This is a genomic window from Pseudomonas sp. KCJK9058 (assembly GCF_046230975.1).
Classification (GTDB): domain Bacteria; phylum Pseudomonadota; class Gammaproteobacteria; order Pseudomonadales; family Pseudomonadaceae; genus Aquipseudomonas; species Aquipseudomonas alloputida.
In genome coordinates this window covers 165,391-218,405 of record NZ_JBJJLR010000002.1, presented here as the reverse complement: position 1 = coordinate 218,405, position 53,015 = coordinate 165,391, and the positions used below count along the sequence as shown (strand labels likewise).

Genomic DNA, 53,015 nt, shown 5'->3' with positions numbered 1-53,015 from the left:
TGGCGGGGGCGTTGTTGCTGCATCTGGCTCTGGGCTGACCCGTTGCAAGGTGCGCATGTCGACCAAGGTGAAATGGCCGCTGGCCCAGCCCCCCGTGTCCAGGTGCCACACATTGCCTAGCAGCTTGGCCTCCAGCACCGGGGTGTGGCCGACCAGCAGGGCTCGCAGGCCCTGCACCGGTTGGGTGTCACCCTCTTTCAGGCGCCGACGTGACCACTGGCACACTTGGCGCACGTCAGGGTCGTCATCCAGCTCCAGCCAGGAGCGTAAGACTGCCCAGTCGGCAAACGGGCTGTCGGCATGCAGCAGGCCTACCAGACCGTCCGCACTCTCCACTTCCATGGCAATCGGCAACTGCTCGAAACGCTCCACGAAACGCAGTTGCTCGTGCCGCGGCAAGTCGAGGAACCAACCACCCCCGGCGGCGCGGTACATGCCCAGGTCGAGCCGCCCACCGCGCACGCGGGTGATTGCCAAGGCCTCATGATTGCCCTGGACGGCATGGAACCAAGGCTGGGCCAGCCAGTCCAGCGCTGCCTCGCTGTGCGGCCCACGGTCGACTAGGTCACCCACGCTGAACAGGCGGTCCACCGCCGGATCGAACCCTACCGCATCCAGGCATTGCTGCAGGCGCTGGAAGTGGCCATGGATATCGCCTACGGCCAGATCCCGTCCCCGGATATTGGCGATCATCCGCCGAAACCGTGCCATTACAGTGTTCCTCCGCTGGTAGCACCCTGCCCACCTTGGCGCGGGCCGTGCGCATGGCGCTGTCACTGGACAGCATGGCACAAGGTACCGTGGCTGCGCAGGTCGGGGGGCGTTTTGCTGCGCACCCCAGGCTTCCTGAAAAACCCTTCACTGGAACAGGCGTTGGTGCCGATAGTATGCTCGGCACGTCAATCTTCACCAGGGAATGGTTCTGATGAAACTGTGCGCCGTACAACTGGCGTCGCTCAAGGGCGATTTGCCAGGCAACCTCCAGCGCCATCTGGTTTGCATCGAGCAGGCTGCGGCCCTGGGTGCCGAGCTGGTGGTGTTCCCCGAGCTGTCGCTGACCGGCTATGAGCCGAGTGTGGCGCGCCAGGCCGCCCTGCCTGTCACCTCCGCGCGCCTGGACCCGCTGCAGGCAGCCTGCGACCGCTTGGGTATTACCGTTGCCGTGGGCCTGCCATTGCCAACGCCCGACGGCATACGCATCGGCATGCCCATCTTCTGCCCTGAGGCGCCGCGCCAGGCCTATGCCAAGCAGCGCTTGCATGATGATGAGCTGCCTTACTTCACCCCAGGTGATCAGGCATTGCTGCTGGAGGTGGGTGAGCACCGGGTGGCGCCGGCGATCTGCTACGAATCGATGTTCATGGCGCATGCCGCCGTGGCCCGCGAGCGCGGTGCCGACCTGTACCTGGTCAGCGTTGCGAAAACCGCCAAGGGTATCCGCGAGGGATACGCGCACTACCCAGAGGTGGCACGTGAGCTGGGCATGCCGGTGTTGATGGCCAACTGTGTGGGGCCGGCCGACACCTTCATCGGTGCTGGCGGTTCTGCAGCATGGGACAGCCAGGGGCACTTGCTGGCCAGCCTGGATGACCACAGTGAAGGGCTGATCGTACTCGACACCCGCAGTGCCAGCGCGATCACCCTGCCCTTGGCCCCGTACCTTGCATGATCTATCTGTTTCTAGCGTTGCTGAGTTACGCCTGCACCTACTGCCTGGTCGGCTTGCTGATTCAGGGTCAACTTGCCGATGTGGCCGAGGGCTTGCGCCATCGGCCCGATGCGCCTACGCCCGGCGAGTACCTGCGTGAGGTCGAGCCCCGCGCACGTCAGGCCCGGCGGCAATACACCCTGATCGCCGGCTCGGTGCTGGCCGTGCTGGCCTGCCTGATCGCCAGCGGGTTCGGTTGACGCCTTACAGGTCCAGCGGCAGGCTTTGCCGCCCTTCCAGCGCCAACAGATACTGCTTGGCCACCAGGCCACCGGCAAAGCCGGTCAGGCTGCCCGACGCGCCGATCACCCGGTGACAGGGGGCGATGATCGAAATCGGGTTGCGGCCATTGGCAGCGCCAACCGCGCGTACCGCCCTGGGGTTGCCCAGCTGCCGGGCAATGTCGCTGTAGCTGCGGGTTTCGCCGAACGGTATCGCCAGCAATGCGGCCCATACCTGGCGCTGGAACTCAGTACCGGCAAAGTCCAGCGCCAGCTCGAAACGCTGGCGCTTGCCGTCAAAGTACCCGCCCAGCTGGCGAGCGGTTTCCCGCAGTACCGGGCACTGGTCGTCCCGGTGCAGTGCGCCCAGGCGTACGCGGTTTTCCCGCTCCTCTTCCCACACTACGGCTGCCAGGCAATTGCCACGGGCCACAAGGGTCAGCATGCCGACGGGCGATGGCATGATCGTGAATGCGCTGGACATAGCGGGCTCCTGCAAGTTGCGATCGGCCCACTGTACGCATCCACAGTCCTTGATGCACCCGCTTTCTTGCTCAGTTCACTGCGCAGCCGGCAATGTGCCGCGCCTGGCTGAGCGTGACCTTGGGGATCAGCTCAGCGGGAATGCGTGATGTTGCCGACAGGTTGTAGACATGGAAATGCTCGCTGACCACTTCCCTGGCCATCAGCTTCAACGACGGCAGGATGCGGCTGTCCCAATGCTGGTCGAGCCCGCACGGCGAAGAAGGGCCTTGGCCGTCCTCGTAAAAGCGCCCGACGCTCTGGTCGAGGTCAACCCCCACCAGCAACACTTCCTCGAAGCCCAGGTGATAGGCCAACTGCAAGGCCACATAAGCCACCGTACGGGCATCGAAAAAGCCATGGCCCATGTCTTTACTGAAGGCGATCGAGCGGCTGCGTTTGCTCCACAGTGCCCGGTTGCACACGCAACTGTCACCCTGGCCGCGCAAACCGTCCAGCAGGCTCGGCGTGTCGGCTTTGTGCAAGGCATAACACTGGGTGTGAGCTGGCACATCGGCACGCGCATACTGCTCTGGCCACAGGGCCAGGCGTTCGCTGTCGCGCATGGCAGTGGCGAACAAGGCCGGCTGTTGCTGGCAAAAGCTTTTGTCGGTGCACACGTAGAAGAAGGGTTTGATGCCGTGTTCGGCGGTCATGGCGACCGACCCATTCATGGCGATGATGGGCAAGTGCGCAAACTCGCCCAGCGGAAAATGTTTGGCAGAAGCGCCGGAGGCGAGGATCACCACGGGGCCCTGCTGGGAATTGCGACACGCCTCGAAACCGGAGAACGCCCCGCGTTCAGCGCTTGGCTGCGACGGAAGTATGTTCATCAATGGCATCTTTAACCGGACAGTACAAACCACAATACTGATCCGTGTATATGCCGTGGCCGCTTTTACCTAACTTTACCTGGGTGAACTTAAGTCAACCGCCATTCCCTTGTTTGGCGGGGTTTCAGCCTGGCTAATACCGGCTGGTCCAACTGCTATAACAGACCACCCCGGTGAAAAAGTGTTCCCCTGGTGCGATTCAGGAATAGCGATGACCAATACCGAGGCGACCGATGGGTGCCAAGTGCCTTTCGTCATGAGCCTGCTTGATGCTTGCGATCGGTGAGACTAATACTTAAATGTCTGCCTGGGGAGGCACGAAAAATGCAACCAAGATTCGTTATCGTTCCCGCTGTGCCGATCGAAAAGGAATCGTTCCGCGTGGGCAGCCGCTACTACGCCGCTACCGTGTGTGGAGGGTTCGACATTTATGACAATCAGGCAAAGGAACGGCTCAAGCCGAGCTATCCGAGCCGCACGGAGGCGCAGGTGAAATGCGAGCATTTGAACAAGCGGGATGAGTTGGGGTAACTGCAGGAGATCGGGGCGGCTCAACCCGCTCGGGGCACGGGTTCAATCCAGGCATTGCTTGGCAGCCTGGCGTAATTTGTCGCCAGACAGAAAGCTGCCCTTGTAGAAGGTCGCGCGGCTGCCCTCGTGAGCGTCAACCACATCAAGCACATCGTCGCTTGCCACGGCGCTTGGCGCCGTGAGCCGGTAGCCGTGGGCAATTGACTTCTGCGTGGCCTGTGGGGCCAGCGCCTGCCATTTTGGCAGGACACAGGCGGCATACTGCTGCGGCGATTTTTTGGTCAGTTTGCTGGCAGTGGGTTTGCCGGGGCTTGCGCAACCGGCGAGGCTGGCAACCAACACAGTGGCGATAAAAATACGAAAGTCTGGCATTTGCAATCGACCGTTATGGATACGCTGCATTCTAACGGGCGTGACGCCGCGTTACTAATCAACCAAAGTCTTGCTGCAGGACGACGCCCAAGCGGGATCAGTGTAGCGCACCTGATATTTCTGCCAGTAGCCGGGGCACGCCGCAACAGTGAAACTCCCGAGGGACATCACACCACGACTCGGCAGGGCTTCATACCATGCAAACGAACGCCAACCACACTCAGTTCTTCTATCAGAACGGCAAACTCGTCACCCTTAAAACCGGTGAACAGGGCCATAGTATCTTTCGCTCGCCGGACGTCCCCCTTGCCGAGCGACAATCAGACGACACCGACGCCATCGGATTACTGGCAACTGACGACAAGGGTTCGGTGCTGCAGGTACAGGAGAAAAGCTGAAGCCCTGAGGATACTCCGGCGCCATTGCGAGCCAAACCCGGGGTCAGGGCTTGGCTCCCCTGTACAATACGATGGCTGCTATATCCAGGGCCAACACACTGCCGACAACCAGGAACATGATGTACAGATCTTCAGAGAGCATTGCCGTGTCCCCCAGATGCGCCGGTTTCAAAGGGGTATGCAATTACTGATCCCGTCAGCGCATCCGCTAGCGAACTGCGACTCAGCTGAACTTTAACTTGACCACTTTGCTTAGCGCCCAGCCACTGAAGACATAGAACGCATCCAGGTAGAAGCGCCCTGCATAGTTGGGCAACGGCGTTTGATTCAACAGCACATCTGGCTCGGGCGCAGGAGGAAACAGTGCATAAAAGCCGTTCGGCAGCACTGCCAGTGCCAGCAGTAACAGGTAAGTCGAGGCTTGTAGCAGGGTGGCACGATTACTGGATCTGGCGGACCACTTCAGCCCGTAGTAGGCAACCAGGCCGGCAACAGGCAAAACCCAGAAATGCGTCGGCATCCCAATGAACATTTCGGCGACTACGCTTCTTGCTTCCACCCGCGACTCTCCATCCAAATACATCGATTATTACGGGCGGGGCCAGCAAATGCAAAATCAACGCTGCTCAAACCAGCGTCGGCTCCACCCGCCATTTCTTGAACGTTGCCGGGCAGGCGATCGACACCGCCCGCCGTTTCCTGGGCACCCAAGTTACTTGGCCCTCAGGCAAAAAGCCCGCTCTCGACGGCGGGCTTTTTGTGTTGGGTTGGATGATTACGCTTTTGAACACATCAGTGCAGCATCCAGCAACCTGCCATGGTCGTACCAGGCATCACGTTGATAGGCCGTGAAGTGGCGCTCGGTTCCCGTGCCCCGCAACTCTACAAGGCCCTCTGCCTTGTCGGGGTCAGTGCTGTCGACGAAAAGCCTGATCGCGTTATCACCCTCGACTTCATAGGTTTTCACATTCCCTTGCAGCTCGCCTTTGACGCAGCCCAGGTAGGCGGGTGGGCTTTTCACGGTAGTGCCAGCGGTATAATCGTGGCTGTCACGCACATCAGGGTTTTGCGCACAGCCTGCGACGAACAACGAGGCTGCCCCGAATAACAGTATTACACCTGCTCGCGAACTTGAGTTTTTCACGCGACACGCTCCTGCAGCCCCCTCGAAAACTGGGAAATGTTGCCAAGCAGCCTGCCCTTTTTTTTGGTTTTCTCATGCCCATGTTACTGCGCAACGACAACAGGGCATCAGGTTTGTTTGCTATATAGGGTTCGGGGCGTTTGCCTCACGCCCTGCGTTAGCCCCGATTACGCGTAAGGCCTGACCCATAACCGGGGTCAGGGGATGGCATTGAGAAACACATAAGTCGCCGCCAGGTCCAGTACCAGCACAGCAACCACGCTGAAAATCATGTAATAGCGGTCATCCTGAGTCATTTCTGCGTTCTCCGCATGATCAATGTCTCGAGGTCACAGCAATTCCCGTTCCAGCGCCCTGATGCAGCCCGCTGACACCGCGCCCGCCAAACAGCGCAATCGCGCAGTCAGTCCTTGATCTGGCATACGCCATTGGCTTTGTTCTTACCGGTATACGAGACGTCAGGCGAGCCGTCCGGGTTGATCGACAACGATACCGTTACCCCGCCACCTTTGGCCTCGAAATAGTTGTCATTGAATTTTTTCAGCGTGGCTTCCTTGCCATTGATATAGACAGGCCCACCTTTATCGGCATGGACCTCGATATTGCCGGGGCATGTTGCGTTCAACAGCGGAATACCGGCATGGGCAGCGCCCGATGCGGCAAGCAACAGGCTCAGTAACAAACGCTTCATTTGCAGTGTCCTCATGGGGTTGTCGGGGGTGCGCGCGTTAAAGCAGTCCTGCGATAGCAAAGAGACTCATCGCGCGTTCGAGATGGTAGGCAAGCACATGCAGGCTCATCTCGCTACGCATTTTTTTTCATTCAGTGCATCCAGTCCGCCCGTTGGCGGGTATTGACAGTGGGCGGCCTTTGACTGCCCAGCCCAATGACTTTCAGGAGCACTGCCCATGAACTTCAAATACTCCGCCTGCCTGTTTGCCTGCAGCCTCGCCCTTGCGCTGCCGCCCGCCCACGCCCAGACCACGCTGCCAGAAGCGGTCAAAGTCCCTGATGGCCATCGCGTCCTGCTCGAAACCGTCGGCGTCGGCGAGATCACCTACGAGTGCCGCGACAAGGCCAACACCCCCGGTCAGACCGAATGGACTTTCGTCGGCCCCAAGGCAGTGCTCAATGACCGTGGCGGTAAACAGGTGGGCGACTACTTTGGCCCACCCGCTACCTGGCAGGCCAAGGATGGCTCGAAAGTCACCGGCACCCAGTTGGCAGTGGCACCGGCGGACAAAGGCGCCATCCCCTATCAACTGGTCAAGGCCAACCCCGCCGAAGGCAAAGGCGCCATGCAGGGGGTCAGCTACATCCAGCGCCTGGCCACCCGCGGCGGTGTGGCGCCGTCAGTCGACTGCACGGCGCAGAACAAAGGTGCCAGGCAGGTCGTCCAGTACCAGGCTGACTATGTGTTCTGGACAGCCAAGTGACACGCACCTGACCCAACGCCCTGCGAGTGATGATCTACGCTCGATGGCAAGCCCCCCGGCTGGATGGCCGGGGTACTTGCCTTACACAAGGAAGCCACACACGTTGAACTCGCCGGCCACTCCCTTCGACTTCCACCGCTGCCTGTTAGCCTGTGCACAGGGTGACCGGCGGGCCCTGCAGGCGCTCTACGATCACGAAGGCGCGCGCCTGCTGGGTGTTGCCCGGCGTATCGCACGTGACGACGCCACCGCAGAAGACATCGTCCACGATGCGATCATCCGCATCTGGACCCGCGCTGCCAGCTACGACCCGGCGCGCGGCTCGGCTCGAGGCTGGATCTACAGCATTACCCGCCACCTGGCGCTGAATTCGATACGTGATACCCGCCGTGAAACTGTACTGACCGATGCCGACACCGAAACTGCGTCAACATTGCACGGGAGGATTGATGACCTTGACCTCTGGTCCGGCTCAGCAAAGATTTACCGCTGTCTTGAACAACTGCAGCCCGCACCGCAACGCTGCATCCTGCACGCCTACGTGGACGGCTGCAGCCACGCCGAGATAGCCGGTTTATTGGGCGCGCCACTGGGCACTGTCAAGGCCTGGATCAAACGCAGCCTCAAAGCGCTACGGGAGTGCCTGGAATGAAGCCCGATTCTGCCGAAGAACTGGACAGCCTCGCCGGGGAATATGTGCTGGGGACCTTGTCGCCGGAGCAATATGCCGCGGCGGCCGAACGCCTGCGTACCGACCCCGCGCTTCGCGCCGCCGTGGATGCCTGGGAGGCCCGGCTGCTGGAGCTGACCGCGCTGTCTACCCCGCAGCCCCCAAGCCCCCGCCTGTGGCGCCGTATCCAGCGCAGCCTCGACGAGCTGCCTGCAGCGCGCACGCAGGCTCGCTGGTGGCAACGCCTCGGCCTGTGGCAAGGGCTCAGCGCCGCAGGGCTGGCTGCAAGCCTGCTGCTGGCGTTTACCTTGCTGACCACGTACCCCTCTACCACGCAATACCTGGTGGTGCTGGTGGCGCCGAACAGCCAGGCCCCCGGCTGGGTGGTGCAGGCCAGCGATAGCCACATGATCGAACTGCTGCCGCTGGGCCGGGACACGGTCCCCGACGGCATGGCCTTGCAGTTCTGGACCAAGGGCGAGCAATGGCGTGCTCCGGTTTCGCTTGGCCTGGTCAAACCAGGCGAACCCTATCGAGTTCCGCTGGAAAGTTTGCCACCCTTGGAGGCCAATCAATTGTTCGAGCTGACGCTGGAGAAAGCCGGTGGCTCGCCGACCGGTCTGCCGACAGGGCCGGTGAAGTTCATTGGTCGCGCGGTGAAAGTGATATGACACGAAAGGGCCGCAGAACATGACTGCGGCCTTCGCAAGGCTGGAAGCCAGGGTCAGCCGCGGATCACCTCAAGGCGATCCCGCCCAGCCTCTGTGATGGCGTTCTCCCCTTCATCGCTGATGCGATAACGTCCTGACACCATTTTGGTAATTGAGAAACGGACCAGCCCGCTTTGGGACAAGGCTTGGCCTGCTTCGAAGCGCATTGCCTGCTCCAGGTCGAAGATCTTGATCTCTCCGATTTTGTAGCGTGCAAACGCGACCAAGGCGTTATCCAGTTCTTGTTGACTGATCGTTGTAGCGACTTCCATTCGACCTCCCAGGTCATGAGAGCCCCGGTCCGTGGGGGTGAAGGCAACGAACCGGGTGGCTTGTTGAAGGCGGACCGTACTATGCAGTCACGGAAGTCGCTACTGGCTTTCCATCCATGCTGGATGGGTAGGCAGCACGACACCCGCCACACCTACGGTCACTTCAAGAGCCGTCGCTGGCGGCGGAACGCTTACGGCCTTGATCTTCGTCGTCCTGTTCAGTGCCCGCTGCCCTTTACGCCCGTGCGCTTTGGGGCGAAAAGCTGCCGATCGTGAATGACCGCTATCGACCCGTTATCGGTTGTCCGTTCGCTGTAGGTCGTTAATGGCCCAAAGGAACCCGATTCCAACACCTGTCCCCCTGATGACGTGGCCGTGAACCCAACACAGCTAAGTACGCAATACCTGTTCACCAGCATTGGCCGGCAGGCGTACTGCATCAACCAACGCGGCGCAAGCAATCAGGCCGATACCGACAAGCGCCCAGCGAAAGTCGCCCACCGTCATCTCGCTTTCACCCCCACGCAGCATCGTCGAGCCCCTCAGCAGCAGGGCCGCAATCGCAACCCCGAGCGCCATCGCCAGTTGGAAGAACATGCTGAACAGCGTCGACGCCTGGCTCATCTGTGCTTTTGGTACCTCGGCAAACCCGATGGCGTTGTAGGTGGTGAACTGCATGGAACGAGACAGCCCGCCAATGAACAGCACCAGCGCCATCCAGTACCACGGCATGTCTTGCTGCAGGAGCAAGCACGCGAGAATGCAACCGACACCGATCAAGCCATTGACCAGCAGCACTCGACGAAAGCCGTGGCGGCGCAGCAGCCCGGTGGTGAACGGTTTCATCGCGAGGTTGCCGACGAAGATCGCCAGCACCAGCAACCCGGCATCAACCGGCGAATAGCCGAAACCGATCTGCAGCAACAGCGGAATCAGGAACGGCAAGGCGCTGATCGACAGGCGGAACAACGTGCCGCCGATGATGCTGGCGCGGAACGTGGCGATGCCTAGGGTAGCCAGCGGTAGCAGCGGCGCCGGGTGACGCTGGCAATGGCGGATCGACAGCCAGGTCAGCAGAGCCCCCACGGCCACCAGTGCAGCGCCTGTGCCGAGGCTGCCGCCCGACAGCGAGCCGAGCATCTCCAGGCCCAGCAGCCAGGTCGCGCAGGCCGAAGCGAGGAAGACGAAGCCGAGCCAGTCGAAACGGCGCGCTTCACTGGCACGGGTGTTGGGGACCAGCCACCACGCCGCTGGGATGGCCAGCAGGCCGAGCGGGATGTTCAGGTAGAAGATCCACGGCCACGGCAGGTGGGTGACGATCAACCCGCCAATCGGTGGGCCGAGCACCGGCGCCACCAACCCGGGCCAGGTGATCACCGCAAGCACCTTCACCAGGTCCTGCTTCTCGGTGGTGCGCAGCACCACCAGACGCCCGACCGGTACCATCAGCGCGCCACCGATGCCTTGCAGCACCCGTGCGGCGACGAAGGTTTCCAAGGTTTGTGCCAATCCGCACAGCCACGAGGCCAGGGTGAACAGGCCAATGGCCCCGGCGAACACCTGGCGCGCGCCGAAGCGGTCGGCGACCCAGCCGCTGAGCGGGATGAACACCGCCACCGCCAGCAGGTAGGCGCTGATGCCGATGTTCAGGCTGACCGGGTTCTCGGCGAAGTCACGGGCCATCTGCGGCAGCGCGGTGGCGATGACAGTGGCGTCGAGGTTTTCCATGAAGAAGGTGACGGCGACCAGCAAGGCGATGCCGGTGTTGGGGACTGCGGGGGCGGCCAAGGGTTCGGTTCCTTCTGGAAAAGGAGAGTCTCGATTGTAGGAGCGGGTTTACCCGCGAACACCGGCGCAGCCGGTGCCATGCCCCGCGTCACCTGCTTCGCGGGTAAACCCGCTCCCCTGCTCAGACCATGCTCATCGCCGCACGCAGCGCCAGCAGGTAGGTTTCGACACCAAACCCGCAGATCTGCCCGCGCACCACCTCGGCAAATACCGAGTGATGGCGGAACGGCTCCCTGGCATGGATGTTGGACATGTGCACTTCTACCACCGGCACTTCGATAATGGCCAATGCATCACGAATGCCGTAGCTGTAATGCGTCCAGGCACCGGCATTGATCAGCACCGCATCCACCCGGTCCTCATAGGCCTGATGGATGCGTTCGCACAGGGCGCCCTCGAAGTTGCTCTGGAAGCTCACGACCTGCGCCCCCAGCTCTTCGCCCAGGGCTTGCAACGCCTGGTCGATGTCGGCCAGGGTCGCTGTGCCGTACTGGCGCGGGTCGCGCTTGCCGAACATGTTGTGGTTGATGCCATGCAGCATCAGTACATTGGCGACCATCGACCTACTCCAGGGGAATCGTCAGCTGATTAATCACGGCACGTGTGTCGGGCCGCACCCCGCGCCACCAGGCGAACGCCTCGGCGGCCTGCTCCACCAGCATGCCGACACCATCGGCCAGGCGCGCCTGGCCCTGCTCGCGGGCCAGGCGCAGGAAAGGCGTGAGGCCTTTGCCATAGGCCAGCTCGTAGGCCAAGGCCGCCTCACCCAGCACATCAGCCGGCAGTGGCGGCAAGTCAGCGGTCAGGCTCGCCGAGGTGGCGTTGACCACGATGTCGAACGATTGCCCTTCCAGTGCTTCGTAGCGGCTGATGCGCAGACGCGGGTGATCGAGCTCGTTACGCAGCGCCAGCGCCTTGGCCATGTCCCGGTTGGCGATCACCAGCTCGCGTGGCCCCGCCTGCAGGAACGGCAGCAACGCCCCGCGCACCGCGCCGCCAGCGCCCAGCAGCAGCACACGGCGGTTGCGCAGCGGCTCGCCAAGGTTCTCCTCGATGTCCCGCAGCAAACCGATGCCATCGAAGTTCTCGGCGACGATGCAGCCATCCTCGAACTTCAGCGCATTGGCCGCCCGCGCCAATTGCGCCCGCTCGCTGCGCCGGTCGGCCAGCTCGAAGGCACGCAGCTTGAACGGGGCAGTGATGTTCATGCCCTTCCCGCCTTCGCTACGAAACTGCAGTACCTGGGCTTCGAAGTCGTCCAGCGAGCCCTCGATAGCCCCGTATTCCAGCTGCTGGTTGCTGGCCTGGGCGAACAGGCCATGAATCAGCGGGGACTTGGTGTGGTTGATCGGTCGGCCGATCACTGCGTAGCGGTCGCTCATCGTGCATCTCCGTGGGTAAACAACACGCCATCCGCCTGCAAGGCAGTGATTTCTTCAATACTGAAGCCAAGCCCGGCGGCCACTTCGGCGTTGTGCTGGCCAAGGTCCGGGGCTACTTGGTGAATCGTGGTGTCGCAGTCGGAAAAGCGGAACGGCAGGTTGGCCAGGCGCAGCGTGCCGTAGCGTGGGTGCTGCTGCTCGATGACCATGTTGCGTGCCTGGATCTGCGGGTCGGCCAGCACTTCGTCGATGCGTTGAACCTTGGCACTGGGGATGTCGATGCCATCGAGCAACGCGAGGATTTCGGCCACCCGACGCGCGCCAACCCAGTTGCGGACCACCGCCAGGATCGCCTCGCGGTGGGCATTGCGGCCGTTGAGGCTGTGGTAGCGGCGGTCGCTGCCGAACCCGGGCGGGCCGCCGTTGGCTTCGAGCATGGCCGCGAAGCGCTGCCAAGCATCGTCGACCTGGGCGGCGATCACCAGGTCGCCGTCGGTGGCGCGGAACACGCCGTACAGGGTCGAAGTGGGCATGTCGTGGCCGGTTTGCTGGGGCAACACAGTGCCACCGGACAGCGTGTAACACTGCACCGCGTATTCGTGCATCGACACCAGGGTGTCGTACAGCGCCATGTCGATGTGCTGGCCTCGGCCACTGCTCACCCGGCCGAGCAGCGCGGCATTGATCGCCGCCACCGCGTGGATGCCGGTGTACATGTCGCCCAGGGAAATACGCAGCAGCGGCGGTGCTTCGCCCGGCACGCCCACCATCTGCATGATCCCGCTCTTGGCCTCGGCGATCAGGCCGAAGCCGGCGCGGTGGGCATCCGGCCCGGTATGGCCGTAGGCGGAAATCGAGCAGTACACCAGGCGCGGGTTGCGCGCCGACAGCTCGGCGTAGCCCAGGCCCAGCTTGTCCAGGGCGCCGGGGCGGTAGTTCTCGATGAACACGTCGGCCGAATCGGTCAGGCGCTGCATGAACGCCTTGCCGCGCGGGTCTTTCATGTTGACGCTGACGCCCTGCTTGCCCATGTTCAGCTGCAGGAAATAGCCGCTCTGCTGGTCGTCCAGGGTGAACGCATGCTGGCGGCCAGCGTCGCCGCTACCCGGCCGCTCGACCTTGATCACTTCTGCGCCGAGCGCCGCCAGGCAACGGCCGACATAGGGGCCGGCGAGGAAGTGGCTGTAGTCAATGACGCGGATACCCGCCAATGGCAATGCCTGGCTCATGCTGCTGCCCTCCGCGGCACCATCAACCGGTGCTCGCCACGTTGCACGACTTCGCCGTGCTGGTTGATCAGTTCCGAAGGCAGCACCACGATGCCCCAGCCAGGTCGGCTGTTGCTCGGGCGCATCGCCCCCACCCGCATGCGCACGTGAAGCACGTCGTTGACCTTGATCGGCAGCACGAAGTCCCAGGTCCACCCCAGCGACATGCCCGGCACGAAGCGGTACTCGCACTGGGTCTTCAGGCCGTCGGCGATCGACAGCCCGAACAGGCCGTGGGCGACCAGGCAGCCAAAGTGGCTGGCGTTGGCGTAGGCCTCGTCGACATGCACCGGGGTGTGGTCGCCGGTGAGGTCGGCGTAGGCCAGGATGCGTTCGCGGGTCACGGTGTAGGTCGGGCTGATGCACTCATCGCCTTCGCGGGCATCGTCCCAGTACTTTTCAATCACGCTCATGCCTGCACCTCCGCGCGCGGGTCGATGGCCAGTGCCTGGGCTACGCATTTGGCCGGCAGCGCCTGGATGAACTCCACCGCCAGGCCATCAGGCAGGCGCAGCCAGTTGCGGCCCTGGGGCATCTCACTGACGCCAAAGCGTTGGGCGGCGGCCAGCGCCGCTTCCAGGTCTTCGCACATGATGCCCAGGTGCGCCAGGCGCCCTTCCGGGCCAGCGAAGTCCGGCTGGTGAATGAACTGCAGGCCGCCGAGGGTCCAGTACTGTGCCGGCTGCTCGACATCACCCTGCACTTCACGCATGGTCATGCCGCACACCTCGCTGAAAAAGCGGATATGCCACTGAATGTCCTGCACCCAGAACGCCACGTGTTCGAGGTAGGCTTTTGACTGGCTCATGGGGTTTCCCTCTTCTGGTGATCGGCCATGGCGCGCTCGATACCCTTGATGCAGGCCACCAGGGTCGCGTTGACCGGCGTGGCCACGCCATGGCGCTGGCCCCAGCGCACGACGGAGCCGTTGATGAAGTCGATTTCGGTGATCGAGTTTTTTTCCAGGCTCTGCAGCATCGAGGTGCGGAAGCTCGCCGGCAGGCCCTCGGCGGCCAGTGACCAGGCAGCCTCGGGGCTGGTCAGGCTCAAGCGGATGCCGGCGCGCTCGGCCACGGCAATGGCCTCGGCCACGGCGGCCTTGGCGGTGCTTTCCAGCAGCGGCTCGCTGTACAGCTGGCCGTAGCTGAGCATGGTGATGCCGCTCAATGCACCGGTGGCGACGTTGACCAGCAGCTTGTCCCACATGGTGCCGAGGATGTTGTCGCTGACCGTGGTGGCCAGCCCGGCATTGTTGAACGCTTCGGCGATGGCCTGCACGCGGGGCGTCAGCTGGCCGTCGAGCTCACCGATGAAAGTCTGTTTGCCGGCCACACCGGCGCGGATCGAGCCCGGTGCGAGGAGCACGCCGCCGACATAGGTCTTGCCAGCCAGCACCCGCTCGCGACCCACCACTTCGGCCAGGATGTCCTCGTGGCCGAGGCCGTTCTGCAGCGACAGCACCAGCGTCTGTGGGCCTATCAGCGCGAGGGCACCGGCGATGGCCTCGGCAGTGTGAAACGACTTCACCAGCACCACCACCAAATCGGTCACGCCAACGTCTTCGGCTTCAATGGCCGCGTTGACCGGTACATAGCGCTCGCCCCGTTCGTCCTGTACCCCCAGCCCATGCTGGTTCATCGCCTCGACGTGCGCGCGGCCGCGGTTCAGCAGCCAGGTTTCATGCCCTGCCTCGCTCAGGGCTGCGCCAATGGCGCACCCCAGTGCACCGGCGCCCAGAATGCAGATTTTCACGTCGCAGACCTCCTGTGATTTGCGATCACCTTATGCAGCGGGGTTTATTTGCGCTATACAATGACCTCAATACAGATATTGAGAATTTCAATAATGACTACCCTGGAGGCCCTGCCCGAACCCAAGCTGCTGCAGCTGTTCGACGTGCTGTACCAATGCCGCAGCGTGACCCGTGCCGCCGAACAGTTAGGGCAGAGCCAGCCGACCATCAGCATCTGGCTGGCGCGCCTGCGCGAGCAATTGAACGACCCGCTGTTCGTGCGTACGCCGGGCGGCATGGCCCCTACCCCCCGCGCCGACCAGCTGATAGGGCCGTGCCGTGAGGTGCTGGAATCGCTGCGCCGGCTGACCGCCTGGGAGCCACAGTTCATCGCCGCCACAGCGCAGCGGCGTTTTCGCCTGTGTGTCAGCGATGCCAGCCACATCACCTTGCTGCCAAGCATCCTCAACCATCTGCGCAGCCATGCGCCGGGCATCCGCCTGGAGGCGGCGCGGATCGACGGCAATACCGAGAGCGCGCTGGAGTCGGGCGAAGCGGACCTGGCCATCGGCTTCGTGCCCTGGCTGGGCGGGGGGATGTATCAGCAGGTGCTGTTCGAGCAGGACTGGGTGTGCCTGAGCAACCCGCAGCATCCGCGCCTGGGCAATGGCATGAGCCTGGAGCGGTATCGGGCCGAGGGGCATGTGCAGATCAGCTTCGGCACCGGGCAGAAGCTGCTGGAAGCGGGATTGGCGCGGGCCGGGATCGAACGGCGGATCATGCTAGAGCTGCCAGCGTTTCTCGGGTTGGGGATGATAATCGGGACTACCGATCTCCTAGGCACCTTGCCGCGGCATATCGGGCAGACACTGGCCGATATGCATGGGCTACAGGTCCATGACTGCCCGTTCGAAGTGGAGGGGTTCACGGTCAAACAGCATTGGCATGCCCGCTATCATCAGGACAATGGAAATCGATGGTTGAGGGAAGTCGTTCGCGGATTGTTTCAGTAAGCCCGCCAAGCAGGCTCCCGTTTCGACTTAGGCAGGGGTTAAAATCAATGCCATTACCCAAGGTGGGGAATTCTTGATCACGGCTATTTGCATATCGCTAAGGCCATTGCTCTACAGCGTGATCATGAATCAAGGAGTTTCGATGACTTTTGCAAAGCGTGTCAGGGATAACCAAGTCGCCCGCCCAAATCAGAGAAGTTTCAATCTGGCTGAATGGAAAGCGGCTTTTGAACTCGACGGAATGGATCAAGCGTCCAAAAATTTATACGAAGCCGGTGTCTGGTTTTTCCGGGCCTTCTCAACCATCAGGGGCGAGTTGAGCTTCGCGGCTGACAAGGAAATCAGCCGGAATGACAAGCTGTTAGCGTTCGTCAGCCATGCTAACTTGAACGCCATCGGCTACCAGTTATCAATTGCCGACATTGTTCGTAAGTCCAGGGCGCAGAATCCTGCGCAGCGAAGTGCAAGCCATATCCTGCCCAGCGTGCATGACCGTGATGGTGTAGCCCATTCGTTAGATCAGATCGCGCAATCGGATATCGACGGGCTACAACTCCCGCTTCGAATGATCCTTAGCCAGAAGCCGTCGCACGCCAAAGAAGCGCAATCGAGAACAGCATCACAAAGCGATATCGCAGTGGATTACGCCACCGGAACTTTCTACAAAATTATCGAAGACTTATGGGAAGAGTGTCTGTGGAATAACTACGTTTTCACCGAGTCCGCTGAAGGCGTCAAGTTGTCGCCAGCACGGCCCTCTGACGCAAATTGGAAGTGGATAACCTTAAGTCGTCGCAGTGCCGTTCATCACGCCAGTAGCCTTCACCATCACTCGATGTTTGAGCAAGCCCGCCGCTCAAACAGCCATGCCGCGCTCGGCATACCTAGACCCATCGTTGCAGTGACTGCCGTCGACGGAATCTACACCTTCGTGCTGGCAGCGGATGAAACAATCGGTGAGCGGTCCCGCGAAAGCTACGTTCTCATGCAAGAAGCCTTGCAGCCGTACTACGCAGAACTTGCCCGATTTCAAAGCCCTCGGCTCGCAGGAGGCACGATAATCGACGTGATCAAGTGCTGGACCGTGCTGCAAAGCTTGGTGGCACTTTTGAAGAAGGGGTCTCACCTATCCAACAACCCGCAAACCCCCACCCAAGCATTGGCCGAACTCACCACGCCCAGAATCCCACGAGGTGCGTTAATAGAAGCCATCCGTGACTCACTGTGCGTCACCGCCGACATCAGCCACAAACTGCTCGAGTTCTTCACCTATTCACCCTCAGCAGCACAGCGGCATGAAGAAAATGAACTGTGGACACAGCCCCTTATCGCCTTGAACGACAGCGAGCTGCTGGTGCTCTATACCCCCTCACTGGGCACAACCCAGCGCAACGTAGACATCTGGATCCGCCAACTCGGTGCGAAGTTTGATACCCGTGGGCTGTCATTTGAAAACTATCTGCGCGACGTGTTGAATTACACCATCAGCGCCTCCCCGATAAAGCGGGACGTTGCTCTGATGCCCCACGCGTTGAAATTCAATTTACCGGAAGACGTTGAGGAAGAACCTCTCTTCGAAGACATCGACATCGTGTTGCGCATCGGTAATGTCGTTGTCATTGGCGAAGCAAAATGCTTTCTGCAACCGGTCGACCCCGATGAAGTATTCAAGCATCGGGAAAAGATCATTGAGGCCCAGACCCAACTTCAACGCAAAACAGACTACATCCAAAAATACAAAAAACAGTTCCGTGAAGAGTGCGCGAGACGTGATTTCCGTCTGCCCGAAGACTTCAAAATCCAACCACTCATTTTGCTCAACGGGCAGACCCACTGCGGCATTCCCTACGCCGGCACGCCCATTGTCGACATCATGATTCTGGCGACTTTCCTAAGAGGCGTACTACGGCATAACATTGTAGTCACCAAAGCAAACGGGGTGGAATCTGCGGACGCGTACCCTCTCTACAGTGACATCATCGAAGCGCAAACCCTGCTAGAAGCGTATTTGATGAGCCCCCCACAGCTCCAACGTTACACCACTGCATTGGTCGAACGTCAGGTTATCTACCGCGACATCGTCAAGGCGCTTGAATCGGTGACCTACGATTACTTCGAGGTAGACCTGTCCAGAATCCTGAGGTGACACCGGCGAGTATCCTATCACCCTCGCAAAGTACTTATGCAAAGGCTTCAGACGCGGATAGAGGGGATCGACTCTGGGCCTGCCCCGTGACAGCGGACGCCAAGAAGCTGGCTACAGATGCCTATGCTATCCGTCCGGCGTATGAGCGAGTCGGTGAAACAGCGTGGCTCTTCTGCTCCACCGGAACACGCTAAACCTAAGTCAGATTCAACCCACCGTCTGAAAGGAGTATCTCGCCGGTCAGGTAGTCCGACTCGACCAGCATGACAACCGCTTTTGCGATGTCGTCGGGGCTGGCGGCCCTGCGCATAGGTGCGCGAGTTCGCCACAATTCTTGGGCCTCTGTCCACTCGGCGGTCAGAGGCGTGTCGACCAAGCCAGGCGCCACAGCGTTTACGCGAATGTCTGGCCCCAGCGATAACGCGAGCAAGCGGGTCATGTGATTTAGCGCAGCTTTGCTTACCGCATAGGGAATCGATGCGCCCTTAGGACGGGTACCGGCATGCGAACTGATGTTTACGACGCAACCTGCTCGACGGTAACGGGCAGCATCGCGCAGTGCCGACTCGGCCAAAGCAACCAGATGGAACGGTGCCACGACATTAACCTCGTTAAGCTCGTGCCACACCGTCGAACTGGCAGAGGCAAGGTCGCCGTGCGCAATGACTCTGCTAATACCGGCGTTATTGACCAGTACGTCGAGCTGCCCCCACGCGGCGATAGCCTCGTTAACAAGCCTGACCCTGTCAGCTTCGACAGCAAGATCAGCTTGCAAGTAAATAGCCTGCTTCATTTCGGCAACCATCGCGCGTCCCGTATCCGCAGAATTTCGCGAATGGAGCACCACCGCATAGCCTGCCCGGCTAAGGACACGTGCAATGGCTGCACCGATACCGGACGTTGATCCTGTCACCAACGCAACGCGTAATGCGTTATCGGTTGTCGGATTGGGTGTCATATGGATATCTCGAATGGAGTGCTAAAGAGTAAGCGGCCAGCGTACACACCTTGTACAGATCAGTCAGCCATCCACAGATGCGGAAGCAATTACTCGGTCTCACTGGCTCACTGCGTCGGCAGCCGCGTCGGCACATCGATAGATACGCGCATGGGTCATGCCCCTTCAGCCGCGCAGAAGCTGATATCGGGAAACACGCGAACGTGTTCGCTACCGGGAATCTGCTTGGCTATCTACCAACGTCTGGACATCTGCGAAGACATCTGAAGCCAGGCTAGCCGGGACGACCCAATTATCAAAAATCCCGCCCTCCTCTCGATTCTGGCCACAAGTCACAAAATGCCGGTCCCAAACTTCTGCTTCAGGCGCATTGCCAAACAGCCAACGAGCCCTCTACAGCGATCGTCATCTTGCGTCTCCCAGGCCCTTGTCATGCGCAGACGTTTCAATCCATTTTCGATACTGGCGCGTGCGATAAGCCATGAAGAGCTGTTGCACGATCAGCGCGCGCAACGGCGAAACGCTCGGATCAGGCTTTTTAGCCCGGCTGAGTTTGCGCAGTTGAAACTTCACTACTGCCATGTTTGCCAAGGATGCGATGGCTTTGTTTTTCCAGGTGATCGGCGGCAATTGAGGGGCGTTGTCCTTGCCCTGCAACCAGTCACGAGGCAAGTGCGGATCGATGGCTAACGCCGTTCCGATACCCACCATGTCCACACCGCTCTGCACGACGCTTTCGGCCACCGCGCGGCGACGTATACCGCCAGTGACCATCACCGGCATTTTGGCGACGGTTTGGAGATCACGGGCGAACTCGACGAAATAAGCTTCGCGAGCCAGGGTGCGACCATCGCGCGCGTCACCCTGCATGGCGGGGACTTCGTAGCTGCCTCCCGATAATTCCACCATGTCTACGCCCAGGTCGTTGAGCCACTCAACGACCTTTTTCGCGTCTTCGGTGGTGAACCCTCCACGCTGGAAATCGGCGGAGTTGAGTTTGACCGCCACTGCAAAATCCACAGAAACCACGGCCCTGACCGCCTTGACGATTTCGAGCAACAGGCGCGCCCGATTTTCCAGAGAGCCACCCCACTCGTCCTTCCTTTGGTTGGTCAACGGCGAAAGGAACTGGCTCAACAAATAGCCGTGGGCCGCGTGGATCTCCACACCTGTGAATCCGGCTTGTTCGCCCAGGCGTGCGGTGTTCGCAAAGCGCTGAATAACTTCTTCGATCACGCCGGGGGGCATCGCGTGAGGCGTGGCGAAACGCTTGGACATTGTGCCCAGTTCCAGCGGCACGGCTGACGGTGCCCAGGTTTTTTGCCCAAGATTGGACTGCATCTGCCGCCCTGGGTGGTTTATCTGCAACCAGAACTGCGCGCCGCCGGATCGACCAATACGCGCCCAGCGCTTGAACTTGTCCAGTTGCTGATCGTCCTGTAACACCACACCACCCGGTCCGGTCATGGCGCGGCCGTCGACCATCACATTGCCGGTGATAATCAGGCCGGCACCACCGTCGGCCCACGCTTGATAGAGACGCATGAGTGCTTCGGAAGGCGCCTGATCGGCATCCGCCATGTTCTCTTCCATGGCGGCTTTGGCGATTCGGTTCTTGACGGTCGAACCGTTGGGAAGCATCAGGGTGTCGAACACATTCATGGAGCAGTCCTCAACTGGATATGCGGCCACCTTAAGTTTGAAGTCGACTTTAAGGTCAATACCTTTTTCAAGGTCAGTCGATTTTCAACGCGCCAGGCCCTGGCAAGTGTGTCACCCGATGGGCGCCCGACAACCGAGTGGGGTGTTCAATCGAAGTCTTGGCAGCACCGGGTGAACAGCTCGAGCGCGAATCAAACCCCAGCGCCAGATGCGTCGGAAATTATTTGCAGCATTGGGGATTGACCTTAAAGCGAGGTTTAAGGTGAGCATGCGCTGACCTGCTTGAGTGATGGAACTCGGGTGATGCTCAAGACCGTTGTTTCTTATGCGTTGGTACTGATAGGTAGCGCTTTCATGACATTTTCAACTGCTGGCACCGCCGCTTCCACAATGACTGCCAAGAATCGCCAAATGCTGGTGATTCTGACCAATCACGCCAGATATCCCTCACGCACCGATTCCACGGGGTTGTGGCTTACTGAGCTGACGCATTTCACCGATGTGGTGGAGGCGGCTGGCTACAGCACAGTTTTTGCCAGTCCCAAAGGCGGTGCGGTGCCACTGGACGAGCGCAGTCTCGGTTGGCTGTACATGGACAAAGCCGCGCGTGAGCATTTGCAGTCCCCGGCCTTTCGCACTCGCTTGCAAAACACGCTGCCGATCGCCGATATCGATCCGTCCCAGTTCGGCGTCATCTACTTCACCGGGGGCCATGGCGTGATGTGGGACTTCCCCAATAATCCCGACCTGCGACGTGTCGCCGAAACCATCTACAACCAGGGTGGCATCGTCTCGGCCGTCTGCCATGGCGTAGCGGGCCTGCTGGATCTGAAGGATGAAAAGGGCCAGTTGATCATCAAGGGCAAGAACATCACCGGCTTCTCTGATCGCGAAGAGCTGTTCTCCGGCATGAAAAGCCAGGTGCCCTTCGTCCTTGAGGACAAGTTGGTGAGTCAGGGGGCTCGGTACCGCAAAGGCTGGCTGCCCTTCACGTCATTTGCCATCACGGATGGAAGGCTTGTCACCGGCCAAAACCCTCAATCGCCCAAAGCCGTAGCTGAAGCCGTGGTGGCGGTGCTCTCTGGCAACAACGTAGCTCGCTGACCCCTCAAGCAGTTCCCACCCGCGGAGTAAGACCGATTGAAACTCGCACGCACCGTATTAACAGGATTGCTGTTCAGCTCAATTGCCAACCAAGGGTTGGCGGGGACGCCTGAAATGCTCACGCCGACTGAAACCAGCACAATCGAAATCGCAGGCCACCCAGTGCCGGTCGTCAAAGGCGGCCTGTACGACCGTTATCGCTCGAACCCGCCCTTGTCGGTGATTGCAGCAGAGCTGCCGGGTGTTGATTTGAGCTGGTTCAAAGGACTGCAAAAGCACAAGGTCGACATCGGCTTCGAGTCATACTCCCCGAACTTCTACTACCAGAACAGTCGGGTAACGGCTGTCTACACGGCCGACTTGGACGCACTTCGGGCATTGATGCCGCCGGAAGTACTAGCAACCGCATCTCCCCTGCAAGTCTGGCCAGGCCGTGGCCTGGTCGCGTTTACTGCATACACCTATGAGCATTGTGATAACGACGCCTATAACGAAGTGGCCGTGTCGATCATTACCAACACGCCAGGCAAAGCCAATCTGGGTCCGTTCACACTGATTGGCCAGTCGATGTCCGGCGACTTCTGGGGCTATGTACTCAAGCTGCCGGTCAATACCGAGCTTGCACGGGTGCGTGGTGTCGTCGGTTACAACCTGCCTAAATGGCTGACCGGTATCAACCGCAAAGAAGATGCCCAGTCTGTGGTCTATGACATCACCGACAGCCAGACCGGAAAAGTCGACGTGTCCTTCAAAGCGAAGAAACTCGACAAGCTCTCTCGCGAAGTCGATATCGTCACCAGCAGCTTCACCAATCTCGATCATCAGGGCCAGTTGGCATACGGTTATGCGGTTTCCCGCCAACTGCGTCACGGCTCGAGCCGCGACGCAGATTCAGCCACCCTCACACTAGGCGACGGCGCTCTATCGAATTACCTCCGCACCCTGAAGTTGGGGAAAATGATGAAGTACGAATACGTGCCAGCGTTTCAGAGTGCGCTCTATGCACCCAAACCGCTCGCCGGCCTGATTGGCGAGCGCTGAGACCTTTTGCGCCTGTCAGGCCCCGGAAGCCTGGCGGGTGTTTTTTCTCGTTGAAGACGTTACCGCACGCTTGCCGGACGCTTGGCCAATCCCTTCTTCACGCAAACGATTTATCAGCATTTGCGCATTGTCCGCACACGCCATGCCTTCGGGCTTACCCTCGATGCCTTCGATGACGCGCAGAAGTTGCGCTTTGTTTTGTGCTAGCCGTTCCTCCAGTGCACTGATTTCCTCAACCTTTTGCTTGAGCCCAGTGAGCAACTCGTCGTGCCGCCAGCCACTGGCGTCCATCGGCATCAATTGCCGGATCTCCTCCAAAGAAAAACCTGCTGCCTGTGCGCTGGTTATGAGTTGCAGCACCCATTCGGTATCAGGCGCATAGTCCCGGTATCCATTGGCCTTGCGCTCGACTGAGCTGATCAGGCCACTGGCCTCATAGAATCGAATGCGTGACGGTGCCAGTCCACTGATTTTTGCCAGTTCACCTATTCTCATACCTCACCCTGAAAAACCTATTGACCTTAAAGTTGACTTTAAATCTAAAGTCATCGGGCGGCCAAGCACAACGTATGACTTGGTCGCCTTGGTTTCATAGGGAAGCGGAGGCCGCGGATTCGATCATTCGTACACAATCACGCGTTCAGTGAGCGCTGATATCGTTCAGCCGCGTGGGTTTGTCGAATGTCAGACATCAGCCCTTGACGTGCACCTTCCAGCGCATCCCAGCGCTCGGCAACATGAAGTGGCGGGATGGTTACCAACTCGCGACGGTCGAAACCGACAAGTGCAGCATCGACCAGCTCACCGACCTCCATCACCTCCGGGAGTGTGTTGACGTCAATGCCGGCACGCGCCCAGATCTCGGTACGGGTCGCGGCTGGCAGCACCGCTTGCACGTACACGCCCTTGGGTGACAGCTCCTGACTCAGCCCCTGTGACAGAAACAGCACGAAGGCTTTGGTAGCGCCGTAGATGGACATGCCGAACTCGGGCGCAAAACCCACCACTGAACCCACGTTGACGATTGCACCAGTGCCCGACTGCGCGAGGCGCGGCGCGATCGCAGCCGCAAGCCGTGTCAGCGCGGTGGTGTTGAGCGTGACAAGGCGCTCAATAGCTTCAGCGGACTGGTCCAGGAAACCACCCGATTGGGCCATACCCGCGTTGTTGATCAAAACGCCGATATTGGCGTCGTCGCGCAGTCGACTTTCAAGTACGGACAGGTCTGCCGAGCTTGTAAGGTCGGCGGGCAGCACCTCAACGGCCACATGGCTTTCCTTGCGCAAGCGTAATGCAAGCGACTCCATGCGCGATGTGTCGCGCGCCACAAGGATGAGATCGTGGCCACGACGGGCGAAACGCTCGGCGTAGGTGGCGCCAATGCCGCTGGAGGCGCCGGTAATGAGTACGGTCGGACGTGTGGTCATGGAAGTTACCTTTATGTCGATAGTTGTGTGAGAAACACGGCGGCAGTCACATCTTGATTACGACCTTGCCCTTGGAGCGCCCTTGAGCAAGGTACTCAAGCGCACCCTTTGCGTCCTCGAACGGAAATACCCGGTCGATCACCGGCTTAATTTGCTGGGCGTCCAGAAGTTTGCCGATTTCGGCGAGTTGGGCACCGTCGGGCTGCACGAAAAGAAACGAGTATTTGACATTGCGCCTCTTTGCCAGGCGCATGATCTTGCGGCTCATCAGGCCGAACACGAAGGTCAGGAGGACGTTCAGGCGTTTGGCCCGGGCGAACGCAGCATCCAGTGGGCCAATGAGCGAGACAATCTGGCTTCCGGGTCTGAGGATGGACATGGATTTTTCAATCGCATCCCCCCTTACGGTTCCGAGCACCGCGTCGTAGTCGCGCAGCACGGTCTCGAAATCCTGCGTCTTGTAGTCCACAACCTCGTCCGCCCCCAGAGCGCGCACCAGGTCAACGTTGCCTGTACTGGTGGTGGTGCCCACCTTTGCACCGAGGTGTTTGGCCAACTGGATTGCGAACGTACCGATACCACCCGACCCGGCAGGAATGAACACCTTCTGCCCGGCCTGAAGCGTGAGGCGCTCTTTGAGCGCTTGCCATGAGGTGAGGCCGACCATCGGGATGGACGCCGCCTGCTCGAAGCTCAGATTGGCCGGTTTCAGCGCGGCGGCGCTTTCCGGCACAACCGCGAATTCAGCAATCGCCCCTGTGCCAAGATCGAAGAGGCTGGCGAAGACAGCATCGCCTGGCTTGAAGCGGGTCACATTGCTACCCACCTCGGTCACGATGCCGGCCAGATCGCTGCCCAGGGTGGCTGGCAGCTGGAAATGCAAAACTGGCTTGAACATCCCCGTTGGAATCATGTTGTCGATCGGATTCAGGCCGGCAGCGTGGACGTGCACCAGTAATTCGTCAGCCTTTGGCGTGGGGCGGGGAACGTCGGCCAACCCGATGTCGGGTGACTTGCCGTAGCGCTTGAAGGTCAGTGCTTGCATGGTTCGGCTATTCATCATTGGTTTTTGCGGGTGGATGGCTCGTAATCGAGGTGTTACTATCGATTTGATACAGACAATACTACCCTTTCGAAGGCAGGTCACTATCAAAATAGTATGGACATGAAAAATAGTTGCGATAACCCGTGCCCGATCGCCCGCAGCCTGGCAGTTGCCGGTGATGCCTGGAGCATATTGATCCTGCGTGATGCCCATGCCGGCCTTTCTCGCTTTGACCAATTCAGGAAAAGCCTGGGTATTGCACCGACAATGCTGACCCGCCGGCTGGCGACACTGACGGAGGAAGGATTACTGGAGAAGCGGCGCTACTCGGAGCACCCGCCTAGGGAGGAGTACCTGCTGACCGCTGCGGGTCGCGATTTTCTGCCTGTGCTGTTCATGATTGGTGCATGGGGCCGGCAATACCGAGGCGGTGGTAAACTGACGCGCTTCTTCGATGCGCAAACAGGCACAGAAATCAAAGCTGTCGCCGTGGACGAGATTACGGGGGCAAAGATCGGCACTCGCCCCCTGCGCATTGTCACACCTGAGGAAAGTTGACACGACCTCTGCAGCCTTGGAACCCGTAGGCGTGCAGCACCATGCCGTCTTCGGCCGAAGAATGCCTGCGGGTTTGGGGGACGGGTCGGCGGCCGGTGAGGTGCTGCGCAGTGATCAGGGTGCTGGTGGATCAACCGTCGACATGTGCCGAGGACAGGGCTTCGAGCAGAACCCGCTCCAAGGTGTCAAAAAAGCATTTGATGTGAGCTTGCTTCAAGGCCTGAGGCCGGGTCACCAAATAGATCTCCATATCTGGAAGTTGGAGATGCGGGAACAGCTCGACCAAATCGGTAGCCGCTAAACGAGGCAGCACAGCCACCCCCATCCCTCGCCTCACCGACTGGAGCTGCACGGCGAACGAGTTCACGCTGATCTGCGCGCGGTCCAGACCTGCGGCCTTTGCCGCTCGCATTTGCGGCAAGATATCCAGCGGGGGAAGCAAGGAAACACTGACCGCCGTGGTAAGCGTCACGCCTGGAAATTGCTTCAGATAACCCGGGGCAGCAAAGATGCCGTAGGCGAGCCGGCCAATGGGTCGATAAATCAGTGACGGTTCCCCCAGATGGGCGGTGCGCACAGCAACATCTGCCACGCCGCGGGCGATCTTGTGAAAGTCGGCTGCCACCGTTAGCTCCACGGAGCAACGCGGGTGCAGGGATGTAAAGCGCTTTATCGCCTCCAAAACGTAATCCGAGAACCCCTCCCCTGCACTGACCAACACACTGCCGGACAGCTCGGTAGGCTGCTGCGATGTGGCAGAAAGGGTTTGCCGCCTCAAGCCTGATTCTGCAGCGATAGCAACTTCCACCAGGGATTGCCCCCGGGACGTCAGCCGGCACCCTTCAACGCCGCGCTCGACAAGTGGCTCGCCCACTGCAACCTCAAGTTGGGTCAGGCGGCGTGACAATGTAGAAGCTGCGATACCGAGCAATTGTCCAGCCTGAAGAAAGCTACCACGTCGCGAGACGGCCAGCAGAAGGCGAAGATCATCCCAATTTGCGTGCAACGTCATACTGTCGGTCATTCCTGGCTTTGCGAATATGCAAAGCCATTATGCAGTGATTGCTGTTTTTCGAAAGCATCCTCAAAGGTATATCTATAGCCCTTCGATACGAATGGACCGAACTTTATGACTATCACCCCCAACGCCTATGCGCAGCACGCCTCTGGCGCGTTCAATCGACCAGATCCAGAGGCGTTGCTTGCAGTGGTTGGCGACGATTGCATCCACCTCGACACCATGGGTCTTGTCGTCAGTGACGAGGCCTTTTTCGACAGCGCCGTGTTGCTGCCGTTAACCGAACAGCGAGGGTGTTGAGCCATGCGCAGCGTATTTGTGACCGGAGCAACCGGCTTGCTGGGCAACAACCTGGTGCGTGAATTGGTCGCTCGCGGCTACACGGTCAAAGGCCTGGTCCGCTCAAAAGGCAAAGGTGAACAGCAGTTCAACAATCTGCCGGGTGTGGAACTGGTCGTTGGTGACATGGCCAAGGTCGACGCATTCGCAGCGTCGCTGCAAGGCTGCGATACGGTATTTCACACAGCGGCGTTCTTTCGCGATAACTACAAGGGCGGCAGCCACTGGAACGAACTCGAACAGATAAACGTGTCGGGTACGCGGCGCCTGCTTGAGCAGGCCTACGGGGCCGGCATACGACGGTTCATCCATACGTCTTCCATTGCTGTGCTCAACGGCGCACCTGGCACGTCCATCGAGGAGAACTGCCTGAGGGCCGACGCCGACGCAGATGACTACTACCGCAGCAAGATCCTCGCTGACCGTGTCGTGTTGTCGTTCCTTGAGAGCCACCCCCAGATGCATGCCTGTATGGTCCTGCCTGGCTGGATGTGGGGGCCTGGCGACATTGGCCCAACCTCGTCGGGGCAATTGGTCAACGATGTGGTACAGGGCAAATTGCCCGGGTTGATCCCTGGCAGTTTTTCCATTGTCGATGCCCGCGATGTGGCATTGGCACAAATTGCCGCAGCCAGACATGGGCGCCGAGGTGAGCGCTATCTCGCGGCGGGTCGACATATGACAATGCGCGAACTGATGCCTGTTTTAGGACGTATGGCGGGCGTCAAGACGCCAGCCCGACAAATACCGCTGCCCTTTCTATACACCTTGGCGGCTGTTCAGGAGATCTATGCGCGCCTGACCGGCAGACCCATTCTGCTGAGCATGGCCACGTTGCGTCTACTGGTTCGAGAGCAGGAACGCACCCGTTTCGACCACCGCAAGAGTGAACAGGAGCTTGGGCTGAGTTTCCGGGCACTCGAGCTGACAATCGCCGACACCGTGGCGTGGTACCGTGATCACGGCTGGTTTGAAAAAGGCAGCCTACTGTGAGCGGGGAAATAATCCTGATGCGCCACGGTCAGCCAAAACTGATCGCAGCGGACAAAATGTCAGCACTCCAAATGAAAGACTGGATCGAACAATACAATCAGTCCGAAATTACCAACCAGCCCGTTCCGGAAGCCAGCATGCAGCTCGCCGCAACCGCCACGGTAATTGTCTCAAGTAGTGCGCCACGTGCGCTGACTTCCCTGCAGGCGCTCGGCCTCAAGCCCACCCTCGTCGACGCGCTCTTCTGTGAAGCGCAACTGCCTTATGCTCACTGGAGGCTGCCACGGCTATCGCCGTTTACCTGGGCATTTATCCTTCGCGTCTTATGGCTGTGCGGTTACTCACGCCGCGTCGAATCTGCAAGCACTGCGAGGATCCGCGCCAGCGTGGCAGCGCAACGGCTGCAATCGCTTGCCAGCGAAGGACCCGTTCTACTGCTCGGTCACGGTTTTATGAATCGGATGATCTCCAAGCACCTGATAGCAGACGGATGGAAACGCCAAGCGCGTAACGGCAGCCAGTATTGGAGTGCGACGGTCTATCGATATGCGGGTGTTGAAGCGTGAATCGCCCGGATTCCGGAGACACATCTCGGCGACAGTTATTGACCTGTAAGTCGGTGGCAAAAGCACACGCCTTGATGGACAATCCGGCGCCTCGAGGATTTATCGCCAAGGAACGGACATGGCACTGACCAGCAAGATTGCCCCCTACGATCCCACATGGCCTGCCCGCTTCCTGACAGACAAGCCACTCATTGCCTCTGCATTTGACGCTGAACTGATTGCTGTCCACCACGTTGGAAGCACGTCTGTCCCAGGGCTGGCGGCGAAGCCCGAACTCGATGTGCTCATTGAGGTTCACGCGCATCGCAATACCTCGGCGCGGGACGAGGTGTTGATAGCTCTGGGGTATGTACGGGGAAGTGATCTGTCAGAGGGCCATCATTTCTACCGGCGCAATGTGGATGGGATTCGCACGCACAAGCTCCATTTTTGTACCCGGGACCACCTGTCGATCACTCAGATGCTGGGGTTCAGAGATTTGCTTAGGCGCGATGCCTCGATCCGCCAACAGTATGAAACGCTGAAGCTTCAGTTGGAGTCGAGCAATACGGGTGGGATGGCTGAGTATCTAGAGAAGAAGGCGCCTTTCATTATCGCGGCGCTGCTTCATGCCGGTATAACCACGCGTGAATGATCGATTCTTCTGGCACTCCCCTTCCTCCCGACAGTAGCGACGAAGTCACCACTTCGATTGCGGCCAGCTTGACCGGCCGCCGGCAACGCCTGGAACAAAGCCCCTCATATCAAGGAACAACTTTCATGATCACTTGCCATGTCCCCCTTTGGCAGTTGTTTGTGAAGGCCAGCCAAGGCTGGAAACGGGCATTTCTGGCAGGTAATTGCTGATTAATAAAGCTCGGGAGACTATTCACTTACCAACTGGATAACCGTCTTGCCCCTGCCGCGACCTTCCGCAACCTGTCGGAATGCGTCGTTGACCTCATCCAATGCAAACTGTTGCGGGTCCACCCGGATCGCCAGTTGCCCGGCATTGGCCAGAACGGCAGCCTCGCGCAGGATACTTCCATGGTGTTCGCGTCCCTTGCCGGTTAGCAGCGGTGCCAGGGTAAATACGCCCGAGTAGGTGGCACTTTTGAAGGATAAAGGCGCGAGGCTGTGCTGACCCCAACCGAGGCAGCTGAGTACGTGCCCGGTATAAGGCTTTACTGCCTTGAATGACGCGTCCAACGTGCTGCCGCCGACGGTGTCATAAACGATGTCGAAACCCTCCCCAGCCGTAAATTGTTCGACATAGGCCTCTACACGCTGCGTTTGATAGTCAATCGCCGTGGCCCCCAGCGCGCGAATGAAGTCGAGATTGCCCGCCGAACCGGTGGCGTAGACCTCGGCACCGCGAGCCTTGGCCAATTGCACCGCAACTTGGCCGACGCCACCTGCGCCGCCATGAATCAGCACACGCTGACCACTACGAACATTTGCGTGATCTACCAAACCTTCCCAGGCGGTGATGAATACCAACGGCAGCGCGGCAGCCTCACGCATGCCGAGTGCATGCGGCTTTGATGCAATCAGCCTGGCATCCACGGCGATGTATTCGGCCAGGGTGCCTTGGGCGCCGCCGATTCCGCCGGCCATGCCGAAGACCTGCTGGCCAGGCGTGAAGCCATCAACTGCCTCGCCCAGTTCGACGACCGTACCGGCGAGATCCAGGCCGAGCACGGCCGGTAACTCCTGGCGGGCGTGAGCACCCGCACCGATTGCAATCTTGGTGTCGAGCGGGTTGACCCCGGCGGCGTGAATCCGCACCAAAACCTGCCCCTTACCGGGCACAGGGCGGGCGATGTGGCGCACGACCAGCGGGGTCTGGGCGGATTCGGCGATAGCGGCAAGCATGGTCTGATTCATGACGGAAACCTCTGAATGAATGGACGCTTACAGGTTGCACCGCCTTCCTCATTCCGATAAGAAACTAAATTTGGATATTACTTATTCCCCAAAGAGGCCCAATAGCGATGGATCTGTTCGACAGCATGCGCATCTTCGTGCGCGTCGTGGAGCGTGGTTCGTTTTCCGCAGTGGCTCGGGAGCTGAACATGGGGCAGCCGGCAGTCAGCAAGCAGGTCCGTGCCTTGGAGCAGTACCTGGGCGGAGCCGTGTTCGCCCGCAGCACCCGGCACCTCGCCCTCACCGATCAAGGGCAACGCTTCTACAGCCACTGCCAGGAGATTCTCAGCCAGCTGGAGCATGCAACACGCAGCTTCGCCAGCGGCCAGGAGCAGATCGCCGGCCCCCTGCGAATAGCCGCACCGGTCAGCTATGGGAGGCTGTGCATAGCGCCCCTGATCGGGACTTTTCTACAGCGCCACCCCGATGTGCAGATTGACCTGCGCCTGAACGATTACAACGAAGACCTGCTCATGGAAAACATCGACCTGGCTATCCGCATTGGCGTGGTGAAGAGCGAGGGGCTGGTGGCCGTGCCCCTGGGCACCAGCACACGGCGAGTCTATGCCGCACCGGCCTATCTCGAACGCCATGGCCGGCCACGTGAGCCCGCCGAACTGGCAGGCCACAACTGCATCGCCTTCACCTTGCTTGAGCATTACGACCGCTGGCACTTCACCCGTCGTGACGAAGCACTTGAGGTTGCAATCAAAGGCAACGTCACCAGCAACAACAGCGAGGCCATTCGTGAAATGGTCCTCGGTGGCCTGGGCATCTCCCTGTCTGCGCAATGGCTGTTTGCTGCAGACTTCGAGCAGGGGAGCGTGTGTTGCCTGCTCGACGAATACCAGACGACCGCGCTGCCGGTCAGCGCCGTGTTCAGCCGTGAGCGGCGCCGCTCGGCAAGGACGATGGCGTTCATCGATTTTCTTCGGGAGAACGTGTAAGCCACCCCGATGAGGCGCAGGACCTTGCTCATTGCCTGGCGTGCAAGTCGGTCGACCAGGCGTCACACCGTTCCCTGCTGCAGCCATTGTTTCGGGCTCGCGCCCACCTTGCGGCGAAAGGTTCGGGCTAGCGCAGAAGGACTTTCGTAGCCGACCTCATCGGCGATCAGGGCAATGGGGCGCCCTTCGCGAAGGCGTTTTTGCGTCAAACTGATGCGCCAGTTCGCCAGGTAGTCCGCAGGCGTAATACCCACGATCTCGCGAAAGTGCGAAGCGAAGCTTGCCCGCGACATGCCCGAAAGATTCGCCAGTTTCGCCACCGACCAATTGCGCTGCGGCTCATCGTGGATCCCCACAAGCGCGCGAGACAGCTGAGCATTGGCCAGACCCGCCATCATTCCCGAGGCGATGCTGCGGCTGGCGATCAGGTGGCGAAGCAGCTGAATGATCATCAGCTCGAACAAGCGATTGAGAATGACATCACGACCACACTCATCTCCAAAGGCTTCTTCGAACAGCCAGTCAAGGGTGCCATCAAGGCCTTGCAATTCGCCGAGGGGCTTGATGATGAAGTCCGGCAAAGCCAGGGTCAGCGGATTGTTGGCGCCGCCATCGAATTGCAGGGTGGCGCACACTAACTCCGCTTCATCGGCGTCGGTGGCCAGCAAGTGATGCTCCTGCGGGCGCACCGCCAGAATCAGGGTGGGTTCGGTCAACTCGATACGCTGCCCACGCTTGTCCTTGAAGGACAGACGCCCCGAGCGCAACAGATGGGCGTGCCCGACACTGTGTTGCCCAAGTTGGGTCGTTCCACAGAACCCACCCTGGTGAAACGCACTAGCGTGCAGGTTGAAGTGCTTAAGCAGTGTCGACAGTCGGTCCATAGCGCACTCAGGTTTAGACGATCTGTTGCATAACTTCGACGATCTGAAGCCGAAAGAAAAGTCTGCCTCTCTAGTATGGACCCCAAGCTTGATAGACAAGCCGGTTACTCAACCTATTGGAGAACGACCATGACTCGTATTACCGCTCTCTCGCTAGACCAGGCGCCTACTGGCTCGCGCGCAGCCCTCGAAGGCATTCAAAAAGGTCTCGGCTTCATTCCCAACGCATTCAGGACCCTGGCGCACGCTCCGGTCGCGCTCAATGGTTACCTGGGCCTCGCCCAAGCGTTGGGTAAAAGCTCACTGAGCGCCGCCGAGCGTGAAGTCGTTGCCCTGGCCACTTCGGAAATCAACGGGTGCGACTACTGCCTGGCTGCACACACCTTCTTCGGCGGCAAGGCGGGTTTGAGCGATGAGGCCGTAAGCCAAGCCCGAGCCGGCACACTCAGCGCGGTTGCCGCACTGGCGCAGCAGATCACGGCAAGGCGCGGCCAGTTGAGTGACGAGCAGATCGCTGCCGCGCGTGAGGCAGGGCTTACTGATAGCAAGATCGTGGAGGTGGTGGCACAGGTCACGCTGTTAACCCTGACCAACTACCTGAACAACATCGCCGCTACCGATATCGACTTTCCGCCATCGGCAAACTAGGAGGGTAACCGCCATGAGCCCTGTGACTATCTATACCACCCCGCACTGCCCATACTGCCTGAGCGCCAAGCGACTGCTGTCGAGCAAGGGCATCACCCCTGACGAAATCAACGTTGAAGCGTCACCCCTGCACCTGGCGGAAATGATGCAGCGATCCCAACGCCGAACCGTCCCACAGATATTTGTTGGCAAGGTGCATGTCGGCGGCTTCGATGACTTGGCGCGTCTTGACCGCAAGGGCCAGCTCGAGGCATTGCTTCACGCTTGAAGCGCAAAGTGCTCCGGCATGTGAGCCCATCCGGAGCACTATTCATGTTCACTCCATGCCCATGCCATACGTACCCACCTGCACAGCCGTTCTATCGCCCGCGCAACAGCACAGCGGCCCTTACCCGCTGCCTGCCGAAACTGCTCATGCGCTGAAATTCGGCATGGCTTACGGGCAGATGCTGGCAATCCAGGATGCGTTTCTGGCGGCTGTGATCCACATCAGGATCATGCAGGTACACGAATTCGTCATCGCAACCCGTGACCAGAATCCAGTGCGGGGCCTTCAGACGGGTGAAACGGTAGCTGCTAATCAGCACCACCGGCCTGAACCCGGCTTGCAACGCTGAACGCACATCAAGGCCGGGCGCCAGCATCTGATGCACGTCGGTTTCGGCCAACGCCCCGGCAAAGCCATCCTCGACCAATTGCATTACGTCTTTTTTCTGCGCGCTGCGCACCCCATCGAGGAACAGCGATCCAGGCTGGCTGACCACCATGCGCACCTCAAACCCGCGCCGCCAAGCCGCCAGTGCAAGCCCCTGCGGGCTGCAACCGCCGTGGCCTGCCGTCATGAAGATGGTGGTCGCCTCTCGCCACAGTTGAATCTCCTCGCTGCGGTGCATGGCCCGCTCCCGTTCGACCGCAGCCATGGCCATCAGCAGGCAGGCCGCTCCGCAGGTGAACTCGGTCGTTTGCGCGTAGTACGGCACTTGCCGTGCAGGGGGCGGAGCACTGCGCAGGATACGCTTCTCGAAACGCAGCGCCTGGCTGTGGTCTTCGTAGTAGTTCTCAACCACAGCGAAGCGTTGATAGCCATTGCTTTCGTACAAGCTGATGGCCGCAGGATTGTCCGCGCGTACTTCCAGGCGCAGCCAGGCGCAATTACGCTCCAGCGCACTGGCCTGGGCCTGGTCCAGCAACTGCTGGCCCAACCCATGGCCGCGCCAGGCCGGGCTTACGGCAATTGAATACAAACGGGCAAGTGATGTACCGCGATGGAACAGCAGCAGCGCATAGCCTGCCAGATGGCCCTGTTGTTCAGCGACAATAAGACAGGCATTGGCGCGTCGCACCATCCAGTTGAAATTACGCGGGCTCAGGCGGTCGAGGGTGAAACAGTCCTGCTCCAGGGCAACCAGCGCATCGATATCGGCCACCGATGCAAAGCGAAAATCAAAAGCCATGGCAACACCGTAATGTTTGAGTAACGAACCGGGACAGGTCGGGAAACCCGTGATTTATTGAAGGGGCGTCTTCTTCAACAGGGATCGAATACTCATGTCAGCGGTGCAAGCCAACGTGGCCGAAGTATTGGCCAAAACCGACGTTTCCACAATAACCCTCTCCGAGGAGCCACCCAGTAAGCGGAGCGCTGGTAACCGCTTGTTGATCGTGGTGGAGCGCAAGGAAGACTGGGCCAGCTACTTTCCCAGCGAGAGCCTGATGCTGGCCCAGGATTACTTTGAACACAGCGACGACGTTGCGAGGCGTACGCAGGTAATCAACCTGTGCCGCAGCTACAAGTATCTGGGGCAAGGCTACTACTGCTCGCTGCTCGCCGAGGCACGGGGCCACAAGGTGTTCCCGTCGGTGCGAACCATCAGCGAGCTTACCCGCAAGGCGCTCTATGGCGTGGGGCTGGATGACCTGGAACGCACGCTGGAGCGAGCCCTGGCCGATCACCCTTATGGCAGCACCGAAGCCTTCACCCTCACCTTGTATTTCGGGCGGACCGCCATTGAACCCCTTCAGGATATCGGCCGACAGCTGTTCGAGTCGTTCCCCTGCCCTGTCTTGCTGGTGGAGTTTCGCAGGCGTGACACCTGGCAGATCGACGGGATCAAGGCCGGCGCGCTGCACAAACTGCGGGATGAGCAGCAGCACTTGTTTGCCGACGCGCTGGATGCCTTCAACCGCCGGACGTGGCGCCAGCCCGCCTCGAAACGCCTGGCCCGGTTCGACCTGGCGATTCTGCATGACCCGGCCGAGGCGCTGCCACCTTCCAATCCTGAGGCGCTGGAGCAGTTCATCGAAAACGGCAAACAGCTGGGCATCGATGTAGAGCTGATCGAAAAGAAGGACTATGCACGCCTGGCCGAATTTGACGCCTTGTTCATTCGGGAGACCACGCGGGTGGACGACCATACCTACCGTTTTGCCAAAAAGGCCGAAAGCGAAGGCTTGGTGGTGATCGACGACCCTTCCTCCATCCTGCGCTGCACCAACAAGGTGTATCTCGCCGATCTGCTCAAACGCCACAACCTCGGCGCACCGGCCACGGAAATCCTGTACAAGGACCGCCCGCAGGAACTCGAGCTTGTGGGCCGGCGCCTCGGTTTTCCGCTGGTGTTGAAGATTCCCGACGGCTGCTTTTCGAAAGGCGTGATCAAGGTCGCCGACGCCCAGGCACTGGCCTCGGCGGCACAGGAGTTGTTCGAACACTCGGTACTGCTGCTGGCCCAGGAGTACTGCTACACCGAATACGACTGGCGTATCGGCGTACTCAACGGTGAAGCGCTTTATGCCTGCCAGTACTTCATGTCCAAGGGCCACTGGCAAATCTATAACCACAAGGCCCAGGCCGGCGAAGTCAACGGCCTGTGCCGCGCGGTCCCGGTGGAACAGGCACCGCCCGAAGTCGTAAAGCTGGCCGTCGACACCGCCAGGCTGATCGGGCAAGGGCTGTACGGTGTGGACCTGAAGCAGACCGGCGACCGCGTACTGGTGATCGAAGTCAACGACAACCCCAACCTCGATGCTGGCACCGAAGACGCCGTGCTGGGTAACGCGCTTTACCAGCGAGTGCTGCAGGCTTTCGTGCAGCGGCTTGAACGTAAACACCTCGGCCAGGCCTGGTAAACGATGATCGAATACTACCTCGCCGTAGACGGTGCGCTTCTTGAAGCCCCCGAGGAACGAGCCAGCGTATGGTTGTGTGTCGCGCCAGACGCCGCGGAGCAAACCCGGTTGTGCAAGTGCCTGGGGGTCAGCGCCCAGTCGCTGGAGTCCTCCCTGGACCCGGATGAAGTGGCGCGTATCGAGATCAAGCCCGATCACCTGTTCCTGATCTGGAAGCGCCCGGAAAACTTTGATGGCCGGGTATTCAATGTCTCGTCATTTGGCGTCGTACTCAGCGAAAAGCGCCTGGTGGTGATCTGCGCCGCCAACTCGCTACTCGCCGGAGTAGACCGGCAGACCGGCATGAGCACCCCACTGGATGTGCTGATGGCGATGCTGGCGGAGAGCGTGCATCACTACCTGGGCCACCTGCGGGTGGTAAAGCAGGTGGCCCGCGAAATCCAGCTGCAGTTCGATCGGACCATGGACAACCAGCACCTGGTGCAGATGTACAGCTTGAGCGAAAGCCTGGTGTATTACGTTAACGCCATTCAAAGCAATGGCGCCGTGCTAGCCCTGCTGCGCAGCCATGGTCAGAAACACGGTTTCGGGCCCGAACAACTGGAAATGCTGAATGACCTGATCATCGAAAACGAGCAAAGCTACCAGCAGGCGAAGATCCATGCCCAGGTCTTTACCAACCTGATCGAGGCCCGCGGCAACCTGGCCAACAACGGCATGAACCACGCGCTGCGCAACCTGACCATGATCAATGTGGTGTTCCTGCCCTTGAACCTGCTCGCCAGCATCGGCGGCATGTCGGAGTTCAGCATGATGACCGCCGGCCTGCCCTGGTGGTGGACGTTCCCCGCGCTGCTGCTGGCCATGGCGGTACTGGGCGGGGCCATGGCCGTGGCTTTACGGCGTATGGCATGACCCGCCATCCCAAGAAATAGTTTCAACGTGTACCCATCAACCCGCAGGACGAGACCATGGAAAATTCGGACATCGGTTTATTTATGCTGGCGCTGATTGCAATTACAGGCACCCTGATAAGTCTGTTTGAACACCGCGCCGTACGCTCAGAAAAACCCAGCATCAAGCAGCCGGCAACCAAAGTTCAGCGGCGTCCTTGAAAGTGAAATGGCGACCCACTCGCAAACTGGCGCCAACATCCTCGAGAACAGCCATCCACATCGGTCGAGGTAACAGTGCCCCAGGGCGGGTCGCATTGCCTGGCCTGCCTCAGGGACAGGGCGCAACGGCAGATGACACCGGGTCAAGGAAGATCAGTTGCAAGGGCTCTGCCAGCAGCTGTTCAGCCTGCTCGGCAAACCGCTGGAAATGAGCAGTGGTCAGGTGCGCATCCAGGGCCTGCTGGTTATCGAACGCCTCGCGCATGTAGAACGTCCCTGGCTCGTCACGACGTTCGAACAGCATGTAGTCGCGGTTACCGGGCTCCGCCCGAGTCGGTTCGATCAACGCCAGCAAGGCCGCTTTGAGCGTTGGTGCCTGGCCTGGCTTGGCCTTGAGGATGGCGAGGGAAACGAGGGGGTAATCTTGTCGGTTCACATCAAGCTCCTGGTCAGTTGCAAAGAGCAGGCACGGTAGTGCCTGCTTCAATGTGTGCATGAGTTTCACCGGGCGTAGCGCCGGGAATGTGCGCGGCGCGGAGAAACACGGTTCGTTCAAGCATGCTCATAGCAGACCGGATCAACCGGTCCGCCGTTGTCTGTCAAACTGGTTTCAGAAGCCTTCCAGGACGATCTTGCCGCGCGCCTTGCCACTCTCGACCAGCGCATGGGCACGGCGCATGTTGGCGGCATTGATGGCGCCGAAATGCTCGCCCAAGGTGGTACGCAGGATGCCTTGATCGATCAGCCCGGCCACGCGCTCGAGCAGCTCGTGCTGGCGCACCATGTCGTCGGTTTCGTAAAGCGAGCGGGTGAACATCAGCTCCCAGTGCAGCGACAGCGACTTGCGCTTGAGCGGCATGACGTCCAGGGTCTGCGGGTCGTCGATCACGCCTAGGCGACCTTGTGGTCGCAGCACTTCAACCAGTTGCGCAAAGTGCTGATCAGTATGGGTGAGGCTGGCGACATGGCTGACTGACTCGATCCCCAGGGCCTGCAGCTGCCCTTGCAGCGGCGCACTGTGATCGATGACGTGATGGGCGCCCAGTTCGCGTACCCAGTTGCTGGTCTCGGCGCGGGAGGCCGTGCCGATAACCGTCAGGCGGGTCAGTTGCCGGGCCAACTGCACCAGCATCGAACCGACGCCACCGGCAGCGCCAACGATCAGCAGGGCATCGCCCTCCCCGCCGCCCTCCACGATACCCAGGCGATCGAACAGCAGTTCCCAGGCGGTGATGGCCGTCAGCGGCAGCGCGGCTGCCTGTGCTGCACCCAGGCTACGCGGTTGATGCCCGACGATACGTTCGTCAACCAGGTGATATTCGCTGTAGCTGCCGGGCCGGGCGATGGAGCCGGCGTAGTACACCTGGTCTCCGGGCTTGAACAGGGTCACCTGGGCCCCGACTTCGCGGACGATACCGGCCGCGTCCCAGCCGAGTATTTTCGGCTCACGCGTGAAAGTGCCAGCGCGCACCTTGGTGTCGACGGGGTTGACCGACACGGCGTTGACCTCGACCAGAAGGTCCCTGGGCCCAGGGCTGGGCTTGGGCATGAAGATGTCTTGAAGAGACGCAGGGTCTTCGATAGGCAAACCTTTGTGGATGAAACTGATCGCTTTCATGGGCACTCGCTGCTGAATGTGGTTTGATTTGGCATTGAGTCTGGCGTGCCTGGCGTCCGGGAAAAACGGGCCCTGCCCGTCAACACTTTCATTGCAGGAGTGATAATGATCCGTCTCGACGACCTGGGCATCTTCGTTCGCAGCGCCGCGCTGGGCAGCTTTACCGCGGCGGCCCGCGAGGCCGATCTGCTACCCGGCCAGGCGGCCGAAGCAGTCAAGCGCCTGGAGCGTGAGCTGGATGTGCGATTGTTTGCCCGCACCACGCGCAGCTTGCGCCTCACAGCCGAAGGCGAGCAGTACCTGCCCTCGGCCCTGATTGCCCTGGAAGCCCTCAGGCACGGGCGCGACAACCTGCGTCAGGAAAGCGCCCAGCTCAGCGGAACGTTGCAGGTGGCCGCGCCCTCCGATCTGGGGCGCAACGTGCTGCTGCCCTGGCTCACGGCGTTTCGCCGAGAGCATCCCCAGTTGAATCTGCGCTTCTTTCTCTCCGACCAGATCGCCGATCTGTTCCGCGATCCGGTGGATATCGCCATCCGCTATGGCCTGAACGCCGACGCCAACTATGTAGCCCTGCCACTGGCACCTTGGAACCGCAAGGTACTGGTGGCCTCGCCCGAGTACCTGGCGCGGGAAGGCACCGTGCAAGCCCCCGAAGATCTGCTCGAACACCAGTGCCTGCTGTACATGCAACAGGGCCGGGTCTACGACAAGTGGCAACTGGGTACGCAGACCGTCCAGGTGCGTGGCGCCCTGCTCTGCGACGACGCCGATATTGCCCGGCGCTGGGCCGTGGGCGGCGAAGGGATAACCTACAAGTCGTGGCTGGATGTGAGCGACGATGTGCTGGCGGGAAGACTTGTCGTGCTATTGCAGGACTACCCCGGGCCGACCATGCCTTTGAACCTGGTGTGCCCGCACCGCAAGCAGTTGTCGCCTGCGGTAAGGCACCTGCACGCCTGGTTATCCAGCCGCTTCGCCGAACTGGAGCGCGACTGATCAGCGGGAAGCCAGCCGCCCTGATCGAAAGCACGCCGGCCCCCCGCTTGCACGCAATCGAATAATTTCAAGCGCTGCTTGACCAGGGAGAACGATCGTTCTACTCTGGCTACATGGATAAGCCAATGACTGACACACGCGAAAAAATCCTGGCGACTGCCGAGAAGCTGATTTACGAAAACGGGATTCACGCCACGGGCATGGACCTGTTGGTAAAGACCTCGGGCGTCGCCCGTAAAAGTATTTATCGCTATTTTGCGAATAAAGACGACGTAGCAGCAGCGGCACTCAATGCCCGCGATATACGTTGGATGACGTGGTTCAGAAGTGAATGCGAAAAAGCACAAACGCCAGAAGCGCGCATCCTTGGTATTTTTGATGCCCTCAAAAGCTGGTTCGAGTCAGACGGTTTTCGCGGATGTGCTTTTATCAACACAGCCGGAGAGGTGGGTGACGCAGACGATCCTGTTCGACAGATCGCAAAACTGCATAAACAAAAGCTGCTGGACTACACGCTAGAACTGACCAGCGCATTAGGTGTTAACGATCCGACTGGCTTGGCCAAGCAACTTCTTTTGATTATAGAGGGCACGATAACCGTGGCCCACGTCATGGGTGATCACACCGCGCTCGACAGTGCACGAGAAATCACAAAGGTCTTGCTCAAGGACGTGCAGCGCGCAAGCGCTTAAAGTTAAAGAAATACCCACTCAACTGAACCATCCAAACGATTGGAGGCACCACCATGTCCAACGAACACGCTCGTCCGCCACTTCCTCCTTTCACTCGCGAATCGGCGATTGAAAAGGTCCGACTCGCTGAGGATGGTTGGAATACCCGCGAACCCGAAAAGATTGCCCTGGCCTATACGGTGGACACCCAATGGCGTAACCGTGCCGAGTTTGCAAACAACCGTGAAGAAGCTCGGGACTTCCTCACTCGCAAGTGGAAGAAAGAACTGGACTACCGCTTGATCAAAGAGCTCTGGGCCTTCACCGACAACCGCATCGCCGTCCGTTACGCCTACGAGTGGCACGACGATTCGGGCAACTGGTTCCGCTCCTACGGCAACGAAAACTGGGAATTTGAAGCCGACGGCTTGATGCATCGCCGCTTTGCCTGCATCAACGACATGCCCATCAAGGAAAGCGAGCGAAAGTTCCACTGGCCACTGGGTCGCCGTCCGGATGATCACCCAGGTCTGAGTGAACTGGGCCTGTAATTCAGGTTTAACCTGATCCTTTTACATAAAGGATCAGGTGTTTTGTGCAACTCAGCCCGGGGTCAGACGGCGGGGGCTATACCCAACTGTTTGACTGGGCATGACGCTGTGCTTAGGCATATTTCCTGGCCCCGTAAACACAGATGACAGCCCCCAGCGTCACGAGCAGCATCGTCCAGCTGACATGCTCGTGCAAAAGCAACGCTGCCAGCCCAAGCCCCATGAACGGCTGAAAGAGTTGCAGTTGACCCACAGCCGCAATCCCCCCCTGGACGAGCCCTCGGTACCAGAAGACAAACCCGATCAGCATGCTGAACAGTGAAACGTAGCCAAAGCTGAGCCATGCAGGAGCACTTACCCTGGCAAAGTCATCAGGGGCTGGAAGATTGACCACCGTCAGCAGCAGCATGACCGGTAACGCTACAAGCAATGCCCAACTGATTACCTGCCAACCACCCAATGTCCGCGAGAGGCGCGCCCCTTCGGCATAGCCCAAACCACAGACCACAACCGCAGCCAACATCAGCAGATCGCCCACCGCCGATGCCTCGCCTCCGTTCATCAAGGCATAGCCAACGACCAGCCCGGCACCTGTCAACGAGCACAACCAGAACAGTGGCCGAGGTCGCTCACCGCCCCGCAGAACCGCAAATACTGCGGTACACAATGGCAGGAGCCCGACAAAAACAATGGAATGAGCAGAGGTGATGTGCTGGAGGGCGAATGCTGTCAGTAGCGGGAAACCGATAACGACGCCGAGCGCTGTTACGGCCAATGGCGACAAATCCCCCCGTTTGGGGCGAGGCTGCCGTAGCACGATCAGGAAAAGCGCACCCAGCATGGCGGCAATTGTTGCCCTGGCACAGGTCAGGAACGTAGGTTCGAAAGCCGTGACTGCCACTCGGGTGGCCGGCAACGAGCCTGCAAAGATGGCGACGCCTATGAAACCATTGAGCCATCCGCTTGCTGATTTTTCCATCGGTAAGTCCTCGATAAGCCAAGGTTCAGTACATCACCGACAGGCTCGCCCAGGCCATGTACAATCCAATACACTTAAACCGAACTGTTAGGCATATTTATCCAGCACAGTTGAGGGTGTGATGAAACGGAGCGCAACGCGAATTCGAACTGTCATGGGTGAGATCCAGTCGCGGATAGCCTCTCGAACCTACACCCCGGGCGCGAGAATCCCCTCGGTCCGCGCGATGGCTCAGGCCATGCAAGTGTCGGTTTCTACGGTGCTTGAGGCCTATGAAAGGTTGATGGCAGAGGGTGTACTCAACTCTCGCCCTGGCTCCGGCTTTTACGTAGCCGGGCCAGTGGCACCCCTGGTGCTCACCGAACTCGGCCCAAGACTTGATCGTGAAGTGGACCCGCTGTGGATCTCGCGCCAGTCTCTAGACACCGCTAGCGATGCGTTGAAACCGGGGTGCGGGTGGCTACCGGCCTCCTGGATGTTCGAAGCCGGCTTGCGCAAGGCGCTTCGCACCGTTGCCCGTTCAGACACGTCCAAACTGACGGAGTACGCCTCGCCACTTGGGCATCTGCCGCTCAGGCAGTTCCTGTCACGCAAGCTGACAGGGATCGGGGTCGAAGCCCCTCTTGAACAGATCATGCTCACTGAGTCCGGCACCCACGCCATCGACCTGATCTGCCGTTTTCTGCTTGAGCCGGGGGACACTGTGCTGGTCGACGACCCCTGCTATTTCAATTTTCACGCATTGCTGAAAGCGCACAGGGTGAACATCGTAGGCGTTCCCTACACCGCGACGGGCCCGGACATCGATGCTTTCGGCGCGGCGCTGCTCGCGCATTCTCCCCGGTTGTACATAACCAATTCAGGCATTCACAACCCGACCGGCGCTACCCTGTCTCCGGTCACGGCACACAGGTTGCTGAAGCTGGCCGACAACTCCAGCCTGGTGATTGTAGAGGACGACATCTTCGGGGATTTCGAGAGTGCGCCAGCGCCACGGCTGTCTGCCTTCGATGGCCTCTCTCGTGTCATCCAGATCGGTAGCTTTTCCAAGACCATCTCCGCTTCGATTCGATGCGGCTACATCGCGGCTCGCAGTGACTGGATCGAGAGCCTGGTCGATCTCAAGATTGCGACCACATTCGGGGGTGGCCGCCTGGCCGCGGACATCATCCATCTGGCGATTACCGACAGCGGGTACCGGAAACACATGGAAAGTGTTCGCCTCAGGCTGGCCGAGGCTATGGACAGAACGGTAGCGAGGCTTCGGGCCATTGGCATCGAGCCCTGGATAACGCCCCAGTCAGGCATGTACGTCTGGTGCCAACTCCCTCAAGGCAAGGATGCAGCAACGCTGGCTCGGGCTTGCTTGAATGAAGGTGTAGTGCTGGCGCCTGGTAACGCGTTCAGCCAGTCGATGGCTGCGGGTGATTTCCTCCGTTTCAACGTTGCCCAATCAGGTGATGCCAAAATTTACGACGTGTTGAAACGGGCGCTGAGTGCTTAGTCGCGTGACCATCCCCGTTCTGCCTGAGCAAGGATCGTTAGATGCACGCCTTCATCTCCTTACATTCAACCTGACCAAGGCTCGGGTATCAGGAAAGCACTGTTGAACGTAGTGAGTTCCAGGGTCTTTCAGGATGGGGCAAGCGGTAACCAGATGCAGACTTCAAACCCATCGCGTCGACCTGTTGCCGGGGAGAACAATGCCATGCGCGCGTTTACCCCCTGCACGATGGTTTTGGCAATCGCCAAGCCCAGCCCTGAACCACTGATCTCACTGTGACCGCGCACAAAACGCTCGGTCAGGTGCTCTAATACAGACTGCGGCACTGCCGGGCCGCTGTTGACTACCCGCAGCTGTGCCTGATCGGTGAGACTGACTTCGACCGGTTGGTCCGTTGCACCATACTTCAGCGCATTCTCAATCAGGTTGCGCAGCAGGATGCCAAACGCGTCCGGGTCAATGATCGAGTACACGCCGGCCTGACTTGGCAACTGCAACTCGATGCGCTGCCCGCTGCGCTGGTTCCACTCGTCGACGCCGTGGGCAAGCAACGGAATCAGGTCTTGTGGCGTTTCGGACAACAGCCCGCCGCCCTCCGCTTTGGCCAACTGCATGAGCTTTTCTGAAAGCCTTGAAAGCTCGCGCAACGCCTGCTCGATCTTCTGCGCACGCAGTCGCAGCGGACCTTCCGGCGCTTCGTGGTGTAACCGCTGGATCTGCGCCAGGGTCGAGGCCAATGGTGTGCGCAGCTCGTGAGCGCTGTTGGCGGTAAAGCTGCGCTCGGCCTCAAGGGCGTTGCGTAAGCGCTCCAGCAGGTGATTGACCGCCTCCGCCAACGGATCGATTTCTGCTGGCAGGTGCGCCACCTTGATCGGCGACAAGTCACCCACACCGCGCGTTTCAATGGCACGACGATAAGCCCGCACGCTGCGCAGGCTGAAACGTACAAACAACCAAGTGCCCGCCAGGCTGACAGGAATCAACACCATTAGAGGCAACAACAACGCAAACAAGGCCTCCCGCGCGGCTTCACGACGATGACCAAGCGGTTCGGCCATCTCGATGAACAGTGTCTGGCGCAATGCGCTAGCGCCATACAATCGGTATTTTTCAGAAGTGGAAAAACCTTCAGACGGTTGTCGGTTGAAAATCTCCGGGTTGGCGTCGTGAGATTGCATCAGGATCTTGCCCTTGGCGTCGCGCACCAGGTAAGTCAGGTACTCCTTGTGCATCTTCAGCGTCGCGACGTGTTGTGCAGTCCGGGATTCTTCCCGATTGCTGATTTCCAGCACAGCCAAGGGCAGGATGCGTTGTGCTGTCTCTTCCAAGGCGCTATCGAACGCTTCGTTCAACTCATGCCGCACCACGAGCCAGGCCCCCACTGTCGCTACCAGCCAGAGTAAGGTCATACCAAGCGTCAGCCCCAGGCCGAGACGTATCTGCAGGCTCGAAGACGGCTTCATGCGGACATTAACCGGTAGCCCATGCCTCGCACGGTTTCGATCAGTTCGCGTCCGAGTTTTTTACGTAGACGGCTGATGTATACCTCGATGGTATTGCTCTCGATTTCAGCGCCGAACGCATACAGCCGCTCTTCGAGCTGCGACTTTGACAGCAGTGCGCTGGGGCGCTGCACAAACGCTTCGAACAGCGCCCATTCCCGCGCCGTGAGGTCCACCGTCGCACTGCCCCGCTGCACCGTGCGGGCACTCATGTCGACCTGCAAATCACCGAGTTTGATCTGTGGATTGGGGTTGCCGCTATAACGGCGACCCACCGCTGCCACGCGGGCCGAGAGTTCAAACAGGTCGAACGGTTTGACCAGGTAGTCATCGGCGCCAGCGTTCAGGCCGGCGATACGATCGGAAATCTGATCCTGGGCGGTCAGGATAATCACGGGGGTCACGTCTCCTGCCGCGCGTTGTTGACGCAGAAAGTCCAACCCGCGCCCGTCCGGAAGCATCAGGTCCAGCAAGATCAGGTCGTAAGGCGTGGTGCGGACGCTGTTGCGCGCGTGGTCCAGGCGCTGTACCCAATCGACGGCGTGGCCGTCATCGGCAATTTGTTCGCGCACCGCTTCACCCAGGCCTGGAGCGTCCTCAACCAATAGAACCCGCATCTGACATCTCCTGAGATGGTTGCCTTGCAGCACCTTAATCGCCTTGCCTGATGTGAATCTGAAGATTCAGCTGGCTGTCAGGTAGGCACTTTAGGTTATGCCACAGACGCCGCCCTCGACAGGAGACAAGTCATGAAATCCGGTTTTATTGCCAATGCCACGCTGTTGGGCTTGCTGGTCAGCGGTTACGCCCTGGCCGGTGACGACTGCAGCGACCCAGTAAGCGACTGGCAGCCTCGCGAAACCTTGCGTCAGCAGGTAGAGCGGCAATACGGCTGGCGCGTGCAGCGCATCAAGGTCGACGACGGCTGTTACGAACTCAAGGGCCTGGACCGCAAGGGCAATGACATCGAAGCCAGCTACTCCCCGGCATCGCTGCGCCTGAAGACACTCGAGGTCCATTTGCGCAATGACGGCGATGCCAATGACTATCTCGGCAGCCCGCTCGCCGAATGACAACTCACCTGTCTATGAGTTTTCCTGCCGTTCAGGTTGCTGTCAGCCGGCAGGTCCAGGCTCTCGACCTGACGATCAAGAGGACACGCTCATGAAGAAGATCATCGCAGCAACCTGCCTCATCGGCGCCATTACCCTACCGGCGCTGGCCCAGGCCCGTGAAGTGACCCTGACCACGCAGCTCAAGGACTACAGCGGCAATGATGCCTACCTGGCGATCTACGTCACCGACGCCAATGGCCAGTACCAGAAAACCCTCTGGGTGGCCGGCAAGAAGGCCAAATATTACAAGCACCTGGCCGACTGGGCCCGGGGCAGCGGGATGAACCCGAGCGAATTCGACGGGGTCAGCGGCGCCAGCGTCGGCAGTGGGGGCACGCTGAAAGTCAGCGTAGAACTGGCGGACACGCTGATTGATGCCGGGTATCAGATCCGCATCGACAGCGCCGTCGAGGACAAACGCGACGCCCGCGGCGATGTCAGCGTGCCGCTGACCTCCAAGGGCGCAGGCAAGCCCGCGACCGGCAATGCCTACGTCGACGCCTTTACTTACGACCTGTAGCACCCGCCACCTCCGGAGGCTGAACATGCTTCGTCAGTTCCATTCCCTTCCTGGCCTGATCGCCGCCCTGTTGGTCATGGTATTGGCCATCAGCGGCGCGATTCTGTCTGTCGAGCCGGCGCTGGAGCGTCTGCACAGCACGTCCACTTCTGCCGGGCAACTCAACGTCGGCCAACTTGCCGGGCGCGTGGCCAACCACTTTACGGGGGTGGAGCAGATCCAGCGCTCAGCGTCCGGCACGGTGATCGTCTACTACAACCAGAACGGCAAGGCCGGGGCGGAGAAGGTCGACCCACTGACCGGCCAAGGGCTCGCCCCTTACGAGCCATCCGCGTTCACCCGCTGGGTGAAAGACCTGCACCGCTCGCTGTTCCTTGGCACGCCGGGCCATGGGGTGTCGGGTGTTGGTGCCCTGCTCATGCTGGCGCTGTCAGTGTCCGGCGCGCTATTGCTGGCCCGACGCCTGGGTGGCTGGCGCAACCTGCTACGGCCGCTGCGGGGCACTTTCAGCCAGCGCTGGCATGCTGAAGTCGGGCGACTGGCCTTGCTCGGGCTGTTGTTGTCGGCACTGAGCGGGGCCTACCTGTCCGCCACCACGTTTGGTTTTATCGCCGACGGCAGTCAAGCTGAACCCGCCTTCCCTGCCCACGTCAGCGCCGGCCCGGCCTTGCCGGTGACAAAACTGCAGGCCTTGCAAGCCACCGACCTGAACGACCTGCGCGAGCTGGTCTACCCGAGCCCCGGCAACCCTCGCGATGTGTTTTCCCTGCGCACAGCACAGGGCGATGGCTACGTGGACCAGGCCAGCGGCGCCTTGCTGTCCTATCAAGCCCACGACCCAATGCTCAACCTCTATGAATTGATCTACCAGTTGCACACTGGCGAAGGCCTCTGGTGGCTGGGCCTGCTGCTCGGGCTCTGCGCCCTCTGCGTGCCGTTGATGAGCGTGACCGGCATTCTGTTATGGTGGCGCCGCCGCAAAGCTGGCCCGCGCCTCCGCCACAACAGCCCTGCTCATGCCGCCGACAGCGTGATTCTGGTGGGCAGTGAAAACAACAGCACCTGGGGTTTTGCCAAAACCTTGCATGACGCCTTGCACCAGAGCGGCCATCAGGTGCACAGCGCGGCGATGAATGACTGGTTGGGCGATTACCCTAATACCAAACGAGTGTTCATCCTCACCGCGACCCACGGTGACGGCGATGCGCCGGCCTCGGCTTCGCAGTTCCTGACGCGGCTGGCCAAAACCGGCGTCAAGCCCGGCCTACCCTTTGCAGTACTGGGCCTGGGCGACCGCCAATTTGCGCGATTCTGTCGGTACGCCCATCAAGTGCAGCATGCGATGTTGCAGGCCGGTGGCTCGCCATTGCTGGGGCTGGAGACAGTCAACCGCCAGTGCCCTCAGGCGTTTGCGCGTTGGGGCCACGCGCTGGGCGACGTGTTGGGGCAGGCGCTGGCGCTGGTTCACACCCCGCAGCAGCCGCGCACCCATTCATTGGAGCTGACAGAGCGGATTGCCTATGGCGAACAGGTCAATGCACCGACCCATGTCCTGCGCTTCAACGCTCGCGGCGGACTGCCGAATTTTCTGGCCGGCGACCTAGTCGGTATTCTGCCCCCGGGCAGCCCAATCCCGCGCTTCTACTCGCTGGCCAGTGGCGCCCAGGACGGCGTGCTGGAGATCTGTGTGCGTAAACACAACGGGGGCATGTGCTCGGAGTTTCTTCACGGCCTGGACATTGGCGCGCAGATTGACGCCTTCATTCAGCCCAACCCGCAATTTCGTCCGGCATCGGGCACGCACCCGGTAATTCTGATCGGCGCCGGTACCGGTATTGGCCCTTTGGCCGGTTTTATCCGCGACAACAAGGCCCGACACCCGATGCACCTGTATTGGGGCGGGCGCAACCCGGCCTCGGACTTTCTCTACGAACCGGAGCTCAACCAATACTTGTCGGACCGCCGCCTGACGCAATTGCACGCCGCCTTTTCTCAAGTCCAGGAGCGCAGCTACGTACAAGACCGGCTGATCAGTGATGCCCTCGCCTTGCGCCGGCTGATTGAAAAAGGTGCCCAAGTGCTGGTGTGTGGCAGTCGCGAAATGGCCAAAGGCGTGATGCAGGCCCTGGATGAAGTCTTGGCGCCCCTCAACCTCAGCGTGCTGATCCTCAAGGCACAAGGACGCTACCGTGAAGATGTCTACTGAGTTGCAGCGTTATAGCCTGAACGGCGAAACCATGGGCACCCGCTACACCGCCCTGTTTTATGCCGGGGCCGGGATGGATACCGACGAACTTGGCCAGCAGTTGGCCCGCGCCGTGGCCCGGGTGGACCAGCAAATGTCCACCTGGAAACCCGAGTCGGACCTTAACCGCCTCAATGCCGCCCCCGAGCAGGAATGGGTATCGGTGCCCAAGGAACTGGTCACGGTGCTGTCTGCTGCATTGCGCGTCAGCCGGCAATCCGGCGGCGCCTTCGACATCGCTGTCGGTGACCTGGTGAGCGCGTGGGGCTTCGGCCCAGCGGCGCGGCAGGTCACAACGCAGGTGATCGATTCCCCTGCGCCGCGCACCCGGCTGTTAGCCAGCGGCGCATTGGAGGTTGAGCCACAACGCAACCAGGTGCGCAAGCGCGTGCCGCTGAGCCTTGACTTGAGTGGGATTGCCAAAGGGTTTGGCGTGGATGAACTGGCCCGTTGCCTGGAAGGTTCAGGTATCACGCGGTACTTGGTCGGTATCGATGGCGAGATGCGCGCCCGGGGCGTCAAACCTGACGGACAATGCTGGGTCGTGGCGCTGGAAAAGCCCAAAAGGGGCGTGCGGGAAGTCATGGGCGTCATGGCGCTTAGCGATATGTCAATCGCGACCTCCGGGGACTACCGGCAGTGGGTCGACATAGCCGGTCAGTCCTATGCTCACACCATGAACCCGGCCACCGGCGCACCACTGTGCAACGCGCTCGCCGCCGTTACCGTGGTGGCGACCTCGTGCATGCTCGCCGATGCCTGGGCCACGGCGCTGATGGTCCTGGGCGAAACCGAGGGCCCTCGTCTGGCTCAGGAACGCGGGATGGACGCACTGTTCGTGCTGCGCGAAGGTGAGCAGTTCAGGGAAATATCCATTGTCGGCGGACAGCTGCAGGTGCAAATTGAAGCCCGCTGACGCCGGCTGCCGGCCCGCTCGGCACCCGTGCAACGTGAACCGCCTGATGACAGGGAGCCGCGTCAAACAATGAAATTCATGCACAGGCACACCGAGGCACACAGAAGTGATCGTATCGGCTGGCTACGCGCCGCTGTCCTGGGTGCCAACGACGGCATTGTCTCTACCGCCAGCCTGCTGATTGGGGTCGCGGCGGCCAACGCCAGCCACGCCACGTTGCTGGTCACCGGAATGGCGGGGCTGATGGCCGGGGCCATGTCCATGGCCGCTGGCGAGTACATTTCGGTGCACTCCCAGGCCGATACCGAGCGGGCGGACCTGTCCCGCGAACGGGCAGAACTGGCCAGCGACCCGAAAGCTGAGCACGCCGAACTCGCCAACATCTACATGCAGCGTGGGGTAGCACCCGAGCTGGCACATCAAGTGGCCGATCAATTGATGGCCCATGACGCATTGGGCTCCCACGCCCGCGACGAACTGGGCATCAGCGCCACGCTCACCGCCAAACCGTTGCAGGCCGCCCTGGCGTCCGCCGCGAGCTTCGTGGTGGGCGCCGCCTTGCCGCTGGCGGTGACGTTTGTCGCACCGGAGCACAGCGTGGGCCCCTGGATATCGGGCATGTCATTGGTATTTCTCGGGTCATTGGGGGCTATTGCCGCCAAGGCTGGCGGGGCCAGCATCATGACGGGCGCCTGGCGGGTGACCTTCTGGGGGGCGTTGGCCATGGGCGTCACGGCACTGGTGGGGCACTTGTTTGGCGCGGTGGTCTAGCGCGTGAATCGGGCCTCAGGCCGCGCCATTGGCGGCCTATGCATCGATCCTGCCTAATACCGTTCGGCCAGGGCGCAGAACTCAGCGTCGGAGTATTCGGCCCAGTTTCTTCGATGTCATGAATTGTCTCAGCTGGTACGAATCTGAAGATTGAAAAGGGGCAATGGCAGGCGCTATAAATCAGGTTTAAAGCCGTTCGACAAGGCACATCATGCAGCTGCATTTCCGGCGTCTGAGCGACGCCCCCATCGCCGACATCATCGCACTCAACAACAACCCCGATGTCTTGCGCCAAATGCCCTTGGGTCGTCCCGACTTTGACGAACGCAAATGCAAGGTGTGGGTTGCCCAAAAAGAGGCCCAATGGGCACTGAATGGCTATGGTCCCTGGGCTTTTTTCGTTGACGGTCAATTCGCCGGCTGGGGTGGCCTGCAGCAGGAAGACGGCGACGCTGATCTTGCCTTGGTGCTTCATCCAGACTACTGGGGGCTTGGCAGAGTGATTTTCGATGAGATCGTACGGCGCGCTTTCCAGGAGATGGGGCTAGCGTCCATTACCCTATTGCTTCCATTAACCAGAACTCGAATCAAAGGTATTCTTCGCCTGGGGTTTTGCCTTGACGCAGAGGTGGATATCGACGGCACGCCCTTCTTACGCTATCGGCTACTCGCCACCGCAAAACATTGACTGGTTGGCGGCATCGCCGGTGCACGCCCCCTGCCCTAGTTGGGTTGTGGTATACCCACCTTGTGTGCCCTGTCACAGCGTTGCGCTCTGCTTAACCGGCAGTTGTACACGAAACGTTGTTCCCACTCCGACCTGGCTTGATACGGATATCTCTCCTCCGTGTTTCTTTACAATGCCGTAGGAAAGGGACAGGCCTAGCCCGGTTCCTTGGCCGACGGGCTTGGTGGTGAAAAAAGGATCGAAGATTTTCTTGATGTTCTCCGGTGCTATCCCAGCGCCTGTATCCGCAACGTCGATGCACACCCAGGCGCCTTGATGAACAGTGCCCAATGTGATGGTGCCCCGCTCGGGGCCCATGGCTTGGACGGCATTGAGCACAAGGTTCATTATCACTTGGTTGATCTGCGACGGCAGGCATTCGACAGGGGGTAACGGCTGGTACCGTTTTACCACGTCGGCTTTATGTTTCAGCTCGCTCGCGACGATGTTGAGCGTGGAGTCAATGCCCTGCTGCAAATCGGCTAATTGCCACTGCTGAGCGTTGTCAACGCGCGAGAAGTCTTTGAGGTCCTTGACGATATGCGCCACTCGACCGATTCCGTCCTTGGACTCCTTGATGAGGATCGGGATGTCTTCCATGAGGAATTCCAGCTCAGTCTGCTCACGAAGCCTTTGCAAGCGCCCAGTGGTTTCGTTTGCGCCGAGCATCAGTTCGGCCTCGCGATAGGCGTCGAGCATCGCTAACAGTTGTTGAAAGTACCCTCCCAGAGTGCCCAGGTTGGAGGACACGAAACCGATCGGATTGTTGATCTCGTGCGCCACGCCGGCGGCCATCTGCCCCAACGAGGCGAGCTTCTCCGATTGCACCAGCTGGCTTTCCAGCTGCTTGCGCTCCTCGATCTCCTGCTGCAGCGCCTCGCTGGCTTGGGTCAGTTGCTGGGTACGCCGCTCTACCCGCTGTTCGAGCTGGTGCATTTTCAGCGAGGCTCGTTGGGTCATTTCCCACTTGGTCAGCAAGGTGCTGGCCATTTGCTGGACCTCGATGTTGTCGAACGGTTTTTTCAGGATCAGCAGGCGATCGTGGGCCTGCAGCCGGTCGAGCAACTCATCCCAGGAATAGTCCGAGTAGGCGGTGCAGACGACTACCTGCAACAGCGGGTCCTCTTCCCACAGGTGCTCAATGGTTTGAGCGCCATCCCATCCACCTGGCATACGCATGTCGACGAAGGCTAACGCGTAAGGCTTGCTGGCCTGCAGCGCACGCTTCAGCAGGCCGAGCCCTTCCTCACCGCCATAGGCTGAATCGAGTTCGAATACCGGTCGGTCGTTCTTGATCTGCTCGCCAAACAACAACCCTTCCATCTCGTCCAGTTCTGTGTTCTGCGCTTTGGCCGGGGCAAGGATCTTGCGAAAATCCTCGTGGATAGTCGGCATGTCATCAATCAGCAGGATCC

The 53,015-nt window shown here is 60.1% G+C and carries 64 protein-coding genes (3 of these 64 cut by a window edge); 33 read left to right on the top strand and 31 right to left on the bottom strand.

The genetic code is table 11. The annotated features are described in order from the left end of the window. Positions 1 to 38 carry the end of a LysE family translocator gene (locus ACK59Z_RS02995; protein ID WP_108191070.1) on the top strand. It extends 577 nt beyond the left edge of the window, so 38 of the gene's 615 nt are visible here — the last part of the coding sequence; its start codon lies beyond the left edge, outside the window; the stop codon is at positions 36 to 38. Here the strand turns inward: ACK59Z_RS02995 and ACK59Z_RS02990 are convergent. Then, positions 1 to 711: the 5' portion of a serine/threonine protein phosphatase gene (locus ACK59Z_RS02990; protein ID WP_108191069.1), read on the bottom strand. 15 nt of this gene lie to the left of the window's left edge; 711 of the gene's 726 nt are visible here — the first part of the coding sequence; it begins with the start codon at positions 709 to 711; its stop codon lies off the left edge, out of view. The genes ACK59Z_RS02995 and ACK59Z_RS02990 overlap by 53 nt on opposite strands. 214 nt (positions 712 to 925) lie before the next feature. Here ACK59Z_RS02990 and ACK59Z_RS02985 point away from each other — a divergent pair, with 214 nt between their 5' ends. After that, the gene (locus tag ACK59Z_RS02985) at positions 926 to 1,669 is read left to right on the top strand and encodes a carbon-nitrogen hydrolase family protein (RefSeq protein ID WP_070096532.1); all 744 of its coding nucleotides are present in this window, start codon (positions 926 to 928) and stop codon (positions 1,667 to 1,669) included. Then, positions 1,666 to 1,908, top strand: a complete 243-nt coding sequence (locus ACK59Z_RS02980) for a hypothetical protein (protein WP_054888825.1) — start codon at positions 1,666 to 1,668, stop codon at positions 1,906 to 1,908. Before ACK59Z_RS02985 ends, ACK59Z_RS02980 begins: the two co-directional genes overlap by 4 nt. 4 nt (positions 1,909 to 1,912) lie before the next feature. Here ACK59Z_RS02980 and ACK59Z_RS02975 read toward each other — a convergent pair whose 3' ends face one another. Together ACK59Z_RS02975 and ACK59Z_RS02970 are read right to left on the bottom strand one after the other, a co-directional pair. Further along, on the bottom strand, positions 1,913 to 2,413 hold the full coding sequence (locus ACK59Z_RS02975) for a methylated-DNA--[protein]-cysteine S-methyltransferase (RefSeq protein WP_409292362.1): 501 nt from the start codon (positions 2,411 to 2,413) through the stop codon (positions 1,913 to 1,915). Between the two features lie 70 nt (positions 2,414 to 2,483). After that, positions 2,484 to 3,284, bottom strand: a complete 801-nt coding sequence (locus ACK59Z_RS02970; protein WP_100773828.1) for a 6-hydroxymethylpterin diphosphokinase MptE-like protein — start codon at positions 3,282 to 3,284, stop codon at positions 2,484 to 2,486. 324 nt (positions 3,285 to 3,608) lie between these two features. On the opposite strand from ACK59Z_RS02970, the gene ACK59Z_RS02965 reads away from it, so the two are divergent. Next, on the top strand, positions 3,609 to 3,815 hold the full coding sequence (locus tag ACK59Z_RS02965) for a hypothetical protein (RefSeq protein ID WP_003248274.1): 207 nt from the start codon (positions 3,609 to 3,611) through the stop codon (positions 3,813 to 3,815). A gap of 42 nt (positions 3,816 to 3,857) precedes the next feature. On the opposite strand, the gene ACK59Z_RS02960 is transcribed toward ACK59Z_RS02965, so the two are convergent. Next, positions 3,858 to 4,217: a hypothetical protein gene (locus tag ACK59Z_RS02960; protein ID WP_019751720.1), complete on the bottom strand. Its 360-nt coding sequence runs from the start codon at positions 4,215 to 4,217 to the stop codon at positions 3,858 to 3,860. A 167-nt stretch (positions 4,218 to 4,384) separates the two neighbouring features. Here ACK59Z_RS02960 and ACK59Z_RS02955 point away from each other — a divergent pair, with 167 nt between their 5' ends. After that, positions 4,385 to 4,585, top strand: a complete 201-nt coding sequence (locus ACK59Z_RS02955) for a hypothetical protein (RefSeq protein ID WP_003248269.1) — start codon at positions 4,385 to 4,387, stop codon at positions 4,583 to 4,585. 223 nt (positions 4,586 to 4,808) lie between these two features. Here the strand turns inward: ACK59Z_RS02955 and ACK59Z_RS02950 are convergent, their stop codons facing one another. The 3 genes from ACK59Z_RS02950 to ACK59Z_RS02940 form a co-directional block, all read right to left on the bottom strand. Beyond that, positions 4,809 to 5,117 (bottom strand): hypothetical protein, encoded by a 309-nt coding sequence (locus tag ACK59Z_RS02950; RefSeq protein ID WP_003248263.1) that lies wholly within the window; start codon positions 5,115 to 5,117, stop codon positions 4,809 to 4,811. A 243-nt stretch (positions 5,118 to 5,360) separates the two neighbouring features. After that, a complete protein-coding gene (locus tag ACK59Z_RS02945; protein WP_060537975.1) occupies positions 5,361 to 5,729 on the bottom strand; it encodes a hypothetical protein in 369 nt (122 codons plus the stop codon). Between the two features lie 403 nt (positions 5,730 to 6,132). Continuing rightward, positions 6,133 to 6,420, bottom strand: coding sequence for a hypothetical protein (locus tag ACK59Z_RS02940; protein WP_003248257.1), 288 nt, complete (start codon positions 6,418 to 6,420; stop codon positions 6,133 to 6,135). 217 nt (positions 6,421 to 6,637) lie between these two features. On the opposite strand from ACK59Z_RS02940, the gene ACK59Z_RS02935 reads away from it, so the two are divergent. The 3 genes from ACK59Z_RS02935 to ACK59Z_RS02925 all read left to right on the top strand — a co-directional run bounded on the left by ACK59Z_RS02935 (position 6,638) and on the right by ACK59Z_RS02925 (position 8,506). Next, complete coding sequence (locus tag ACK59Z_RS02935) at positions 6,638 to 7,165, top strand: DUF3455 domain-containing protein (protein ID WP_003248255.1); 528 nt, start codon at positions 6,638 to 6,640, stop codon at positions 7,163 to 7,165. Between the two features lie 103 nt (positions 7,166 to 7,268). Then, complete coding sequence (locus tag ACK59Z_RS02930; RefSeq protein ID WP_003248253.1) at positions 7,269 to 7,817, top strand: sigma-70 family RNA polymerase sigma factor; 549 nt, start codon at positions 7,269 to 7,271, stop codon at positions 7,815 to 7,817. Continuing rightward, positions 7,814 to 8,506: an anti-sigma factor domain-containing protein gene (locus ACK59Z_RS02925; RefSeq protein ID WP_108191066.1), complete on the top strand. Its 693-nt coding sequence runs from the start codon at positions 7,814 to 7,816 to the stop codon at positions 8,504 to 8,506. Before ACK59Z_RS02930 ends, ACK59Z_RS02925 begins: the two co-directional genes overlap by 4 nt. A 53-nt stretch (positions 8,507 to 8,559) precedes the next feature. Here ACK59Z_RS02925 and ACK59Z_RS02920 read toward each other — a convergent pair whose 3' ends face one another. From ACK59Z_RS02920 to ACK59Z_RS02885, 8 genes are all read right to left on the bottom strand, one after another. After that, positions 8,560 to 8,817, bottom strand: coding sequence for a hypothetical protein (locus tag ACK59Z_RS02920; RefSeq protein WP_003248248.1), 258 nt, complete (start codon positions 8,815 to 8,817; stop codon positions 8,560 to 8,562). A 390-nt stretch (positions 8,818 to 9,207) separates the two neighbouring features. Next, positions 9,208 to 10,605, bottom strand: coding sequence for an MFS transporter (locus ACK59Z_RS02915; RefSeq protein WP_108191065.1), 1,398 nt, complete (start codon positions 10,603 to 10,605; stop codon positions 9,208 to 9,210). Positions 10,606 to 10,726: 121 nt separating this feature from the next. Beyond that, positions 10,727 to 11,164 (bottom strand): type II 3-dehydroquinate dehydratase, encoded by a 438-nt coding sequence (gene aroQ / locus ACK59Z_RS02910; RefSeq protein WP_003248245.1) that lies wholly within the window; start codon positions 11,162 to 11,164, stop codon positions 10,727 to 10,729. Between the two features lie 4 nt (positions 11,165 to 11,168). Then, positions 11,169 to 11,987 (bottom strand): shikimate dehydrogenase, encoded by an 819-nt coding sequence (gene aroE, locus ACK59Z_RS02905; RefSeq protein ID WP_014756512.1) that lies wholly within the window; start codon positions 11,985 to 11,987, stop codon positions 11,169 to 11,171. After that, positions 11,984 to 13,216 carry a CaiB/BaiF CoA-transferase family protein gene (locus tag ACK59Z_RS02900; protein ID WP_108191064.1) on the bottom strand — a complete coding sequence of 411 codons (1,233 nt, stop codon included), beginning with the start codon at positions 13,214 to 13,216 and terminating at the stop codon, positions 11,984 to 11,986. Before ACK59Z_RS02900 ends, aroE begins: the two co-directional genes overlap by 4 nt. Further along, entirely contained in the window at positions 13,213 to 13,668 is a 456-nt protein-coding gene (locus tag ACK59Z_RS02895; protein WP_060537967.1) for a MaoC family dehydratase, read from the bottom strand. The genes ACK59Z_RS02900 and ACK59Z_RS02895 overlap by 4 nt, the downstream gene beginning before the upstream one ends. Further along, positions 13,665 to 14,063: a VOC family protein gene (locus tag ACK59Z_RS02890; protein WP_003248238.1), complete on the bottom strand. Its 399-nt coding sequence runs from the start codon at positions 14,061 to 14,063 to the stop codon at positions 13,665 to 13,667. The genes ACK59Z_RS02895 and ACK59Z_RS02890 overlap by 4 nt, the downstream gene beginning before the upstream one ends. After that, a complete protein-coding gene (locus tag ACK59Z_RS02885; protein ID WP_108191063.1) occupies positions 14,060 to 15,007 on the bottom strand; it encodes a ketopantoate reductase family protein in 948 nt (315 codons plus the stop codon). Before ACK59Z_RS02885 ends, ACK59Z_RS02890 begins: the two co-directional genes overlap by 4 nt. 93 nt (positions 15,008 to 15,100) lie before the next feature. Between ACK59Z_RS02885 and ACK59Z_RS02880 the strand changes: the two genes are divergently transcribed. Beyond that, a complete protein-coding gene (locus ACK59Z_RS02880; protein ID WP_108191062.1) occupies positions 15,101 to 16,000 on the top strand; it encodes a LysR family transcriptional regulator in 900 nt (299 codons plus the stop codon). A gap of 142 nt (positions 16,001 to 16,142) precedes the next feature. After that, a complete protein-coding gene (locus ACK59Z_RS02875; protein WP_108191061.1) occupies positions 16,143 to 18,146 on the top strand; it encodes a hypothetical protein in 2,004 nt (667 codons plus the stop codon). Between the two features lie 196 nt (positions 18,147 to 18,342). Here ACK59Z_RS02875 and ACK59Z_RS02870 read toward each other — a convergent pair whose 3' ends face one another. The 3 genes from ACK59Z_RS02870 to ACK59Z_RS02860 form a co-directional block, all read right to left on the bottom strand. Next, entirely contained in the window at positions 18,343 to 19,104 is a 762-nt protein-coding gene (locus tag ACK59Z_RS02870) for an SDR family NAD(P)-dependent oxidoreductase (protein ID WP_017147635.1), read from the bottom strand. Between the two features lie 210 nt (positions 19,105 to 19,314). After that, on the bottom strand, positions 19,315 to 19,440 hold the full coding sequence (locus ACK59Z_RS02865) for a DUF6196 family protein (protein ID WP_375135884.1): 126 nt from the start codon (positions 19,438 to 19,440) through the stop codon (positions 19,315 to 19,317). A 69-nt stretch (positions 19,441 to 19,509) separates the two neighbouring features. Further along, positions 19,510 to 20,766: an NADH:flavin oxidoreductase/NADH oxidase family protein gene (locus tag ACK59Z_RS02860; RefSeq protein ID WP_019751732.1), complete on the bottom strand. Its 1,257-nt coding sequence runs from the start codon at positions 20,764 to 20,766 to the stop codon at positions 19,510 to 19,512. A 300-nt stretch (positions 20,767 to 21,066) separates the two neighbouring features. On the opposite strand from ACK59Z_RS02860, the gene ACK59Z_RS02855 reads away from it, so the two are divergent. Further along, a complete protein-coding gene (locus ACK59Z_RS02855) occupies positions 21,067 to 21,870 on the top strand; it encodes a type 1 glutamine amidotransferase domain-containing protein (protein WP_054888817.1) in 804 nt (267 codons plus the stop codon). Positions 21,871 to 21,984: 114 nt separating this feature from the next. After that, positions 21,985 to 22,911 carry an acetoacetate decarboxylase (ADC) gene (locus tag ACK59Z_RS02850; RefSeq protein WP_108191060.1) on the top strand — a complete coding sequence of 309 codons (927 nt, stop codon included), beginning with the start codon at positions 21,985 to 21,987 and terminating at the stop codon, positions 22,909 to 22,911. A gap of 15 nt (positions 22,912 to 22,926) precedes the next feature. Here ACK59Z_RS02850 and ACK59Z_RS02845 read toward each other — a convergent pair whose 3' ends face one another. The 3 genes from ACK59Z_RS02845 to ACK59Z_RS02835 all read right to left on the bottom strand — a co-directional run bounded on the left by ACK59Z_RS02845 (position 22,927) and on the right by ACK59Z_RS02835 (position 25,383). After that, positions 22,927 to 23,406: a MerR family transcriptional regulator gene (locus ACK59Z_RS02845; RefSeq protein ID WP_108191059.1), complete on the bottom strand. Its 480-nt coding sequence runs from the start codon at positions 23,404 to 23,406 to the stop codon at positions 22,927 to 22,929. A gap of 137 nt (positions 23,407 to 23,543) precedes the next feature. Then, positions 23,544 to 24,338: an SDR family oxidoreductase gene (locus tag ACK59Z_RS02840; protein ID WP_185280289.1), complete on the bottom strand. Its 795-nt coding sequence runs from the start codon at positions 24,336 to 24,338 to the stop codon at positions 23,544 to 23,546. Positions 24,339 to 24,384: 46 nt separating this feature from the next. Further along, positions 24,385 to 25,383 (bottom strand): NADP-dependent oxidoreductase, encoded by a 999-nt coding sequence (locus ACK59Z_RS02835; protein ID WP_014861112.1) that lies wholly within the window; start codon positions 25,381 to 25,383, stop codon positions 24,385 to 24,387. Between the two features lie 114 nt (positions 25,384 to 25,497). Between ACK59Z_RS02835 and ACK59Z_RS02830 the strand changes: the two genes are divergently transcribed. Then, positions 25,498 to 25,941, top strand: coding sequence for a helix-turn-helix domain-containing protein (locus ACK59Z_RS02830; RefSeq protein ID WP_108191056.1), 444 nt, complete (start codon positions 25,498 to 25,500; stop codon positions 25,939 to 25,941). 130 nt (positions 25,942 to 26,071) lie between these two features. Here ACK59Z_RS02830 and ACK59Z_RS02825 read toward each other — a convergent pair whose 3' ends face one another. Beyond that, positions 26,072 to 26,953, bottom strand: a complete 882-nt coding sequence (locus tag ACK59Z_RS02825) for a LysR family transcriptional regulator (protein ID WP_230064320.1) — start codon at positions 26,951 to 26,953, stop codon at positions 26,072 to 26,074. A 117-nt stretch (positions 26,954 to 27,070) separates the two neighbouring features. On the opposite strand from ACK59Z_RS02825, the gene ACK59Z_RS02820 reads away from it, so the two are divergent. The 4 genes from ACK59Z_RS02820 to ACK59Z_RS02805 all read left to right on the top strand — a co-directional run bounded on the left by ACK59Z_RS02820 (position 27,071) and on the right by ACK59Z_RS02805 (position 29,491). Then, positions 27,071 to 27,259 (top strand): hypothetical protein, encoded by a 189-nt coding sequence (locus tag ACK59Z_RS02820; RefSeq protein ID WP_185280288.1) that lies wholly within the window; start codon positions 27,071 to 27,073, stop codon positions 27,257 to 27,259. 3 nt (positions 27,260 to 27,262) lie between these two features. Continuing rightward, a complete protein-coding gene (locus ACK59Z_RS02815; protein ID WP_409292353.1) occupies positions 27,263 to 28,291 on the top strand; it encodes an SDR family oxidoreductase in 1,029 nt (342 codons plus the stop codon). A 17-nt stretch (positions 28,292 to 28,308) separates the two neighbouring features. Next, complete coding sequence (locus ACK59Z_RS02810; RefSeq protein WP_409292351.1) at positions 28,309 to 28,857, top strand: histidine phosphatase family protein; 549 nt, start codon at positions 28,309 to 28,311, stop codon at positions 28,855 to 28,857. Between the two features lie 118 nt (positions 28,858 to 28,975). Continuing rightward, the gene (locus tag ACK59Z_RS02805) at positions 28,976 to 29,491 is read left to right on the top strand and encodes a GrpB family protein (RefSeq protein ID WP_409292349.1); all 516 of its coding nucleotides are present in this window, start codon (positions 28,976 to 28,978) and stop codon (positions 29,489 to 29,491) included. A gap of 230 nt (positions 29,492 to 29,721) precedes the next feature. On the opposite strand, the gene ACK59Z_RS02800 is transcribed toward ACK59Z_RS02805, so the two are convergent. Next, complete coding sequence (locus ACK59Z_RS02800; protein ID WP_070096618.1) at positions 29,722 to 30,723, bottom strand: zinc-dependent alcohol dehydrogenase family protein; 1,002 nt, start codon at positions 30,721 to 30,723, stop codon at positions 29,722 to 29,724. Positions 30,724 to 30,830: 107 nt separating this feature from the next. Between ACK59Z_RS02800 and ACK59Z_RS02795 the strand changes: the two genes are divergently transcribed. Then, a complete protein-coding gene (locus tag ACK59Z_RS02795; RefSeq protein ID WP_409292347.1) occupies positions 30,831 to 31,709 on the top strand; it encodes a LysR family transcriptional regulator in 879 nt (292 codons plus the stop codon). Positions 31,710 to 31,771: 62 nt separating this feature from the next. Here the strand turns inward: ACK59Z_RS02795 and ACK59Z_RS02790 are convergent, their stop codons facing one another. Then, entirely contained in the window at positions 31,772 to 32,593 is an 822-nt protein-coding gene (locus tag ACK59Z_RS02790) for an AraC family transcriptional regulator (protein ID WP_409292345.1), read from the bottom strand. Between the two features lie 129 nt (positions 32,594 to 32,722). Here ACK59Z_RS02790 and ACK59Z_RS02785 point away from each other — a divergent pair, with 129 nt between their 5' ends. Beyond that, positions 32,723 to 33,241 carry a carboxymuconolactone decarboxylase family protein gene (locus ACK59Z_RS02785; RefSeq protein ID WP_010953859.1) on the top strand — a complete coding sequence of 173 codons (519 nt, stop codon included), beginning with the start codon at positions 32,723 to 32,725 and terminating at the stop codon, positions 33,239 to 33,241. Positions 33,242 to 33,254: 13 nt separating this feature from the next. Then, positions 33,255 to 33,509, top strand: a complete 255-nt coding sequence (grxC, locus tag ACK59Z_RS02780; RefSeq protein WP_064614310.1) for a glutaredoxin 3 — start codon at positions 33,255 to 33,257, stop codon at positions 33,507 to 33,509. A gap of 91 nt (positions 33,510 to 33,600) precedes the next feature. Here grxC and ACK59Z_RS02775 read toward each other — a convergent pair whose 3' ends face one another. Then, entirely contained in the window at positions 33,601 to 34,695 is a 1,095-nt protein-coding gene (locus tag ACK59Z_RS02775) for a GNAT family N-acetyltransferase/peptidase C39 family protein (RefSeq protein ID WP_108191052.1), read from the bottom strand. Positions 34,696 to 34,789: 94 nt separating this feature from the next. On the opposite strand from ACK59Z_RS02775, the gene ACK59Z_RS02770 reads away from it, so the two are divergent. The 3 genes from ACK59Z_RS02770 to ACK59Z_RS02760 are packed head-to-tail and all read left to right on the top strand — an operon-like array spanning position 34,790 to position 37,485. Further along, positions 34,790 to 36,370, top strand: a complete 1,581-nt coding sequence (locus ACK59Z_RS02770; protein ID WP_003248192.1) for a RimK family alpha-L-glutamate ligase — start codon at positions 34,790 to 34,792, stop codon at positions 36,368 to 36,370. Between the two features lie 3 nt (positions 36,371 to 36,373). Beyond that, on the top strand, positions 36,374 to 37,285 hold the full coding sequence (locus ACK59Z_RS02765) for a magnesium transporter CorA family protein (RefSeq protein ID WP_108191051.1): 912 nt from the start codon (positions 36,374 to 36,376) through the stop codon (positions 37,283 to 37,285). A gap of 56 nt (positions 37,286 to 37,341) precedes the next feature. Continuing rightward, entirely contained in the window at positions 37,342 to 37,485 is a 144-nt protein-coding gene (locus ACK59Z_RS02760) for a hypothetical protein (RefSeq protein ID WP_020190204.1), read from the top strand. Between the two features lie 109 nt (positions 37,486 to 37,594). Here the strand turns inward: ACK59Z_RS02760 and ACK59Z_RS02755 are convergent, their stop codons facing one another. Both ACK59Z_RS02755 and ACK59Z_RS02750 read right to left on the bottom strand, forming a co-directional pair. Then, positions 37,595 to 37,981 carry a putative quinol monooxygenase gene (locus tag ACK59Z_RS02755; RefSeq protein WP_080580378.1) on the bottom strand — a complete coding sequence of 129 codons (387 nt, stop codon included), beginning with the start codon at positions 37,979 to 37,981 and terminating at the stop codon, positions 37,595 to 37,597. A gap of 114 nt (positions 37,982 to 38,095) precedes the next feature. After that, positions 38,096 to 39,103 (bottom strand): zinc-binding alcohol dehydrogenase family protein, encoded by a 1,008-nt coding sequence (locus tag ACK59Z_RS02750; protein WP_003248183.1) that lies wholly within the window; start codon positions 39,101 to 39,103, stop codon positions 38,096 to 38,098. Positions 39,104 to 39,208: 105 nt separating this feature from the next. On the opposite strand from ACK59Z_RS02750, the gene ACK59Z_RS02745 reads away from it, so the two are divergent. The 3 genes from ACK59Z_RS02745 to ACK59Z_RS02735 all read left to right on the top strand — a co-directional run bounded on the left by ACK59Z_RS02745 (position 39,209) and on the right by ACK59Z_RS02735 (position 41,321). After that, positions 39,209 to 40,099 (top strand): LysR family transcriptional regulator, encoded by an 891-nt coding sequence (locus ACK59Z_RS02745; protein ID WP_108191050.1) that lies wholly within the window; start codon positions 39,209 to 39,211, stop codon positions 40,097 to 40,099. 113 nt (positions 40,100 to 40,212) lie between these two features. Continuing rightward, entirely contained in the window at positions 40,213 to 40,791 is a 579-nt protein-coding gene (locus ACK59Z_RS02740; RefSeq protein WP_108191049.1) for a TetR/AcrR family transcriptional regulator, read from the top strand. 53 nt (positions 40,792 to 40,844) lie between these two features. Continuing rightward, positions 40,845 to 41,321 (top strand): nuclear transport factor 2 family protein, encoded by a 477-nt coding sequence (locus tag ACK59Z_RS02735; protein WP_003248177.1) that lies wholly within the window; start codon positions 40,845 to 40,847, stop codon positions 41,319 to 41,321. Positions 41,322 to 41,433: 112 nt separating this feature from the next. On the opposite strand, the gene ACK59Z_RS02730 is transcribed toward ACK59Z_RS02735, so the two are convergent. Next, entirely contained in the window at positions 41,434 to 42,300 is an 867-nt protein-coding gene (locus ACK59Z_RS02730; protein ID WP_003248175.1) for a DMT family transporter, read from the bottom strand. A 121-nt stretch (positions 42,301 to 42,421) separates the two neighbouring features. Here ACK59Z_RS02730 and ACK59Z_RS02725 point away from each other — a divergent pair, with 121 nt between their 5' ends. Further along, a complete protein-coding gene (locus tag ACK59Z_RS02725) occupies positions 42,422 to 43,804 on the top strand; it encodes a PLP-dependent aminotransferase family protein (RefSeq protein WP_409292341.1) in 1,383 nt (460 codons plus the stop codon). Positions 43,805 to 43,932: 128 nt separating this feature from the next. Here ACK59Z_RS02725 and ACK59Z_RS02720 read toward each other — a convergent pair whose 3' ends face one another. Both ACK59Z_RS02720 and ACK59Z_RS02715 read right to left on the bottom strand, forming a co-directional pair. Further along, positions 43,933 to 45,267 carry a HAMP domain-containing sensor histidine kinase gene (locus ACK59Z_RS02720; protein WP_014756475.1) on the bottom strand — a complete coding sequence of 445 codons (1,335 nt, stop codon included), beginning with the start codon at positions 45,265 to 45,267 and terminating at the stop codon, positions 43,933 to 43,935. After that, positions 45,264 to 45,923: a response regulator transcription factor gene (locus ACK59Z_RS02715; protein ID WP_003248169.1), complete on the bottom strand. Its 660-nt coding sequence runs from the start codon at positions 45,921 to 45,923 to the stop codon at positions 45,264 to 45,266. Before ACK59Z_RS02715 ends, ACK59Z_RS02720 begins: the two co-directional genes overlap by 4 nt. Before the next feature lie 132 nt (positions 45,924 to 46,055). Between ACK59Z_RS02715 and ACK59Z_RS02710 the strand changes: the two genes are divergently transcribed. From ACK59Z_RS02710 to ACK59Z_RS02685, 6 genes are all read left to right on the top strand, one after another. Further along, complete coding sequence (locus tag ACK59Z_RS02710) at positions 46,056 to 46,379, top strand: PepSY domain-containing protein (protein ID WP_003248168.1); 324 nt, start codon at positions 46,056 to 46,058, stop codon at positions 46,377 to 46,379. A 91-nt stretch (positions 46,380 to 46,470) separates the two neighbouring features. Further along, on the top strand, positions 46,471 to 46,941 hold the full coding sequence (locus tag ACK59Z_RS02705; RefSeq protein WP_003248166.1) for a DUF2271 domain-containing protein: 471 nt from the start codon (positions 46,471 to 46,473) through the stop codon (positions 46,939 to 46,941). Between the two features lie 25 nt (positions 46,942 to 46,966). Next, on the top strand, positions 46,967 to 49,147 hold the full coding sequence (locus ACK59Z_RS02700) for a PepSY domain-containing protein (protein ID WP_108191046.1): 2,181 nt from the start codon (positions 46,967 to 46,969) through the stop codon (positions 49,145 to 49,147). Then, a complete protein-coding gene (locus ACK59Z_RS02695; protein WP_047604930.1) occupies positions 49,137 to 50,102 on the top strand; it encodes an FAD:protein FMN transferase in 966 nt (321 codons plus the stop codon). Before ACK59Z_RS02700 ends, ACK59Z_RS02695 begins: the two co-directional genes overlap by 11 nt. 69 nt (positions 50,103 to 50,171) lie before the next feature. Further along, positions 50,172 to 50,873, top strand: coding sequence for a VIT family protein (locus ACK59Z_RS02690; RefSeq protein ID WP_003248160.1), 702 nt, complete (start codon positions 50,172 to 50,174; stop codon positions 50,871 to 50,873). A 211-nt stretch (positions 50,874 to 51,084) separates the two neighbouring features. Beyond that, positions 51,085 to 51,561, top strand: a complete 477-nt coding sequence (locus tag ACK59Z_RS02685; RefSeq protein WP_108191044.1) for a GNAT family N-acetyltransferase — start codon at positions 51,085 to 51,087, stop codon at positions 51,559 to 51,561. 72 nt (positions 51,562 to 51,633) lie between these two features. Here the strand turns inward: ACK59Z_RS02685 and ACK59Z_RS02680 are convergent, their stop codons facing one another. Further along, positions 51,634 to 53,015, bottom strand: the 3' portion of a protein-coding gene (locus ACK59Z_RS02680) for an ATP-binding protein (protein WP_003248156.1). The gene runs 22 nt beyond the window's last position; the window shows 1,382 of its 1,404 coding nt (coding positions 23-1,404); its start codon lies beyond the right edge, outside the window — the gene reads right to left on this strand; its stop codon occupies positions 51,634 to 51,636.

Bases quoted from the DNA above. Each gene is read 5' to 3' on its own strand.
- ACK59Z_RS02800 (WP_070096618.1), bottom strand. From the start codon at position 30,723: ATGAATCAGACCATGCTTGCCGCTATCGCCGAATCCGCCCAGACCCCG.
- ACK59Z_RS02920 (WP_003248248.1), bottom strand. From the start codon at position 8,817: ATGGAAGTCGCTACAACGATCAGTCAACAAGAACTGGATAACGCCTTG.
- ACK59Z_RS02825 (WP_230064320.1), bottom strand. From the start codon at position 26,953: ATGACGTTGCACGCAAATTGGGATGATCTTCGCCTTCTGCTGGCCGTC.
- ACK59Z_RS02775 (WP_108191052.1), bottom strand. From the start codon at position 34,695: ATGGCTTTTGATTTTCGCTTTGCATCGGTGGCCGATATCGATGCGCTG.
- ACK59Z_RS02925 (WP_108191066.1), top strand. From the start codon at position 7,814: ATGAAGCCCGATTCTGCCGAAGAACTGGACAGCCTCGCCGGGGAATAT.
- ACK59Z_RS02880 (WP_108191062.1), top strand. From the start codon at position 15,101: ATGACTACCCTGGAGGCCCTGCCCGAACCCAAGCTGCTGCAGCTGTTC.
- ACK59Z_RS02895 (WP_060537967.1), bottom strand. From the start codon at position 13,668: ATGAGCGTGATTGAAAAGTACTGGGACGATGCCCGCGAAGGCGATGAG.
- ACK59Z_RS02845 (WP_108191059.1), bottom strand. From the start codon at position 23,406: ATGAGAATAGGTGAACTGGCAAAAATCAGTGGACTGGCACCGTCACGC.
- ACK59Z_RS02810 (WP_409292351.1), top strand. From the start codon at position 28,309: ATGCGCCACGGTCAGCCAAAACTGATCGCAGCGGACAAAATGTCAGCA.
- ACK59Z_RS02960 (WP_019751720.1), bottom strand. From the start codon at position 4,217: ATGCAGCGTATCCATAACGGTCGATTGCAAATGCCAGACTTTCGTATT.
- ACK59Z_RS02875 (WP_108191061.1), top strand. From the start codon at position 16,143: ATGACTTTTGCAAAGCGTGTCAGGGATAACCAAGTCGCCCGCCCAAAT.
- ACK59Z_RS02870 (WP_017147635.1), bottom strand. From the start codon at position 19,104: ATGACACCCAATCCGACAACCGATAACGCATTACGCGTTGCGTTGGTG.
- ACK59Z_RS02790 (WP_409292345.1), bottom strand. From the start codon at position 32,593: ATGGACCGACTGTCGACACTGCTTAAGCACTTCAACCTGCACGCTAGT.
- ACK59Z_RS02695 (WP_047604930.1), top strand. From the start codon at position 49,137: ATGTCTACTGAGTTGCAGCGTTATAGCCTGAACGGCGAAACCATGGGC.
- ACK59Z_RS02690 (WP_003248160.1), top strand. From the start codon at position 50,172: ATGAAATTCATGCACAGGCACACCGAGGCACACAGAAGTGATCGTATC.
- ACK59Z_RS02700 (WP_108191046.1), top strand. From the start codon at position 46,967: ATGCTTCGTCAGTTCCATTCCCTTCCTGGCCTGATCGCCGCCCTGTTG.
- ACK59Z_RS02765 (WP_108191051.1), top strand. From the start codon at position 36,374: ATGATCGAATACTACCTCGCCGTAGACGGTGCGCTTCTTGAAGCCCCC.
- ACK59Z_RS02740 (WP_108191049.1), top strand. From the start codon at position 40,213: ATGGATAAGCCAATGACTGACACACGCGAAAAAATCCTGGCGACTGCC.
- aroE (WP_014756512.1), bottom strand. From the start codon at position 11,987: ATGAGCGACCGCTACGCAGTGATCGGCCGACCGATCAACCACACCAAG.
- ACK59Z_RS02850 (WP_108191060.1), top strand. From the start codon at position 21,985: ATGCTCACGCCGACTGAAACCAGCACAATCGAAATCGCAGGCCACCCA.
- aroQ (WP_003248245.1), bottom strand. From the start codon at position 11,164: ATGGTCGCCAATGTACTGATGCTGCATGGCATCAACCACAACATGTTC.
- ACK59Z_RS02760 (WP_020190204.1), top strand. From the start codon at position 37,342: ATGGAAAATTCGGACATCGGTTTATTTATGCTGGCGCTGATTGCAATT.
- ACK59Z_RS02735 (WP_003248177.1), top strand. From the start codon at position 40,845: ATGTCCAACGAACACGCTCGTCCGCCACTTCCTCCTTTCACTCGCGAA.
- ACK59Z_RS02840 (WP_185280289.1), bottom strand. From the start codon at position 24,338: ATGACCACACGTCCGACCGTACTCATTACCGGCGCCTCCAGCGGCATT.
- ACK59Z_RS02970 (WP_100773828.1), bottom strand. From the start codon at position 3,284: ATGAACATACTTCCGTCGCAGCCAAGCGCTGAACGCGGGGCGTTCTCC.
- ACK59Z_RS02795 (WP_409292347.1), top strand. From the start codon at position 30,831: ATGGATCTGTTCGACAGCATGCGCATCTTCGTGCGCGTCGTGGAGCGT.
- ACK59Z_RS02980 (WP_054888825.1), top strand. From the start codon at position 1,666: ATGATCTATCTGTTTCTAGCGTTGCTGAGTTACGCCTGCACCTACTGC.
- ACK59Z_RS02900 (WP_108191064.1), bottom strand. From the start codon at position 13,216: ATGAGCCAGGCATTGCCATTGGCGGGTATCCGCGTCATTGACTACAGC.
- ACK59Z_RS02730 (WP_003248175.1), bottom strand. From the start codon at position 42,300: ATGGAAAAATCAGCAAGCGGATGGCTCAATGGTTTCATAGGCGTCGCC.
- ACK59Z_RS02985 (WP_070096532.1), top strand. From the start codon at position 926: ATGAAACTGTGCGCCGTACAACTGGCGTCGCTCAAGGGCGATTTGCCA.
- grxC (WP_064614310.1), top strand. From the start codon at position 33,255: ATGAGCCCTGTGACTATCTATACCACCCCGCACTGCCCATACTGCCTG.
- ACK59Z_RS02965 (WP_003248274.1), top strand. From the start codon at position 3,609: ATGCAACCAAGATTCGTTATCGTTCCCGCTGTGCCGATCGAAAAGGAA.
- ACK59Z_RS02715 (WP_003248169.1), bottom strand. From the start codon at position 45,923: ATGCGGGTTCTATTGGTTGAGGACGCTCCAGGCCTGGGTGAAGCGGTG.
- ACK59Z_RS02770 (WP_003248192.1), top strand. From the start codon at position 34,790: ATGTCAGCGGTGCAAGCCAACGTGGCCGAAGTATTGGCCAAAACCGAC.
- ACK59Z_RS02975 (WP_409292362.1), bottom strand. From the start codon at position 2,413: ATGTCCAGCGCATTCACGATCATGCCATCGCCCGTCGGCATGCTGACC.
- ACK59Z_RS02710 (WP_003248168.1), top strand. From the start codon at position 46,056: ATGAAATCCGGTTTTATTGCCAATGCCACGCTGTTGGGCTTGCTGGTC.
- ACK59Z_RS02815 (WP_409292353.1), top strand. From the start codon at position 27,263: ATGCGCAGCGTATTTGTGACCGGAGCAACCGGCTTGCTGGGCAACAAC.
- ACK59Z_RS02805 (WP_409292349.1), top strand. From the start codon at position 28,976: ATGGCACTGACCAGCAAGATTGCCCCCTACGATCCCACATGGCCTGCC.
- ACK59Z_RS02955 (WP_003248269.1), top strand. From the start codon at position 4,385: ATGCAAACGAACGCCAACCACACTCAGTTCTTCTATCAGAACGGCAAA.
- ACK59Z_RS02835 (WP_014861112.1), bottom strand. From the start codon at position 25,383: ATGCAAGCACTGACCTTCAAGCGCTACGGCAAGTCACCCGACATCGGG.
- ACK59Z_RS02685 (WP_108191044.1), top strand. From the start codon at position 51,085: ATGCAGCTGCATTTCCGGCGTCTGAGCGACGCCCCCATCGCCGACATC.
- ACK59Z_RS02860 (WP_019751732.1), bottom strand. From the start codon at position 20,766: ATGAATGTGTTCGACACCCTGATGCTTCCCAACGGTTCGACCGTCAAG.
- ACK59Z_RS02750 (WP_003248183.1), bottom strand. From the start codon at position 39,103: ATGAAAGCGATCAGTTTCATCCACAAAGGTTTGCCTATCGAAGACCCT.
- ACK59Z_RS02725 (WP_409292341.1), top strand. From the start codon at position 42,422: ATGAAACGGAGCGCAACGCGAATTCGAACTGTCATGGGTGAGATCCAG.
- ACK59Z_RS02820 (WP_185280288.1), top strand. From the start codon at position 27,071: ATGACTATCACCCCCAACGCCTATGCGCAGCACGCCTCTGGCGCGTTC.
- ACK59Z_RS02705 (WP_003248166.1), top strand. From the start codon at position 46,471: ATGAAGAAGATCATCGCAGCAACCTGCCTCATCGGCGCCATTACCCTA.
- ACK59Z_RS02755 (WP_080580378.1), bottom strand. From the start codon at position 37,981: ATGCACACATTGAAGCAGGCACTACCGTGCCTGCTCTTTGCAACTGAC.
- ACK59Z_RS02720 (WP_014756475.1), bottom strand. From the start codon at position 45,267: ATGAAGCCGTCTTCGAGCCTGCAGATACGTCTCGGCCTGGGGCTGACG.
- ACK59Z_RS02940 (WP_003248257.1), bottom strand. From the start codon at position 6,420: ATGAAGCGTTTGTTACTGAGCCTGTTGCTTGCCGCATCGGGCGCTGCC.
- ACK59Z_RS02935 (WP_003248255.1), top strand. From the start codon at position 6,638: ATGAACTTCAAATACTCCGCCTGCCTGTTTGCCTGCAGCCTCGCCCTT.
- ACK59Z_RS02785 (WP_010953859.1), top strand. From the start codon at position 32,723: ATGACTCGTATTACCGCTCTCTCGCTAGACCAGGCGCCTACTGGCTCG.
- ACK59Z_RS02830 (WP_108191056.1), top strand. From the start codon at position 25,498: ATGGACATGAAAAATAGTTGCGATAACCCGTGCCCGATCGCCCGCAGC.
- ACK59Z_RS02950 (WP_003248263.1), bottom strand. From the start codon at position 5,117: ATGTTCATTGGGATGCCGACGCATTTCTGGGTTTTGCCTGTTGCCGGC.
- ACK59Z_RS02890 (WP_003248238.1), bottom strand. From the start codon at position 14,063: ATGAGCCAGTCAAAAGCCTACCTCGAACACGTGGCGTTCTGGGTGCAG.
- ACK59Z_RS02745 (WP_108191050.1), top strand. From the start codon at position 39,209: ATGATCCGTCTCGACGACCTGGGCATCTTCGTTCGCAGCGCCGCGCTG.